This window comes from Dietzia sp. MNB45 (assembly GCF_051994785.1).
Classification (GTDB): domain Bacteria; phylum Actinomycetota; class Actinomycetes; order Mycobacteriales; family Mycobacteriaceae; genus Dietzia; species Dietzia kunjamensis.
Window position 1 is genome coordinate 1665172 of record NZ_CP163397.1, and the last position, 54485, is coordinate 1719656.

Sequence of the window (54485 nt, forward strand, 5' to 3'; positions counted from 1 at the left end):
AGGCGTTCGAGGACGCGGAGCGCCGCTTGTCGTTGACCGGCACCCCGTTCCGGTCCGACGACAGTCCCATCCCGTTCGTCACCTACGAGCCCGACGGGCAGGGACACCAGCGCTCCAAGGCCGACCATTCCTACGGCTACGCCGATGCTCTGGCCGACGGCGTCGTCCGCCCCGTGGTCTTCCTCGCCTATTCGGGCGAGGCCCGGTGGCGCAGCAACGCCGGCGAGGAGTTCTCGGCCCGCCTCGGCGAGCCGCTGAGTGCCGACCAGACGTCCCGTGCCTGGCGCGTCGCCCTCGACCCCCACGGTGACTGGATGCCCGCCGTGCTCCAGGCGGCGCACACCCGGCTCCGGCAGATCCGCGCCGGCGGAGTGCCCGACGCCGGCGGTCTGGTGATCGCCACCGACCAGGAGCGCGCCCGCGAGTACGCGGCGCTCCTGACGGAGATCACCGGTACCCCGCCGACCGTCGTCCTCTCCGACGACCCGACCGCCTCGAGTCGGATCGGTACCTTCTCCGACTCCACCGACGAGTGGATGGTCGCGGTCCGGATGGTCTCCGAGGGCGTCGACGTGCCACGACTGAGCGTCGGCGTGTACGCCACCAGTGCCTCGACACCCCTGTACTTCGCGCAGGCGATCGGGCGGTTCGTCCGGTCCCGTCGGCCCGGGGAGACCGCGTCGGTGTTCCTCCCGTCCGTACCCGTGCTGCTGCAACTGGCTTCGCAGATGGAGGCGCAGCGCGACCACGTCCTGGGCAAGCCCCACCGGGAGGAGGGGCTGGAGGACCAGCTGCTCGCCCAGGCGAACCAGCAGCAGGACGAGAACACCGAGGACGACGAGGACCGCGGTTACATCTCCCTCGGCGCCGACGCAGAGCTCGACCAGATCGTGTACGAGGGCTCGTCCTATGGCACGGCCACATTCGCCGGCAGCGAGGAGGAGGCCGACTACATCGGGCTCCCCGGACTGTTGGGCGCCGACGATGTCAAAGCCCTGCTGCGGCAGCGCGAGAAGGAACAGATCAAGCGCACGTCCGCCCAGTCCGCCTCCGGGGCGGGGTCGGTCGCGGTCGTGGGCGCCGACCCGGCGGTGTCCGGGGCGACCATCCCCGGCAACGCCGCCGGACCCGGCGCGCACGCCGGCGCGGCCGCGGAGCGGGTCGCCTCCGCCGCCGAGCTCAAGGACCTGCGGCGTCAGCTCAACACCCTCGTGTCGGTGTACTCGGGTCGCCTGGGCAAGTCGCACGGGGCGATCCACACGCAGCTCCGCAATGCGTGCGGCGGCCCGCCCGTGCCGATGGCCTCCGCCGAGCAGATCCGCGAGAGGATCACCCTCCTGCGGAGCTGGTGACGTCCGGACCCCGGCTGACAGACGACAGCGGGCCCCCGCCGAGATCTCGGCGGGGGCCCGCTGTCCGCGGTCGACTCAGTCCAGGTAGTCGCGCAGCACCTGGGACCGCGACGGGTGGCGCAGCTTCGACATCGTCTTGGACTCGATCTGCCGGATCCGCTCGCGCGTGACCCCGTAGACCTGCCCGATCTCGTCGAGGGTGCGCGGCAGCCCGTCGGTGAGGCCGAAGCGCAGCCGCACCACGCCCGCCTCACGCTCGGACAGCGTGTCGAGGACGGAACGGAGCTGGTCCTGCAGGAGTGTGAAGCTCACGGCGTCCACGGCCACCACGGCCTCGGAGTCCTCGATGAAGTCACCGAGCTGCGAGTCGCCCTCGTCGCCGATGGTCTGGTCGAGCGAGATCGGCTCCCGGGCGTACTGCTGGATCTCCAGCACCTTCTCCGGCGTGATGTCCATCTCCTTGGCGAGCTCCTCGGGGGTGGGCTCGCGGCCCAGGTCCTGGAGCAGCTCACGCTGGATACGCCCGAGCTTGTTGATGACCTCGACCATGTGCACCGGGATACGGATGGTGCGGGCCTGGTCGGCCATCGCGCGGGTGATGGCCTGCCGGATCCACCAGGTGGCGTAGGTCGAGAACTTGTAGCCCTTGGTGTAGTCGAACTTCTCGACCGCGCGGATCAGACCGAGGTTGCCCTCCTGGATGAGGTCCAGGAACGCCATGCCGCGGCCGGTGTAGCGCTTGGCCAGCGAGACGACGAGTCGCAGGTTGGCCTCGAGCAGGTGGTTCTTGGCGCGGACGCCGTCGCGCTCGATCCATCGGTAATCACGCTTCTGCGCGGTGGTGAGCTTCTCCCCGCGCTCGGCGACCTGCGCCTGGAACCAGGTGGCGTACAGGCCGGCCTCGATGCGCTTGGCCAGCTCGACCTCCTCCTCGGCGTTGAGGAGGGCGACCTTGCCGATCTGCTTGAGGTACGCGCGTACGGAGTCGGCGGAGGCGGTCAGCTCGGCGTCCTTGCGCGCCTGGCGCAGGGCCTCGGACTCGTCCTCGTCCCAGACGAAATCGCCCGACGCCTTGTCCTTGGCGGTGGGCTCTTCCTTGGTCTCCTCGTCCGCTTCGACGTCCTCGACGTCGACCTCGACGTCCTCCAGCTCGGAGGTGTCCGGCTCGGCCTCGGGAGCATCGGTCGGCTCTTCGTCGACCTGGTCGCCGTCGACGCCCTCGGGCTTCGTCGGGGCGGCGGTCTTCTTGGCCGCCGTCTTCTTGGCCGCGGTCTTCTTGGCGGCCGCCTTCTTCGCCGGGGCCTTCTTGGCGGCGGTCTTCTTGGCCGCCGTCTTCTTCGCGGGCGCCTTGCGCGCGGCGGTCTTCTTGGCGGGGGCCTCGCCAGCGACCTCGCTGTCCAACGGATCGCCGCTCGCCGCGGAATCCGAACTGGTGGTCTTCGTGGCTGCCACAAACGCCCCTTCACAACCGGTTACTTGATGGGAATCGGGGATCGATGCCGCCTTCTGCAGACACTCGAGCCGTCCGCCTTGCGGTACCGGGCCCGTCCCCGGCCGGTACGTGTTCCCGGCGTGGGCCATTGTAACGAGATTCTGGTCGGGGGGTCGCATCCGGCGGGGTTGGTCCGCGTCAGTCCTCGTCGTCTGGTAGTGCCCCGCCGAGGTCGAGAACGCCCGAATGGCCGGCCGCGTACAGCGCTGCGCCGATGATCCCGGCGTCGCCGCGCCGGACCGCGGCCCGCACCGGGGTCCGGTTCTCGAGGAGAGGGAACCACTCGTCGGCGACCTCGCTGACCCCGCCGCCCAGGACGAAGGCGCGGGGCCACAGGAGGTCCTCGATCGAGCGCAGGACGTTGGACACGTGGGGGGCCCATTCGGCGAAGCTCAGGCCGTCGCGGGACCGGACCGCGGCGGAGGCCAGGTGCTCGGCCTCGTCGAATCCGCGTCCGGCGATGTCCTCGACGATCACGTGACCGAACTCGGAGTTCGGCAGCAGTCTCCCGTCGAGCAGGAGGGCGGAGCCGATGCCCGTACCGAAGGTCAGGAGGATCACCAGCCCGTCGATTCCCTCGCCGGCGCCGTAGTGCACCTCGGTGAGGCCGGCGGCGTCGGCATCGTTGAGCATGAGCACGGTGCGGCCGGGGAGATGCCGGTCGAACAGCTCCGCCACGTCGCACCCGATCCACGATTTGTCGATGTTGTGGGCGATCCGCGCCACCCCCTCGTGGATGACGCTGGGCAGGGCGACCCCGACCGGGCCCGTCCAATCGAACTCCTCGGTCATCTCGCGGATGCTCTGCGCGATCGCGTCGGGCGTGGCGGGCTGGGGGGTGCCCCGCACGACTCTGTCCCCGATGAGTTCGCCGCGTGCGAGGTCGACGAGCCCCACTTTGATCCCGGTGCCGCCCACATCGACGCCGAGGCCTGTGGGAGTGCCCGGGGTGCCCGGTGGGAGGTCGGTCGCTGCGGGGGTGGGGACGGACATGTCGGGCTCCTGGGTGGCGGGACGTACACGGGCGCGGCGTGGGTCGTCGGGCGCCCGCGTCGTCGGGGCACGATGGGCGTGGGGCGCCCGCCAGGGTATCCGTCGGTCGCGCCGCCGGGCGGGATCATCGCCGGAGGGGCACCGGGTGACGACAGTGGGTGAGGACGATGTGGGATACGAACATGTGGGATACGACCATGTGGGATACGACGACGAGGAGACGCACATGACGGGGCGGGGGACAGACGCGGCGGTCGGCCGACCGGGCCCGGAGTTCATCGACGACTTGCTGGCCCTCGCGCTGCGGTTCGCCTCTTCCGGCGGTGACGTGGCGCGGCGAATGCTGGCCGAGTTCGACACGTCTGGTCTGGACTCGCGCTCCAAGACCTCGGCCACGGATCCGGTGACCGTCATCGACACCTCGGTGGAGCAGCATCTGCGCGGGGAGATCGAGTCCAGCCGTCCGGGTGACCGGGTGCTGGGCGAGGAGGGCGGCGAGGAGTCCGGTTCGGCCGACGCCCCGGGTGGCCGGGGAGGAGTGCGCTGGATCGTCGACCCGGTCGACGGGACCGTCAACCTGCTCTATGGCATCCCGTTCACGGCGGTCTCGGTGGCCGCGGAGGTGGACGGCGTCGTGGTGGCGGGGGCGGTGCACAACATCGTCACCCGTGAGACGTGGGCGGCAGGCCTCGGCCGCGGGGCGACCCTGCGGGAGGCCGACGGCACGTCGAGGGCGCTGCGGACCTCGGCGTGCGTGGACCTGTCCCTGTCACTGGTCGGTACCGGCTTCTCCTACGACGCCGGGATCCGGGCCGAGCAGGGTCGGGTGGTCGCGGGCCTGCTGCCGCGCGTACGGGACATCCGGAGGTGTGGGTCGGCGGCACTGGATCTGTGCATGGTCGCCGGTGGCCGGCTGGATGCCTACTACGAGCGCGGGTTGAAGCCGTGGGACTACGCTGCCGGGGCCCTCGTCGCGGGCGAAGCCGGTGCGATGGTAACCGTGTCGGACGACCTCGCGGTGCCGACGACCGCTGCATCGCCAGGCGTGGCGGAGGACTTCCTCGGTGCGCTCGACCACCTGTCGGCCGGGGTCAACAGCTGACCATGCGGGCCGCGTCGAGTTCGGCGGAGATGGGCTGACGCCCGACCTCGAGTTCGTCGAGTGCCCCCACCGCCTCCGTCGAGTCGGACAACCGCGAGAAGATCGTGCCCAGTGCGAGGTCGACCGTGTCGTCCTCACGGCCGTCCCTCACCAGTTGCATGCACGGCGCCGCGAGCGAGAGTGACCGCGCGGCCGCCTGCCCCGCGTCGCCGTAGCGGATCTGTCCGTGGCACTCGAGGGCCTGCCCGTAGATCGGGTCGTTGCCGATGGCGTTCGAGCCGGCGGGCTGGAATCCGCGTTCGGCGAGTTGAGCGGCCACGGCTCCGGCCTGGCCGCTCTGTCCGTTCGCGTTCAGCACGCGGACGCGGGTCTCGTCCAGTAGTGCCGGCTCGACCCCGTCGAGGGCGTCCGCGGGCTGGTCACGGAGGCCCGCGTCCTCGGCCGCGGGGGGTACCGGACACGCCGCGGCCTGTGTGGCGGCGTCATTTCCCCGCAGTGCGGTGGCCCAGACGAGTGCTCCCAGCACCAGCGCCACCACCACGAACAGGACGTAGGCGGAACGCAGACGGTGTATCCCCCGGGTGGGGGTCGGACTCGGTGTCGCCTGGGTGCTGAGGTGGACGACCATGAGGTCCTTTCCTGCAGGTGGACGGAGTGAGAGCCCCTCCGGGCCCTGACCCATCACTGTAAACGCCCGGCGCCTGTCGGCCCGGTCGCCGCTCTGGCGGATGCCGCGGATGAAAATGGCGGGTAATTCCGTTACTATGCGTGCGCTGGTCAGTCCGTGACCGGCCCGCGCGCCCCCCACTCAGACCCGCAGAAATGAGACTCATGGCAACCGACTACGACGCCCCCCGCCGGACCGAGGCAGACGAGCTCACCGGTGATTCGCTGGAGGAGCTGAAGGCCCGGCGTGCAGAGGGAGCGACCGGCGAGGTCGACGTGGACGAGACGGACACCGCCGAGTCCTACGAACTGCCCGGCGCCGACCTGTCCGGTGAAGAGCTCACGGTGCGGGTCGTGCCGGAGCAGGACAACGAGTTCACCTGTGGCGAGTGCTTCCTGGTCCATCACCGCAGCCGATTCGCGGAGGAGCGGGACGGCATGCCGATCTGTGTGGACTGCGCAGGCTGAACCGTCACCGCGCGGCGGGCGGGACCGATCAGCTGTAGTGGTTGTCCGGTAACGCCGCCGCGAGCCCTTCGGGGTCACGCGTGCTGATGAGCCAGTACGGTGTGGGATCCATCGGGTCGTCGAGGACCACGATGACCATCGTGGGAATGTACCCCCGGTGGACGACGAACGCCTCGGGGTCGAGTTGGCGCCCCATCGCGGCCTGCTTGGCGGTGGCGGGCACCACGGCGCTGCGGGCGATGGCGTCGAACGGCAGGCGGGCCTGCCCCGCGTAGAGGGTGCCCCCTCCCTGTCCATCGGACTCGACCTCGATCTTCACGCGTCCGACCGAGATGAACAGCCAGGCGAGCAGCGCGGGGACGACGACCGCCAGTAGCCATAGCCACCACCTGGCGTCGAGCACGATCGCCTGGGCGACCACCACGAAGGTGACCACGGCGAGTACGGCCCACCACCATGCCGGGACCCGGAGGGTTTCGGAGTGGACCGGACGCGGAGTGCGATCGGGGGGCGGGCGGAGATCTTCTTCGGTCACGACATCAAGACTATCGAGCAACCGGGCCGGGCCCGGCAGGAGGGCGAGAGGCCATGAGCGATCCGGACGACGAGAACGGCACCGGCGGGGTGCTACGGGTACGCCGTCTGGACCGTGGGCTTCCCCTTCCGGTCCGGGCACACGCCACGGATGCGGGAATCGATCTGCACGCCGCGCACGACTGTGAGCTGGCGCCGGGGCACCGGGCCCTGGTGGGCACGGGGGTGGCGGTGGCGGTCCCCGCGGGCTACGTGGGCCTGGTCCATCCGCGGTCCGGCCTCGCGGCACGGGCGGGTCTGTCGATCGTCAACGCCCCGGGGACGGTCGACGCCGGCTACCGGGGGGAGATCAAGGTCAACCTCGTCAACCTGGACCCCACGGAGCCGGTCCGTATCGGACGTGGTGACCGCATCGCCCAGTTCCTGGTCCAGCGCGTCGAACTGTGGGATGTGGTGGAGGTCGACGAGCTCGGCGAGACCGACCGGGGTGAGGGCGGCCACGGGTCGACGGGCGGGCACCACCGCCTGACCTGACCGGCGTCCACCTCGTTGGGTAGCGTCGACCCGAGACGGTCCCGTTCGGGGCCGGGTCGCACGGGGAGAGGATTTCCACCATGTTCGGACGAAAGAAGCCGGTGACCGGGGCCCGCGACGCCACCACGGCCACCGAGCAGGAGTCGCAGCCCCCTTCCACGACGGGGCCTCATGACCGCTCGTCCGTCGGTGACGTGCCCGGGTACTACACCTCGCTCGGCTACGGCCACATCGATCTCGGTTCGCTGGTCATCGGAGTTCCCAAGGGACGTGACCTGAACGTCGCACTGGACCCCAACGGTCAGCCCGAGTTCCATGTGGTCACCCAGGTCTCGCGGGTCATCCCACGCGCGTTCGCCGCGCCCAAGTCCGCGGGTCAGTGGCGGACGATGGTGACGGGAATGCGCGAGCAGCTCGAGCAACAGGGCGCGGACGTCTCAGTCGAGGACGGGCCGTGGGGGCGTGAACTGGTGGCGGTGATGCCGGGAGCCGTTTTCCGCGCGATCGGGGTCGACGGCCACCGTTGGACCGCCGAGGTGCGGATCATGGCCACCCCCGAGCTGGCGGACCAGGCTGCGGAGGAGGGCCGTGAGGTCTTCCAGCACCTGCTCATCCATCGCGGGGACGGCCCCATGCCGGTTCGTGAGCAGCTACCGCTCACCATTCCGGACGAGATCCAACAAGCACTGACGCAGGCGCAGTCCCAGCTGGCCGCGCAGCAGCAGGCACAGGCGTACCAGCAGCAGATGGCGGCAGGCCAGACCGGCCAGCCCGGCAGTGCCGGCCAGACGCGCCAGCCAGGCCCTGCCGGCCAGGCTCAGGCCCAGTCGCCGGCATCGCAGGAGGCTCGGGCATCCCGGAACCCCCAGGCGCAGCCTGCCGCTCCCGCGGCGTCGCCCGCGCCGGACAGTGCCCCCAGGGCGCCGCGGAGAGACGGTAGCGCGATGGACAGGCTCCGTGACGGGGACGACGACCTGTGAGGTTTCCCGACCAGCGAGCGGGGGGGTGACCGTGCCGTTCCCCCGAACGCTCCGGGCATTGACCGCCCGGCTCACCGATCCGGTGGAAATGCTCGACGCGGCTGACCTCGCCGGCCGGGTGCACCGTACCGGATGCTCGCATGTCGCGACTGTGTCGCGTGGGGATCACGTGACCCTGACGGGGCGTGTCCGCACCGTCCTGACATGTGGGGGAGAGGACTTCCTCGGTCTCACCGCCGAGGTCTTCGACGGCACGGGCGCGGTCGAGGTGTGTTGGCTCGGGCGACGCACCGTTCCGGGCATCGACACCGGCCGGTGCCTCCGTGTCACCGGACGGGTCGGCGTCCGGCACGGACACAAGATCATGTTCAACCCGCGTTATGAGCTACTGGACGAGCAGCCCCGCACCGCCGTGGAGGAGTCGCGTGACCGAGTCTGAACGGGCGACCCCGCAGAAGACCGGTGCGACGCGCCGGAAATCGTCCTTCGGGGACCCCGACGCGTCCCTGATCGATCAGATGGGCGGGATCCGGGGGCTGGTGTACTCGTCGATCCCGATTCTCACGTTCGTCCCCCTCAACGGGATCTGGGGGCTGACCGCCGCGATCTGGGGTGCGCTGGGCGTCGCCGTGGCGATGTTGGCGTGGTCGCTGGGGCGTCGCGAGAACCCGCAGCCCGCGATCTCGGGTTTCATCGGTGTCGCCATCTGCGTCTTCATCGCCTGGCGGACCGGCGACGCCAAGGGTTATTTCCTCTACGGGATCATCACCCAGGCCGTGTACGGCGCGGCGTTCGCGATCTCCGCGCTCGTCCGCTGGCCTCTGGTCGGAGTGATCTGGGGATTCCTCGACGGCACGGGGATGGCCTGGCGCCGGATTCCGGCGGCCCGGCGGTGGTATACGGTCGCGACGTCGTTCTGGGCCGGACTGTTCGCCATCCGAGCCGTCCTGCAATACGCGCTATACCTCAATGACGAGGTCACCTGGCTCGGTGCCGCGCGCATCGGCATGGGATGGCCGTTGGCACTCGTGGCCTTCCTGGGAACCGTCTGGGCGGTCCGACGGGCCTCGACGCACGAGAAGGAGATGCTGCACGAGGCTGACGCTGACGCCGGGGCCCCGGCGTCACCCGAGGACGAGACCGGCGGCGCCTGACGCTCCGCTCCGCGGGACGGGACAGCCCCGGCGACCGGATGGTCGTCGGGGCTGTCCGGTTGCTTCGCGAGCGATGGACGACGTCGGCGGGGGGTCAGACCGCCGCGGTCGCGGCGCGGGAGAAGTCGCTCGGCCCGGTGATCGCCCGGTAGGCGTAGACCGAGGCGAGTGTGGTGACCGGAATCGCCACGAACAGGCCGACGAGCAGTGCCAGCGCGCCCACCACGAGGATGAGGACGTTGAGGAGGGCGAGTGCGAAGAGGTTGCCGGCGTCCGACTTGATCGCGTTGAAGCTCGAGACGATCGCGTCGGTGGCGGTCATGTTGCGGTCGACGACGAAGTACTGCGTCCAGTACAGGAAGAACGCCACGACGAACGCGCCGATGATGAAGCCGATGAGCCCGACGAACGTCGCGATCCCGACGAGGATCGCCGCGACGACGAACCAGCCGAAATTGTGCAGTTTGAAGAAGTCGCCGATAGCGGGCCTGTGTCCGTCCACCTCGAGCAGGGCGCCGCGCAGGATGAACGCCTGGAACAGCAGTCCGACGACGAAGGAGATGATCTGGGCCGAGAACACCACCGCGAGAGACTCGGAGTTCGCGAGCTGCCCCGCGATACTGCCGACCACCACGCTCGCCAGGGTGATGAGAACCCAGGGCAGCGGGTTGTTCTTGAACAGCTGCCAGCCGGCACTGACCGCGTCGGTCGCGGACACCTTGCCCGTCATGACCGGGCCGCCGCCCGGACCGCTCTGCCCGTACGCACCGCCGTAGGCGGGATCGCCGAAGGACTGGTGGCCATAATTCTGCTGCCCGTAACCCTGCTGTCCGTATCCCTGGCCGGGGTAGGGCTCGTGACCTTGACCCTGACCGGGGTAGGGCTCCTGACCGTAACCCTGCCCCGGGTAGGGTTCCTGACCCTGCGTCGGGCCGTAATTCTGGTTCCCGTGGCCCTGTTCCCCGTAACCCCGGCCCCAGTTCGGCTCGCCCGGGCCGGAGTTGGACGGATCGTTCGGGAAGCCGTCCCCTGACGGGGTACCTCCGGTAGTCATGACGTCTCCAGATCGCTAGGTGCGCCGCGAAGGATTTCCCCGGCTCTACATACGAACCTAGTGCCGGGGAGTGTTTTGCGGGAGGGGCAACTCGCCGCGCGCCCGCAACCGGAAGAGACGACAGGGCCCCGCTGACGCGCGGTCAGCGGGGCCCGTGTTCACCGGGGGAGGGTGAGGATCAGATGTTTGCGTCGATCTCGACGGCCTGTGCGACGCCGGCGACGGTGCCGGCGATCTTCACCGCCTCCCAGGCCTGCTCCTTGGTGATGCCCTCCTTGCGGATGACGGCATCGTGAGCGGCAGTACAGTTCTCGCAGCCGTTGATCGTGGAGACGGCCATCGACCACAGCTCGAAGTCGGCCTTCTCCACGCCCGGGTTGGCGATGATGTTCATCCGCAGGCCCATGCGGACCTGGGTGTAGTCATCGCCCAGGAACTCCTTGGCGCGGTAGGCCACGTTGTTCATCCCCATGATCGAGGCGGCGCCGAGGGCGGCGTTGAACGCCTCGTCCGACAGGTGCTGGCGGGCCTCGTCCGCGATCTCTGACAGGACGGTCGCCGACTTGGTCGCAGCGGCGGTGGCGAGGAACGTCCCCCAGAGCTGCTGCTGGTTCAGCTCGGTGGATCGCGCGAGCGAACCCAGGTTCAGCTTGAGATCCTTGGCGAACTCGGGGAGTCCGGACTTCAGGTTCTCAATGCTCACTTGATGCCCTCCTGCAGCATGTCCATCTTGTTGATGTTCTTCGTCGGGTCGTTCTTCTGCCAGTTGCAGGCGCAGACCTCGGACGACTGGAGGGCGTCGAGGACGCGGAGAACCTCGTCCACGTTGCGGCCGACAGCGTCCGGGGTAACCGAGACGAACTGGATGACGTTGTCCGGGTCGACGATGAAGGTGGCACGATCTGCGACACCGTCGGCGTTCTCCACGCCGAGAGCGCGGATGAGCTCGTGCTTGATGTCCGACAGCAGCGGGAACGGCACGGTCTTGAGCTCGTCGTTGGTCGCACGCCAGTTGAAGTGCGCGAACTCGTTGTCGATGGAGCCGCCGAGGATCTGCGTGTCGCGGTCCTGGAAGTCCTCGTCGAGCTTGCCGAACGCGGCGATCTCCGTGGGGCAGACGAAGGTGAAGTCCTTCGGGTAGAAGAAGATCACGCGCCACTTGCCCTCGTAGGACTGGTTGGTGACGGTCTCGAAGTAGTCCTCCGGCTGCTGGGCGTTGACCGCCTGCAGGTCGCCGCCCTTGAGTGCGGTGAGTTCGAAGTCGGGGAACTGGTCGCCGATGGTGAGAATAGCCATGTGATCCTCCTGAGGATGTGCCTGTGTCGGACGGACGAACCCGACTATGCCCCACTTCCTATGAGAGGTAAAGTCGATGAGATGTAGATCACTCATAGGATTGTGCAAATAATCATCGACTTCTGGTTATCGCCGGGCATAGACTCATCGACATGGCCGATCATCGGTTCGTTCCGAGTCTCATGCAGCTCCGGGTGTTCCTCGCGGTGGCGGAGCGGCTGCACTTTCGTAGCGCCGCGGAGGACCTCGGCATGAGCCAGCCCTCGCTGTCCCAGGCCCTGGCGACGCTGGAGGACGGGCTCGGTCTCCACCTGGTCGAGCGCAGCACCCGCTCCGTCCTCGTCACCCCCGCGGGTCACCGGCTCCTGCCGTACGCCCGGGCCGCGGTGACGGCGATGGACGCGGTGGCGGACGCGGCGGCGGGAAGCGACGGGCCGTTGTTCGGCTCGCTGCGCATCGGGGTCATCCCGACGGTGGCTCCCTATCTCTTGCCCGGGCTGCTGCCCGCACTGGGGGAGCGGTTCCCGGACCTGCGACCGAGGGTCGTCGAGGATCAGACGGCCAGGCTCCTGGACGGACTCCGGAGCGGCGTGATCGACCTGGCGATCATGGCCGTCCCCACGGACGCTGTGGGGGTGGCCGCCACGCCGCTGTACAGCGAGCCCTTCGCGCTCCTCGTGCCCGCGGATCACGAACTCGCGGGCAGAGAGGGGTTGCCCTTGGAGATCCTCGTCGACCAACCGCTGTTGATGCTCGACGAGGGGCACTGTCTGCGCGAACAGACGGTGGAACTGTGCCGCCGGGTGTCCGCCCCCGTGTTGGGCAGAGGGGAGTCCCGAGCCGCATCGCTGACCACCGCGGTTCGGTGTGTGGCGGGGGGTCTGGGCGTGACGCTCGTCCCCGAGTCCGCGGTCGGTCCCGAGACCCGGGATCCGGGGATCGCGGTCGCGAGGTTCGCTGATCCCGTCCCGGGCCGCACGATCGGATTGGTACTGCGCAGCGCCACCGCGGGAGCGGAAGCCTACGGCGAGTTCGGCAGAGTCGTCGCCGAGGTGGCCGTAGACCAGTTCGACGCGGCCCCGGTGTGACGAGTCCTCAGCTCACGTCCTCAGGTCACTAGATCGCCCACGGGGGACGCCAGGTCCTCCAGTGTGTCGACGGCGGCGAGGAATCTCGACCTGAGGCGCTGTGTGCGCTCCGTCCACTTCTTCTGGAACGCGACGAACTCGGCCCGACCCTCGCTGGTCTCCACCCGGATCGGTCGGAGCCCCCAGGAGGACAGATCGTAGGGGGAGGACCGCATGTCCACCTCCCGCGCGTCGAATGCCGCCGCGAGGGAGTCCAAGAGTAGTTCCCCCGGTGCTCCCGCCTCCACCGTCGCGGTGTGGGCGTAGATGTCCATTCCGGCGTGGAGACAGGCAGGCTGCTCCAGTCGGAGTTGGTCGTCCCGGGTCAGCGAATCCTGGTTTCGGGGGACGGCGGCATCGGTGAAGAAGCGGAAAGCGTCGAAGTGCGTGCACCGCAGGCGGGAACCTCGGACGACCTCGTCGATCCGCTCGTGTGGGAGCCGCAGGGGTACCCGGCCGTGCCGGACGTCCCCCTGTCCGGTCTCGTACAGCATCGCCCATTCGTGCAGACCGAAGCATCCGGTGGCGCCCCGGCGGGACGCGGTGGACGCGATCACGTCACGTGCCCGTGTGATCCTGCCGCCGGCGCGTCGCCACACCGAGGGTGCGTCGACCACGAGCCCCTCCCGGCCGGCCACACTCTCCCGGCGGTAGTGGCGCCAGTCCTGACGTTCGGTCAGGTGGGCGTTCTCCAGTAGGACACCCGGGCCCGGGTGCCACCGTCGGACGGTGGCGACGCTGGTGCGGTAGTAGGTGAAGAGGAAGTCGACGACCGGGTGTTGCTCGCCCCTGCGACGACGCTCCAGGTGGTCGGTGGTGAGACGGTCGACCCTGTCGTGGTGTCGCTGTTCGCGAAGGCGCCAGAGTTCTTCGGGAACGACGACCGGGGCACCGACCCGATGACGGTCCCGTCGACGCGCGGAGGTCACGAGCGCTTCTTCCGTTTGGGGCGGTGAACCCGGGACTGCGTCGGACGTCGGGGTTGCGAGGGGCGGCGGGACCGCTCCGGCGGTGCGGGTGCCCTGCGGGCACGTGGCAGGACGATCTCCGGGCCGAACAGCGCGTCGATGACCCGCTCCGTGTCGGACCGGGAGGTGTCGACGATCTCGACCGTCATACCGGCCGAACGTGCCTGGTCGGCGACCTTGGCGACCTCGAAGGGACGGAGAACCGCGGCGACGACGCCGGCCCGGGCGTCGCCTCGACCGGTTCTCCCGGAGCGGTGGACGAGGTCGTCCATCGAGTGCGGTGGGCCCACGTGCACCACGTGTCCGATGCTGTCGATGTCGAGGCCCCGCCCCGCCAGGTCGGTGCTCACCAGGACCCTCACCGCGCCCGATGCCAGATCGGCGAACGCGGCCGTCCGGCGGGTGGGGGAGGCGGACCCCGCGACCCCGGCAGCGGTGACGCCGGTGTCGGCGATTGCCGAACGCAGGGGCTCCACGGCGTCCCGTCTGGGGACGAAGAACAGGCCACGGGTGCACCGTGCCGCCAGGCGGACCGCCAGACGGTCCGGGTCCGGGGTCGAGAGCACCACCAGTCGACGAGGTGCCCCGGCCGCCTCGGAGTCGCCGCGGGTGGGGGCCGACGACGGGAGCGGTGAGTGCTCCACGCGGTGCACCCGGAGTCCCGGGCGTGTGCGTTCCAGAATCGACTCGATGTCGTCGTCGGCCGTGGCGGTGGTCGCCACGAGGCCCGCGCCGACGCAGTCGGCGAGAAGGGCCTCTGTCTGCTCGGCGAAGGACGGACCCAGCAGTTGATCGGCTTCGTCGAGCACCACCAGGTCCACACCGTCCAGGGACAGGGCCGAGGCGCGCACCAGGTCGGCGAGACGCCCGGGGGTCCCGACGGCCACGTCGACCGGAGCTATGAGCGCGCGCCGGTCCCGTTTGAGGGGTTGTCCCCCGACGAACGAGGCGATCTTCAGCCCGGCGCCCGCGCCCACCGCGGCGAGGACCTCGGCGTTCTGCTCGGCCAGTTCGCGAGTGGGGGCGACGACCAGGGCGCGGGGCCGGCCGGGCAGGCTCGGTGACCCGGCGAGGCGGTGGGCCACCGCGATGGCGAACACCAACGTCTTGCCCGATCCGGTGGGGGCGACGGCCAGGAGGTTCGCGCCCCCGACGGCATCCGCGAGGGCGGCGGCCTGGATCGGGGTGGGCGTCCCCGGAACCAGACCCGACACGGCGTGCCGGATCGGGACCGCGACTCCCAACTCCTCGAGCAGCCGGCCCAGTTCCCCGGGCCGCGGGCCGGTCAGGCCCGCACCTCTGAACGGTCGCCGCTCCAGAGGGTGTGGTAGCTCCCCTCTCGATCGGTGCGCTGGTAGGTGTGCGCGCCGAAGAAGTCACGCTGGCCCTGAATGAGCGCGGCCGGCAGGCGTTCGGTCCGGAGGCCGTCGTAGTAGGCCAGGGCGGCGGAGAACCCGGGTGCGGGGATCCCTGCGGTCACCGCGGTCGTCACGACCCGGCGCCAACTGTCCACGCAGTCGGACAGGGCCTCGGCGAAGTACGGCGCGGCGAGGAGTGAGGGGAGATCGCCGTTCTCGGCGTACGCCTCGCGGATGCGGTCGAGGAACGTGGCACGGATGATGCAACCCCCGCGCCAGATGGTGGCGAGGTCACCGCGCGCCACGTCCCAGCCGTGCTCGGCATTGGCAGCGGTGATCTGATCGAACCCCTGGGCGTAGGCGATGACCTTGGACGCGTAGAGCGCCTTGCGCACGTCCTCCACGAAATCGGGGCCGATCCCGGCGGGAGTGGATACGGAGCCCGCGGGCAGGGCCCGACCGGCTTCGCGCTGCGGAACCGAGCTCGAGAGGGCTCGCGCGAACACCGCCTCGGCGATACCGGTGACGGGGACGCCCAGGTCGAGAGCGGACTTGACGGTCCAGCGACCGGTGCCCTTCTGTCCGGCCCGATCCACGATCACGTCCACCAGGGGAGCGCCGGTCTCGGCGTCCACCTGGGCGAGGACCTCGGCGGTGATCTCGATGAGGTAGGAGTCGAGTTCGCCTGTGTTCCAGTCGCGGAATGTATCGGCCATGGCGGCCGGCTCGATCCCGGCCACGCCCCGGAGGAGATGGTAGGCCTCGCCGATGAGCTGCATGTCCGAGTATTCGATGCCGTTGTGGACCATCTTGACGAAGTGACCCGAGCCGTCCTCGCCGACATGGGTACAGCAGGCGATGCCGTCGACCTTCGCCGAGATGTCCTCGAGCATCGGCCCGACGACCTCATAGCTGGAGGCCGGGCCGCCCGGCATGATGGACGGTCCCTCCAGGGCCCCTTCCTCGCCGCCGGAGATCCCGGCACCGATGAACCGGATTCCGCGCGCGGCCATGGCCTTCTCGCGCCGGATGGTGTCCGTGTACAGGGAGTTGCCACCATCGATGATGATGTCGCCCTCGTCGAAGGCATCGGCGAGCGCGTCGATCACTGCATCGGTCGGTGCGCCGGCCTGGACCATGACCAGTGCCCGACGGGGGGAACGCAGCGCTGCCGCGAACTCCTCGATCGTCTCGGTGCGGACGAAGTCCCCGTCATCGCCGTGCGCGCCGAGCAGTGCGTCGGTCTTCCCCGCGGAGCGGTTGTGGACGGCGACCGTGTACCCGTGCCGGGCGAAGTTGCGGGCGATGTTCGAGCCCATGACGGCGAGACCGGTCACACCGATATCGGCGGTTCCGGCAGTGTCGGAGGTGGGCGTCGCGCCTTCGCGTTCAGTACTCATGGTGTTCAGAGTAGTCGACGCCCCCCCGGCCGGTCGGACCTGCGGTGATGGGTACCGACACTCACCGCGTGGCTGAACACCACCTGTGTTCTTGCTGACAGATCAGACGTGCACTGAGTGCACCGTTTGGCCGAACCGGGCGAAATCCCTTGGTTACGGACGGGTGTCTGTTGTAACACTTAATACCGGCCGGATGACCGGGGCCACTGCGGATCGGGGGGTCGGATCGCGGTGCCGGGACGTACTTCGTAGGGACGGACCGGCCGTGTAGAGGAACCGACTAGGGGGAAGACCAGACATGACCGGCTCAACGCTGCCCACGCAGTTGATGGGGACACGCACCGTGTTCGACGACACGGTCGAGGCGCTCGGCGGCTTTCGCGCGGGCTATCCCAAGTTCTACTCGATCGCTGATCTGGGCACGCAGTCGCGACGTCGGTGGGTGCCGCTCGAGCAGGCGGTCGACAGCGGGCGGGTGGAACTCATGTTCCGCAACCACTTCGCGGAGTCCGGCGATATCCGTTTCTCGACCTATCTCGTGGCGGAGGCATTCACCCACGGCGTCCTCGGCAGGGCCGTGGCCAGTTTCGTCACCATCGGCAGGGTGTGGGACACCGGCGCCGAGAACATGGCCGTGCGAACCGACATCGAGGGCGGCCTGGACTGGGCGGGCGTCCGCGACACCACCCTGAGGGTGCTGCCCGACGACCCCGTCGCGGGTTCGCCCGGCACCGTGATCCTGCCCTGCGAGCAGGCATTGGCGCAGTGGCTCGCCTGCCGGTCGCGCGCGACACTGACGACGGTGTTCGAGGGGCTGTCGGCGGTGAGCAACTGCAGTGTGGAGACGCTGTGGTCGATGGCGGGCGAGTGCGTCCTCGGCGCCGCGACGATCGTCCCCACGTTCGCGGAGACCAGTCAGGAGACCGGCTACCGTCGCGGGCAGATGGTCCTGCAGGCTCTCCACGACTCGGGCCTGGCGGTCCGGCGACGGAGCCGGCTCCCACGCACCCCCGGTGCCGGGCCGATCCCCGTGCGGGACCGCGGTTGGCGATCGGTCCGCTGAGCGTCGTAGGCGCGCTGCGCGTCGAGGGAGCCGCGACGGGCGCCCGTCCCCGCGGGTAACGTTCCGTCCCGGACGCCCGGGCACGCCGGGCCGGGGAAAGAGGTCGGATGTCCGAGGCGGCTCGTAGCGAATTCATCGACATGATCCGTTCCCATTCCGGGACCGGGTTCGGCGGCGGGATCGGGATGGAATACACCGAGGTGACGCCCGACAAGGTGGTCGTCACGGTGACGGTGGGGCCGCATCTCCACCAGCCCTACGGGATCGTGCATGGCGGTGTGTACTGCGCGATCGCGGAGGAGGTCGCGAGTATCGCCGGCGCGGTGTGGCTCGGTGGCGAGGGCAAGGTGGTCGGTGTCAACAACTCCACCGACTTCCTGCGCGCCGTCACGGAGGGCACCCTCACGGCGACGGGCACGCCCGTCCACCGCGGCCGCTCACAGCAACTCTGGCGGGTCGAGATCGAGGACGACCGGGGGCGCACCGCAGCGGTCGGGCAGGTACGGCTCGCGAATCTCCAGTAAGCGGGCAGGGAAGCGTCTGAGACCGGGAGAACTCCCTGGCAGAGAGAAAGACGCGCCCGGCGGGTGGATCACGCCGGGCGCGTCGCCGTCTCGCCCCGGTCAGTCGGTCGTGGCCGAGGCGGACGCCGACTGCTGCGCCTCGACGCGGGACCGCTCGGCCGACTGGAATGCGGCCGCCTCGTCCGCAGCCACCCGCTCGATGGCCTGGCGCGCGTAGACCCACTGCTTGGTGGAGGTCAGCTGCGACCGGTGGTCGCCGCCCATGTGCATGCCCCACGAGAACATGGTGGTGATCCGGTTCTTGAAGCCGATCAGGTAGGCGAGGTGGACCACCAGCCACATGACCCAGGCGATGAAGCCCGAGATCTCGATCGGTCCCATCTTCACGACTGCGCTGTAGCGCGACACCGTGGCCATGGACCCCTTGTCGAAGTACTTGAACGGCTTCCGCTCGGCTGGGGTCCGGCCCTTCTCCACCTCGGCCATGATCTGCTTGGCCGCGTATTTGCCGCCCTGGATGGCGACCTGCGCGACACCGGGCAATCCGTCGAGGCTCATCATGTCGCCCACGACGAAGATCTCCGGGTGACCGGGCAGTGAGAGGTCCTTGTTGACCAGCACGCGCCCGGCACGGTCGATCTCCGCATCCGTCTGGTCGGCGAGTTGCTTGCCGAGCGGGCTGGCCTTGACGCCCGCGGACCAGATCTTGCACGAGGCGTCGATCCGGCGGACCGAATCGTCCGGGTCCTTGACCTCGATGCCCTGGTAGTCGACGTTGGTGACCATGGCGTTGAGCTGGATCTCGACGCCCATCTTCTCCAGCCGAGCGCGGGCCGCGTTGCCGAGGTTGTTTCCGAACGGGGGCAACACGGCCGGGGCGGCGTCGAGGAGGATCACGCGTGCGGACGCCGGATCGATGCGGCGGAAGCTGTCCTTCAGGGTGTGCTGGGCGAGCTCGGCGACCTGACCCGCCATCTCGACCCCGGTCGGGCCGGCCCCGACGATGATGAAGGTCAGCAGCCGGCGGCGCTCCTCCTCGTCGTCGATGACCTCGGCTTGCTCGAAGCAGCCGAGGATGCGGCTGCGCAACTCGAGCGCATCGTCGACGGTCTTCATCCCCGGCGCCCACCGCTCGAAGTGGTCGTTCCCGAAGTAGGACTGGTTGGCCCCCGCGGCGACGACCAGGCTGTCGTACTCGAGATCGAAGTCGATGTGTCCTGCCGAGGCGTGGATCCTCTTCCCGGCCACGTCGATCGTGTCGACATCACCCAGGACCACGGTGGCGTTCTTCTGATCCCTCAGGATGAGTCGCGTCGGCGGGGCGATCTCGCCCACGGAGAGGATGCCGGTGGCCACCTGGTACAGCAGGGGCTGGAACAGGTGGTGGCCGGTCCTGGCCACCAGGGTCACGTCGACGTCCGCTTTGGCGAGCTGCTGCGCGGCGAACAGACCGCCGAAGCCGGAGCCGACGATGACGACGCGGTGCCGGCGGCCGGCCGGTGCGGTGGCTGTGACCTGGTCGGTTGCGGGCTCGGTCATGGCGGCTCCTGATGAGGCTGGTGGGTTGAGGGGCTCGGTGGCCTCGTCGGTCTGGGGCCCGCGCGGGATGACGCCGGGCACGGGTCCCCAGGATAGTGCTCCGCCTGACCCCGTGCACAGGTAGCCGCACCGCACGCGGGTGGGTGGCCCCCCGCCGCGCCTGACCGGGCGGACGCGCAGGCGACGGTACCGTCCACCTGACGAGAGCCCCGGAGGGAGGGACAGGGTGGTCAGAGTCGAACCGCAGACCGTCGACCTCGAACGCTGGCCCGCGCTCGCGCCACCGTCCGGACCGGGGGGACAGCCCTCGGCGCTTGTCGCCCAGGCGCTCCGGCGGTCGGCGCGCGAGCTCGGGGTGCGGATCGACTACCCCGATTCGTCGGCGGCCGGAGAGTACGACGCCCCGGTGCGCGTGGTACTGCGCGAACCCGATCACTTCTGGGCCCGGCTGGCGGACGCCGGCGTGGTGGGGCTCGGCGAGTCGTTCATGGCGGGCGACTGGGCCACTCCGGACCTGTGTGCCGCCATCGCGGTGCTGGCCCCGTGGATCGCCTCGAACGCCGACTGCGCGCACCCTGGTGAACGCGCGTACGGCCGGGAGGGTCGCGGCCCCGCCGGTGGCGGTCGTCGGCGTGGCGGGCCGGTCGCCGTGGAACTGGAGGATTCGGTCCCCGGCGCGCTGACCTCGCTGTACACGGACGAGACGATGTCGACCGCGGGTGCAGTGTTCGCTTCCGGAGCGCGCACCCGTGCCCGGTTGGACGACGGGACCGAGGTCGTGCACCTCGAAGCGCCGGCGGCTGCGCCCCGCCGCACCGACCTCGGCGACGCCCAACGCCGGGCCGCGGACACCCTGTTGACGCTGGCCGGGATCGGGGAGGGGACCCGTGCCCTGGTCGCCACACCGGGGTGGGGCGAACTGCCCATGAGGGCTGCCGAGCGCGGGGCGCACGTCCGAACCATGACATCGTCGACGGAGAGACTGGCGACGCTCGGGTCGAGGTTCACCGCGGCAGGTCTCGACGAGGAGATCTCGCTGTTCCTCGGAGCGCCGTCGGAAGTCGCGGGCGCGGTCGACTCCGTCGTCGCGGTGGACCCCGGCATAACCGCCGGATCCGCCGGGCACGCCGAGGTCCTCGCCGTGGCCGCCCGGCTTCTCGGCCCGGGGGGCCGTCTCGCCCTCCAGACGACGGTCTCACCGGGTCGGCCCACCCCGGCGGTCGTGGAGCTGGCCGCGTGGGAGTCCCGTTACGTGTCCGAGGCGGGGCCCCCGGTGGGGTGGTCGGAACTCGTCGAGATGGTCGACCGGGCGCCCTGTCTGACGCTCCGGGGGCGGGTGGAGATCACCGCTCATCATGCGGAGACCGTGCGCCTGTGGTCGGAGACGTTCGCGCAGCGCGGACGCGATGCCGCCGCGCTGGGGTTCGACGCCGTCTACCGACGGATGTGGTCGTTCCACCTGGCGGCCTTGGAGACCGGGCTCCGCAGTGGATGGGTCGAGTCGGTTCAGCTGCTCGCGACGGCCGGTGAGGCGGTCCGGCGGCGCGCGGACGGGCGCACGACATAGGGTTTGCCCCATGGGCAACATCCTCACCCCGATCGCCGTGTGGTTCGGCCGACAGGACGCCACCCGGGAGAACTCCCACCTTGTCGTGACGGTGGACCGGTGGCTCGACCGGGTCACCCGCGGGCGGGTGCCGCTTCTCCGGGTCGCGGGGCTGCCCACTCTGACCCTGCACGTCCCTGGTCGCAAGAGCGGCGCACCACGCAGCACGCCGCTGTTGTGCGCGTCGTGGGGGAACGGGCTGGTCGTCGTCGGGTCGAACTGGGGTGGGCAGAAGACCCCGGCCTGGGTCCACAATCTCCGGGCCGCCGCCGAGGGCGAGGTCGAGATCTCGGTCTACGGCGCGAGGCTGGTCGTGGACGTCCGTGAATTGACCGGTGACCAGCGGGACTCGGCATGGTCGGCGGCGGCCCGTGTCTGGCCGAACTACGAGATCTACGCTCGGCGCACCAGCCGCGAACTACCCGTCTTTCACCTCACCCCCCGTCTGTAGCCGCGGGGGCGGCCCGGGTGGGGCCGGGGTCTGTGGTCACGTCCGCGCCGGGCGGCCCGGGTCATCCGCGACGGGCGACCATGTTCATCGCAGTGGCGGTGAGGATCGGATCCCCGTCCTGGTTGACCAGCGTGACATCGGTGGTGAGCACGCCGCGGTCCGGCTTGGTCCTGGACGGTCGGACCCCGGTGGTCTCGCAGAGCAGGGTCAGACGGTCGCCCGGCCGCAGCGGGCGCACCCACCTCAGTTCGTCGATGCCGGGGGAGGCAAGGCTCGCCACGCTGGTCAGGTAGTTGTCCGCGAACAGGCGCATCATCAGTGCGGCGGTCTGCCACCCGCTGGCGATGAGTCCGCCGAACGGGCCGGCGGCGGCCGCCTCGGGATCGGTGTGGATGCTCTGCGGGTCGTACCGACGCGCGAACTCCATGATCTCGTCGGCGTCGACCGACTCCTCACCGAACCGGTACCTCGCGCCCTCGGTGTAGTCCTCGAGGTACCTGTCGTCGATCGGGGCGGTGAACTCGTCGTACGTCTCGTCCTGCATCGTCTCTCCCACGTCGGTGTGTACGCTTTTTAGTTAATCACCACTCACCGACTGGAGGACGGAGATGGCGTACTTCGATCGTCTCGGGCCGGGCAGATTCCGCCCGACCGAGCACGTGGGCGGAGCCTGGGACGAGTCAACGCAGCACATCGGGCCCGCACTCGGTCTGCTCGTCCATGCCGTCGAGCTCGACCTCGCCGCTCGTCGCGACGATCCCATGGTGGTGTCCCGCCTGTCCTACGAACTGCTCGGTGTGGTGCCGATGGACATCATGGACATCCGGGTGGAGGTCGTCCGACCGGGGCGCACCATCGAGTTGGTCGAGGCCACCTGTGGGCACGGCGAGCGCACCGGCATCCGACTGCGGGCGTGGCTGCAGCAGCCCCGCGATACCGAGGCGATCGAGGGCGCCGGATTCGACCCGATCCCGCCGCCGGAGCGGATGGAGCCGTGGGACCCCACCACGATCTGGCGCGGGGGGTACCTCGCCTCGGTCGAGGTCCGGCGGATCAGCGACGGCCCCGGCCGGTCGCGGTACTGGGTCCGCACCGGCGTCCCACTCCTGACCGGCGAGGATGTCAGCGTACTGGCGCGGATGGCCGCGCTGTTCGATATCGCCAACGGGATGGCGGTCCGGGCCGATCCGACGTCGGTGCACTATCCGAACATCGACCTCACCGCGCACCTCACCCGCCCGCCGGCAGGCGAGTGGCTGGGGTTCGACACCCGTGTGACCTTCGGGCCCGGCGGACTGGGGCTGACGTCGAGCGTGATCCACGATGAGGCCGGACCGTTGGGGACCGTCGCCCAGTCGCTCACAGTCCGACCGTGAGCTGTCGGAGATAGCACCGCATGCCGGAGCCGGTGTCGGGGTCGCGGTCGGAGAACCCGTGCCGTTCGTAGAACCGACGGGCACCGGCGTCGTCGGTGTCCACGTTGATGAGTATCTCCTCGCTGCCGCGGGACCGCACCTCGTCGACGGCGCAGGCCAGCAGCGCGGTCCCCACCCCGTTCCCGCGGAGGTCATGACGGACGTAGAGTTCCTCGAGCTGTGCCAGCGGACCGTCCCACAGGGGGGTGGGGCGCAGGGTGAGGAACGCGAACCCGATGTCCGCCGTGTTCTCGCCGCCGATATCCGAGCCGACTCGAGCGAGGACCGCCAGGACGTCGTCCCGGCGCAGCAGGTACTCGAATCGGGCGGCGGCGGTGGGGCCGTCCGGGGTCTCCGCGCCGAATTCGGTGTTGAAGTCGAACAGCAGGCGCCCCAGTGACTCCGCGTCCGCGGGCGTGGCCATGCGGATCTCCGCCGGTTCGGCAGGACGCGCCGGGGCCTGCGCAGTGTCCTCTACAGATGGTGCGGCCGTGTCGAGTAACTGGCGCAGGCGGTCGAGATCCTCGGCCACGGCGGCGGCGTCCCGTTCGACGTCGTCCTCGTCGTCGCCGCCGTCGGTTCCGCGCAGGGTGAACACCACCTCGCTCCCGTGCGGGTGGGGGAGGACCCGCAGCGGGTTGAGGGTGACCGTCCCGTCGGGGAGTGTGACCTCGTGGTCCAGGACACCGAACGCGTTGGTGGGCGCGAACCGGACGCGGACCTCGCCCATGGGGGAGTTGACGACGAGAATGTCGCCGTCGGATCGCACCTCACCCGCCGCGAGTCCGGCCGCCCACGACGGCAGGTGGGCGGGGTCGGCGGCGAGGGCGTAGACCTCGTCGGGGGAGCGGCGGATGACCACGCCCAGGTGCCGGGTGCGCATGGGACGAGTATCCGCCGCGTCCGCCGTCCGCGCCAGGGTGCAGCAGAGGCAAAGTGGTCAGACTGTGGCGCGGGTGGTCAGGGAGTGGCGGGTTCGTCGTAGCTGCCCTGGCCGGCGATGCTGGTGACCGTCGTCAGGAGGAAGACGGAATCGGCGAGCGCGGTGACGGCGTGGCGGTGGTGGGTGAGTGTGTGCAGTTCGCCAGCGGCGATGTCGGTGTCCCCCTCGCCCGTGACGCGGACGGCGCCCTGGAGGAGGTAGAGGCTCGCGGCCGGGGGAGAGTTGTGCTCCTCGAGTTCGGTGCCCTCCGTCAGCGCGAGCAGGGACTGCCGGAGCGGCCCCTCGCGAACGAGGATCTCGGCGTGGCGTCCGTGTGCGGACTCCTTCGCGCGGGCGAGGATGCGGTCGGCGGTCTCGGTCACATGGTTCATGGTGGAACTCACTGCCTCTCGGTGTGAACTGCCTCTTGGGTCGCGTGGTCCGCACCCTACGCCAGGACGGCGACCGCCGCGCAGAGCATGATCGTGGCGGCCACGACGGCGGTGGCCAGCGTCCGGGTGGCGGCGCCGGGGAGCCGGGTGTGTCCGGCCATGACCACGCCGACGGCCAGGGCGACGCGCGGGGGCGAGACGATGATGGCGAACGACCCGCCGACGTTCTGGCCGGCGAGAGTGACGAGGCTGTCGGCTCCCAGCCCGGTCGCGGCGCCGGAGGTGGCGGAGGAGAACATGGCCGCCGCGCCGGTGTTGGTGCCGGTGAGGTAGCCGCCCAGCGCCCCGATGGCCGGGATGCCGGCCAGTGACGCAGGTCCGAACCCGGACGCGAGATCGGCGAGGTGGGCGGCCATCCCGGCGGCGGCCATGACGACGCCGATGGACATGAACACGATGGCGTTGCCCGCTACGGGGACCCACGTCGCCAGCGCCGTCCGGACCAGGTTTGTCACGGGCGGGCCCGGTGTGGTGTAGACGCGGAGCGCGACGAGGGCCGCGACGTTCACCCAGAGGGCGGGGGAGGTGAGCCATCCCGTCCCGGCCGGGGCGCCGGCGAGGGCGAGCACGGCGCTGGCGCCGAGGATCCCCGCGAGCAGGACCGCGAACGGGATGAGTGCGCGCCCGAGCTCGGCGGTGACCGCGGGGAGAACGCCGTGCCGGGCGCGCCCGACCCCCAGGAGGAGGGCGATCACGGCGGTCGAGGCGAGGATGCCCGACGGGGGGACGCCGACCGCCGCGTTGGCCGCGACGAGGGCGGCCCACTGGGTCACGACGACGGCGGCGCCGAGAACCACGTGGCGCGCGGAGGGCCGGGTGGAGACGACGACGAGGACGGTCGTCATGCTCACGAGGAGGACCGGCAGGGTCAGGAGAGCCGACCAGTATCCGAGTTCCGCGACGTCCTGACCGCCGAGCTCCGCGGCCACGAGGGTGCCGGGGCCGAGGGAGCCCCACGGGACCAGGACCAACCCGAGCAACCCCGTGACGACGGCCTTCACCGGCGACAGTCCCATCCGGACGAGAAGCGGGGCGGTGATCACCACGCCGAGTCCGAAGCCGGTGACCGACTCCATGAACGGGGTCAACCCGAAGACCAGCAGCAGGATCGCGGGCACCCGGTCGTCGCCGGAGCCGACTCGTTCGAGCCATCCGGCGATGTGATCCCTGCTCCCGGTCGCCGACAGGGCGGTGGCCAACAGGACGCCGCCGAGGAGGATGAGAGCGACCTCGAGGACCGTCGGCCCGAGTTGCGCCAGTGAGGCGAGGACCTCGTCGTCGTCGGGCCGGAAAACGGTGATCGCACCGACGAGCGCGGCCACCAGGCCGGCGCTTCCCGCCAGGAGAGAGGGGGAGCGGAGCGCCAACAGGGCCAGGACCACCACGACCGGCGCGACGGCGGCGCCGGTCTGCACGAGAGCGCTCACTGCACCCAGCCTACCCAGGCGGCCCGGGGCCAGCGGTTGCGAGAGCGCCGGACGGCGAGCAGCCTCGTCACACAACTGCGGGCGCAACCGCGGGCGGGTGAGACGTCGACGCGATCCGCGGCCGACCGCCCGAGACACCGACGGAGAGGAGCACCGTGGACGCCACCGAAGTCGCCGACCGGGTCCACCGCCTGGCGCATGCCCACGTCAACTGTTATCTCGTGGAGGACGATGACGGGGTGACCCTCGTCGACGCCGGCCTGCCGAGCATGTGGGACCTCATGACCGAGACACTCCGTCGGCTGGGCCGTGGTCCCGCCGACGTGCGGGCTCTCGTACTCACCCACGGGCACTTCGACCACGTCGGCTTCGCACGGCGCGCCCGGGTCGAGCTGGAGGTGCCGGTGCTGGTGCACCCCGCGGACGGACACCTGGCCGCGCACCCCTACAGCTACACACCCCAGCGCAACCGCTTCCTGTACCCGTTCACCCATCCCCGGTCGCTTCCCGTGCTCGGAAGGATGGCCATGGCCGGCGCTCTCACGATCGAGGGGGTCGAGGACACTGAGGAGCTACCGGTGGGTCCCGCTCTCGACGTCCCGGGTCGTCCCGTGGCGATGTTCGCCCCCGGGCACACCGGAGGACACTGCATCCTGCACCTACCCGACCGGGACACGGTCCTCAGCGGGGACGCCCTGGTCACCCTGGACCCGTACACCGGCGCCACGGGACCGCAGATCGTCGCCTCGGCGGCCACGGCCGACACCGCCCGCGCGATGGAGTCTCTCGGCCCGGTCGCCGCCACCGGGGCCTCGACCGTCCTGCCCGGCCACGGGGACCCCTGGACCCACGGAGTCGACGCCGCGGTCGGACACGCCCGCGCCGTCGGCGAACACTGATCAGAGCGCATCACCGCACGAGAGCAGGGAGACCCGAGGGGAGGAGTGTCTGGCGGAGGTCAGGGGAGAGCTGAGGGGACGCGCAGCCGCGGCGTCAGCTGATCCGGAGAGGGCTCGTCGCCCCCCTCGACGGTGGCGATGAGTGCGTCAGCGTGGGAAATCAACCCGGTCGCATCGATCCCGTGAGGCGCGGGGCCGCCGCCGTGGCCAATACGTTCGGCGGCACGGGCGAGCAGCGACAATGCCCCCTTGGTGTTGCCGCGCTGGATATGGGTGATGCCGACCGCCAACTGGGCCAGGCCCTGCCAGAGCATGCGCTCGTCATCGGGGCTGGCCTTCCAGGCACCCTCGAGAACTTCGTGGGCATTGAACGCGAGGCCGCGGTCCAGCAGATCCTGTGCCCATTCCAGCGATCGGGCGGGGGGCAGATCGAGATCCTCGGGGATACGCTCGACACCGACGCTGCCGATCGGCAATGGCCGACCGAGTTCATCGCGAGGGCGCGAATTGCGCGCGCGGCCGTCTTCGTCGCGATCACGGTCCATGCCGGGTGGGGTGCGCATGGCGCCATCGTCCCATCTGTTGACGACGGCCGGCCACCTCGGACACGGGCCCCGATCGTGACACGTCGCGCGCGCTCTCCTCCGCGCGCGCTCCGTAGGCTTGTCCCATGACGTTGCATCATGTTCGACGCGGGCAGGGGAGCCCTCTACTTCTCGTGCACGGACTCGGCGCGGGGTGGCGATCGTGGGAACCCATCATCGACGATCTGGCAGCGCGTCGCGAGGTCATCGCGGTCGACCTGCCGGGTTTCGGTGAGTCCCCACCGCTGGAGGGTGAGGTGTCCATAGCGGCGCTGGCTGACGCCGTCGCCCGGTTCATCGAGGAGACGGGTCTGGACGGGGTGTCCACGGCCGGACAGTCGATGGGTGGGCGGATCGTTCTCGAGCTGGCCCGGCGCGGCGTCGGTGGCGACACCGTGGCGCTGGACCCCGGCGGATTCTGGAGTGATCGCGAGCTGGCGATCTTCAGCGCCACCCTGCGGCCGTCGATCGCCCTGGTCAGCGCTGTGCGCGGAGCGCTCCCGGCACTCCTGGGCAATCCGATGAGTCGGACCGCCGTGCTGGCGCAGTTGTCGGCGCGGCCATGGGCGCTGTCGGCACAGACCGTGCTGCCTGACGTGGCCGGGCTGGCGGACGCACCGGCGACGGGCCCGGCGATGGACGCGCTCACGAAGGGCCCCCCGCAGCAGGGTGCCCCCGCGGGCACGGTCCCGGGACGGGTCACCATCGGGTGGGGGCGTCGCGATCTGGTGACACTCCCGGCCCAGGCCCGGCGAGCCGCCCGCGCGTTCCCCGACGCGACACTGCACTGGTTCGATAGGTGCGGCCACTTCCCGCAATGGGACGCGCCCCGCGAAGCGAGTCGGCTCATCCTGGACCGGACCAATTGACCCGGCGCATTCCGCGGTAGTGGTGTGGTGACCACCATGGGCGGTTGCGCCCGCACGAAGCTCTGCCACCATGGGCGGATGATGCGTCACACGCGCGACCGGGGGAGACCGCCATCAACGTGGTGGAGTAGCCCACCGCGAGGCGGGGGTGGAGAAGCCCGGGAGTCGAACAGCCGGGCCAGACGATGAAACACCTCGCGTCCGCCTTTGCATTGAGTTCCACTGCACCGAGTTTCGCTGCGCTGAGTTCGGTGCTGAGAATGCGAAGTACGTTCCGCCGAGGGATGTGGACGACCGAACTGCGGATGCACGTGGATGCGGAGACGGTGTGGTCAGTCATCACCGATGTGCAGACCTGGCCGCGATGGGGGCCCACCGTCTCAGGGGCGCGGATCGACGGTGACTCCGGCCTGACGGGCGGCGCGCGAGGGACGGTCACGACCGCGGTGGGGCTGTCCCTGCCCTTCGAGATCACCGAGTTCGTGGAGCGGCGGCTCTGGGCGTGGAAGGTGGCAGGAGTGAGCGCTACCCGGCACGAGGTGATCGAGGTACCGGGTGGTTGTGTCCTCAGCTTCGGTGCTCCGGTCTGGGCGGCGGGATACCTGCCGGTGCTGGCGATCGCGCTGCCGCGCATCGAACGGATCTCCGTCGAACGAGCTCACTGAGAGGCGTCGGCGTGGATCGCGCAGCAGGACGGTGGCATGTGACCACCGCGCCGATGGGGATGGGACAGCGGTATTCGAACTTTACATAATGTAGATTATCGGCACTTCGGGAGTGGGTGGTCCGGTGAGAAGCTTCCGGAGTTCGTCACCATCCGCCGTGCACACTGCCACGAATGGTCACTGAGGCGAGACCGTGTCGCTCGGTAGAGAAAGGTGCGACATCATGCGCGGATCAGTCGAAAACGCTTTCATGCTCATCCACAACCCACTGGTGGATCTCTACCAGTGGCTCCTCAGTGTCCTACCGGCGGACATGACCTGAGTTCTGCAATGGCCTGAGTTCCCCGGCGGCGATCCGTCGCCGTCGTTCGTTGCGAGGCCCCGGGTCGTGGACATCGTCAGTTTACCGTGCGAATCCGCACCTGGGCCTCGCGGCATCTATCCGCCACTGTTGCCGGTGGTCCCGCCAGTCAGCTCCGATTCGACACTGTGACGTTTCGGGGGCGGGTGTCCCCGACGCAGTACGCCTGCGGGGTCATCCGCCCAGAGCCGCCGGCTGCCTGTCAGTCCACGGCAGTGCCTGCTCCAGCTGGCCGGCCAGACGCAGCAGCATCGACTCGCCCCCGAGTCCGGCGGTGAAGTGCACCCCCATGGGGACGCCCTCCGGCGTCCAGTGCAGCGGAAGCGACAGCGCCGGCCGACCGGTCAGGTTGGCCAGCTGGGTGTACGGCACCCAGCTCAGGTTGGCGTCGATGAGCGACTCCACGAATCCCGAGTACCGCAGCAGCGGAGCTGTGCGCGTCGCGAGCAAAGCGGTCGCCGCGCGACGCGCCAGCGGCGGGGTGTCCAGGGCGCCGATGTGCGGCGGGAGATCTGCGAGCGTCGGCGTCATGAGCACGTCGTAGCCCTCGAAAAAGGTGGTGAGTTCGCCGACGTACTGATCCCGCCGCATCACGGCATCCAGGTAGTCCACGCTGCTCTGCGCCCGGCCGAGTGCCGCCACGATGCGCGTGTCCGTCTCGAAGTCCCGATCGGCGCACCCCGTCCGGCGTTTGGTGTCCTCGACCGACCACGCGAGGTAGGCGAACCAGCTGGTGAGGAAATCGCGGGCCAATGCCAGGTCGTCGACGGGCTGCGACTCGAGGATGTCGACGCGGTGGCCGAGGTCCTCGAGCGCTCTGGCGGCGGTCTCGACAGCGGCGAGAGCCTGAGGGTGGGGTGACGAGTTGATCGAGGACGCGGTACACACGCCGATCCGCAGACGTCCGGGTTCCGCCCCCACCTGGGACCGGAACGACTCCGACGGGGTGGCCGGGACGTACGGCCCGCCCGGCTCCCCTCCCATCAGGACGTCCAGCATCGCAGCCGAGTCGCGAACCGACCGCGAGATGACGCCATTGGTGGCCGCGCCGTGCATCGCCTCGCCGCGCGCGGGCCCCATCGGGACCAGTCCGCGGCCGGGTTTGAGGCCGACGAGCCCGCAGCACGCGGCCGGGATGCGGATCGAACCGCCGCCGTCGCTCGCCCCGGCGACCGGGACGATGCCGGCCGCGACCGCGGCGGCGGACCCGCCCGAGGAGCCCCCGGGGCTGCGGCTGGTGTCCCATGGGTTCCTGGCGGGGCCGAACAGTTCGGGCTCCGTGATTCCCTTGGCCCCGAACTCCGGGGTGTTGGTCTTGCCGAAGACCACCAGGCCCGCGTCCAACCACCGCCGGACCACGGTCGCGTGCTCGGTCGCCGGTACGTCGGCCAGTGGACGCGACCCGCCACTGGTGGGTGTTCCGCGGTAGTCCTGACCGAGATCTTTGAGGAGGAACGGCACCCCGGCGAACGGGCCCGACAGTTCATCGGTCGCCCGGGCGCGAGCCGGCCCGTCCAGCCGGCGCACGATCGCGTTGAGTCGCGGGTTGACACCGTCGGCGCGCTGGATCGACGCGTCGAGCAGGTCGCCCGGGGTGACCTCGCCCTGCCGGACGAGGGCGGCGAGACCGAGGGCATCGTGACTTCGGAACTCGTCAAAGCGCATGGGGCCGGAGTCTACGCAGCGCGATCAGCGATTGTTCCGGTTCCGCCAGGCGCGCCATGCGCCCGTGGACCACAGGGCCCACGCGACGAGGACGGGCTGGAAGAACAACCGCACGAGGCGTGCGCGGTCGCTGTCGAGTCCGAACGCGTCCGAGCCCGTCACGTACTGAGAGATGTTGCCGGGGAAGATCGCGACGAAGAACGCCGCCGTCACGCCGCCCACCGCCGGCCGGTATCGCGCCGGTGCGAGGATGAGCGCCGCGCCGAGTCCGAGTTCCACCACGCCGGAGGCGACGACCACGAAGTCCGGGTCGAGTGGGACCCACGTCGGGACCTGTGCCTGGAACTCCTCGCGCATGGTGGTCAGGTGCCCGGTCCCCGCCCCGAGAAGGGCGGCGCCGAGGGCCCATCGTCCGAGATGTCGGACCACCTCCCCCGCACTGCGGCGGCGCACCGGTGTGCGGTATCGCGAGTTCTTCAGGGGCCGGTCCAGTTTGTCCATGGGGGTAGTGTTGCGCACAACTTAATTGAGCGCAACCTAAAAATGGGCGATACTCGGGTGATGGATCCCGATCTCCGACTGGAAGAGCAAGTCTGCTTCGCCCTCTACGCCGCCTCCCGCGCCTCGACGTCGGCCTACCGCCACGCCCTGGCGTCGGTCGGCCTCACCTATCCGCAGTACCTCGCCCTGCTCGTGTTGTGGGAGGAGGACGGGCTGACGGTCCGCCAGTTGGGCGACCGACTACTCCTCGACTCGGGCACCCTCTCCCCTCTGCTCGCACGGCTGGAGCATGCCGGACTGGTCGAGCGGTCCCGCTCCGTCGGCGACGGGAGGAGTGTCCACGTGCACCTCACCGAGGCCGGCGGGCGGCTGCGCGCCGAAGCCGAGACGATCCAGTGTTCCCTGCTGGACAGGGTGGACATGCCGCAGGAGGACCTCGTCCAGCTGCGGACCCTGGCCCAGCGTCTCGTGACCTCGCTCGAAGGAGTCGATCGCGGCGATCAGTAGCGTCAGCCGATGGTGATCGGCTGACGCAGGATCGTCTTGAGTCTGGCGGGATCGGACCTGCGGGGGTCCGAGAGGTAGATCTCGTGGTGGTGGCCCGACGGGGTCGCCCCGTGTGAGGGGATGATCTCCTCGTGCATCCGCGCGATGATCGGGCCCTCGTCGTCGTAGGGGCCCACGTGCAGCGTCTGCACCGCCGACCCCTCGGCGTACCCGTCGAACCGCACCCGCTCGTGCGCGTCCGGCATCGTCGTCGTCGTCACTTTCTCCATGGCGGCGGACAGGATGTCCGGGGTGACCCAGTCCGGCTGCCAGATCATCATCGTCCAACTCCAGGCGTCCTTGTCGCGGGCCGTGAACACCCGCGGGTCGTCGGCGTACCAGAGGCCCTCGAGCGGGCCCACCGTGTAGACCCGTCCCAGCGCGGCCCGGGCGGCGGCGCGCACGGCGTAGGACGTGGCGTACAGCGCCTCGACGGCGGCCCCGTACTCGGGCGCGGTATTGGGATCTCCCCGCCCGTCGACCATGAGGAAGTTCATCGCTGGGACCTCGACCAGGTCGAATCGGCCGGCCTTGCCGTCGTAGAGGTCCCTGCGCTCGCGTTTGATGTCGTAGTTGGGTGGGTCGCCGACCATGGCAGCAGGCTACGCCGATCCGGCCTGGAGTTCGGCGATCCGGCGTTTGTACACCGCGGTCAACTCGTCGATGTACCGGCGATTCCACCGTGGGGTGATGTGCTTACTGCAGTTGGCGTCAGCGGCCACGACGTCCACCACGATCGCGCGCTCCACGCGGCCGGAGTACCGCTTCTCCCCCATGGCCCGGAGCCGGTCGATCAGGTCGGGGTCGCTGCCCGGCTCGACCGTGCGCGCGTGACCGAAGACCTTCAACCGCCGTCGGGTCGGATAGTCGACGAAGAGCAGGCAGACGCGTCCGTCGTGATCCACGTTGCCCGTGGAGACGTACTGGTGGTTGCCCGGGAACTCGGCCCAGGCGAGGGTCGTGTCGTCGACCACGTGCACGAATCCCGCCGGGCCGCCGCGGTGCTGCGTGTACGGCCAGCCCGACTCGGTGACGGTCGAGAGGGAGAAGTGGTCGGCGCTCCGGATCAGTGCGACATCGGTGCCCTCGAGGGCGAAGTCACCGGTGGCGACGGGGAGGGTGACCCCCACGGCGTTCTGCCGGGCCCTCACCGCCGGTCCGTACGCGATTCCCGGGTAGTGGTTGGCTGCCATGGTCGTCAATATAGGTTGCGGTGCGGCACGCCAGGCTGCAGGGCATGAGCTGGGCGGAGATCGGCATGGTGCTCGGTGTCAGCACACAGGCGCTGCACAGGAGATTCGGACGGACCGCCTGACCGGGCATGATGCCGACCATCCCGGTGGCATGCGGCTCGGTGACGAGGGCACACGCAGGGCAGCGCAGCTCCGCTGAGTACTCAGCGTCCGGGCGTGGCGACGGTGTCCGGCCTGGGCACGTTCTGCAGCCGGAGCTGGCCCCGCGCGAGCACGGCTCCACCCTCGGCCTGACTGATCACTACATCCCACAGCTGCTGGCTGCGGCCCTGGAACAGGGCGTGCGCGGTGACCTCGACCCGCCCGCCGGTGGACGGTCGGAGGAAGTCGGTGCCGTTGTGGACGCCGACCGCGATCTGCCCCCGGTCAGCGACCGCGAATCCGGCTCCCGCACCGCCGGCGGACTCCACGATGCTCGCGTAGACGCCGCCGTGGACCGTCCCCCACGCCGTGACGTGCCCCTCCCCCAGGTCCGCGTGGCCGCGCAGCGAGGTGGTGGTCACCTCGTCGACGACGAGCCCGGACGCCCGGACGAAGACGCTGGCGTCGGAGGAGTTGGCATCAGGGAACCCGCCGGAATCGGTCATCCGCTCTTTCTACCCGCTGCTGGTTCCGGCTAGGTCGCCGCAGCCACGTACCTCGCCAGGTGCTCGCCGGTGAGAGTGGAGGCACCGGCGACGAGTTCGGCCGGGGTGCCCTCGAACACGATCCGGCCGCCGTCGTGACCGGCGCCGGGACCGAGGTCGATGATCCAGTCCGCGTGGGCCATCACGGCCTGATGGTGCTCGATCACGATCACCGACTTCCCGGCATCGACCAGCCGGTCGAGCATCGCCAGCAGGGTCGCGACGTCGGCCAGGTGCAGGCCCGTGGTCGGCTCGTCCAGCACGTAGACCTCGGCCTTGTCGGCCATCTGGGCGGCCAGCTTGAGCCGCTGACGCTCGCCACCGGACAGCGTGGTCAGGGGCTGACCGAGCCGGATGTAGCCCAGGCCGACATCGCGGAGCCGGGCGAGGATCTTGTGCGCGGCGGGGATCCGCGCCTCTCCCCCGGCGAAGAACTCCTCGGCCGTGGCGACGGACATCGCCAGCACCTCGCCGATGTTCCGGCCACCGAACCGGTACTCGAGCACCTCGGCCTGAAAGCGCCTGCCCTCGCAGTCGTCGCACGTCGTCGCGACGCCGGCCATCATGGCCAGGTCGCTGTAGATCACGCCCGCGCCCTTGCAGGTGGGACACGCGCCCTCGGAGTTCGGGCTGAACAGCGCCGGCTTGACGCCGTTGGCCTTGGCGAACGCCTTCCTGATGGGTTCGAGGAGTCCCGTGTAGGTCGCCGGATTACTGCGCCGCGACCCGCGGATGGCGGCCTGGTCGATCGCCACCACCCCGTCGCGAGGCGACACCGAGCCGTGGATGAGCGAACTCTTGCCCGATCCGGCCACGCCGGTCACCACGCACAGCACCCCGAGGGGGATGTCCACATCCACGCCTCGCACGTTGTGGGCTGTCGCGCCACGCACCTCGATCCGCCCGGTGGCCGCCCGCACGCTGTCCTTCAGTGCGGCGCGGTCGTCGAGATGCCGGCCGGTGACGGTGTCGCTCCCGCGGAGCCCGCTGACCGATCCCTCGAAGCAGATCCGACCGCCTTCGGAGCCGGCGCCGGGTCCGAGGTCGACGACGTGGTCGGCGATCGCGATGGTCTCCGGCTTGTGCTCCACCACCAGGACCGTGTTGCCCTTGTCGCGCAGCCGCAGGAGCAGCCCGTTCATGCGTTGGATGTCGTGGGGGTGCAGGCCGATCGACGGCTCGTCGAACACGTAGGTGACGTCGGTCAGGGCGGAACCGAGGTGGCGGATCATCTTGACCCGCTGTGCCTCGCCGCCTGACAAAGTGCCCGCGGGGCGGTCGAGCGACAGGTACCCCAGGCCGATCTCCACGAATGAGTCGAGCGTGTGCTGCAGCGCATCCAGTAGCGGCGTGACCGACGGTTCGTCGAGACCGCGCAGCCACTCGGCCAGATCGGTGATCTGCATCGCCGAGACGTCGGCGATGTTTCTCTCCCCGATCCGGGAGGACCGGGCCCCCTCGTTGAGCCGGGTGCCGTCGCACTCGGGGCAGGGGGTGAAGACCACGGCCCGCTCGACGAACGCGCGGATGTGGGGCTGCATCGCCTCGACGTCCTTGGACAGCATCGACTTCTGGATCTTGGGGATCAGGCCCTCGAAGGTGACGTTGATGCCGTCGGCCTTGACCTTGACCGGCTCCTTACGCAGCAGGTCGTGCATCTCCCGATCGGTGAACTCCCCCACCGGTTTGTCCATGTCGAAGAACCCGGAGCCGGAGTAGATGCGGCCGTACCAGCCGTCCATCGAGTATCCGGGGACGGTGATCGCGCCCTCGGACAGGGACTTGGAGCGGTCCACCAGCGCGTCGACGTCGAAATCGGAGACTGATCCGCGACCCTCGCAGCGGACGCACATCCCGCCGGTGATGGAGAACTCGGCCTTCTGCCGGGTTCCGTCGGCCTTCTTCAGTGTGCCGACCCCGGAGGCGGACGCGACGTTGAAGGAGTACGCCTTGGGGCCGCCGATCCTCGGCTGCGCGAGACGGCTGAACAGGATCCGCAGCATCGCCCCGGTGTCCGTGGCGGTGCCGACCGTGGAGCGGGGGTCGGAGCCCATCCGCTCCTGGTCCACGACGATCGCCGTGGTCAACCCCTCCAGCACGTCCACGTCCGGCCGCGCCAGGGTGGGCATGAAGCCCTGGAGGAACGCGCTGTAGGTCTCGTTGATCATCCGCTGCGACTCCGCCGCGATGGTCGAGAACACCAGCGAGCTCTTGCCGGATCCCGAGACGCCGGTGAACACCGTCAGCCGCCGCTTGGGCAGATCCACGTCGATCGACCGGAGGTTGTTCTCCCGCGCGCCGAGGACGCGGATGGTGTCGTGCGTGTCTGCCGTGTGGGCGCTCATCCCGGGTCTCCTCACCCTGTCCGCTCAGCGGCAACGTTAGACCGCGGACCCGTGGCGGGAAAGGGCGTCAGCCGCGATCCTGCTGCTCCATCGCGGTGGCGTGCAGTCGGGCGAACCGCTGGAACTCGTCGTCGTCCCATCCCTCGCGTCCGGTCGCGGCCGCCCATCCGTCGAGGATCTGATGGTCGTACAGGTGGCCGTAGCCCTGCGATCCGCCGATCGCGTTGCCGAGATCGGCGGTCACCTGGAAGAGGGTCAACACGGGCATGTAGAACATGCCCGGATGCCGGCCCTTGCCGGGCGGTTCGGCCAGCCACGCGGGGCGGTCGAACAGCAGATCCGGGGTCCACCACACCACCGGGTCGGTCGCGTGCTGGACGTACAGGACGTGCGGCGGGATCCACGGGGTGTCGTCGTCGCGGAACTCCGCGGGATCCTCCGAGAACCTCACCAGCAGGCCGTCCGCGTACACCGGCTCGGTGACCGGGGTACCGGGGTCGCGCCGCTGTACGAGCGCGTTCCAGATGTGGTTGGAATTGGGCGGGCCGACCCAGAGCACCCCGTCCACCGTCGCCCGGATATCGCGGATCCCCGAGAACGCCGCCTCGCCGGCCTGGGTGCCCAAACTCTCGCCGTAGACGTACAGCTTCGGCTGCGGCCGACCCGGTGGGAGGGAGTCGCGCCAGGTCACCACCGCCTCGATCAGCGACCGGCCCGCCACCTCCGCCTTCTCGCGGTCGGCGAGGAACGAGATCCAGCTGGGCAGGTACGAGTACTGGGTGCCCACGATCGCCACGTCGCCACCGGAGAGCAGTTCGATGGCCTGAGCCGCGTGGGGGTTGATCCACCCGGTGCCGGTGGTCGGGGCGATCACCACCGACTCACGTTCCCAGGCCCGGGTCCGCTCCAGCTCCTCCACCACCAGGGCGGAACGCTCGTCGTCGGTCGGTGCGGACTCCAGACCGGCGTACGCCCGGATCGGCTCGGGCGCGTCCTCGCCCAACAGATCCCCCAGGTGCTGCCCGTCGAGGCCGCCGCTCACGAACCGTCGGCCCTGCAGGCCCAGGTCCCCGAAGTCCACGACGGAGTCCGGGGACCCGGATCGCTCGGGCGCCGTCGGCGGTCGCGCGCCGGGGAGGTCCTCGTTGTTCTGCCCGCTGAAGATACGGTTGGCGCCGCCGAAGAACAGGCGCGGCACCACACCTTGCACCACGCCGAGTGCGAGGACGGCCACCATCACGACGCCCGTGAGCCGGGCGGGGTACTCCCCCACGCCGAACCTGCGGCCCACCGCGCGGGCCGACCACCGGTACCCCGCCCGGATGCCGCGGGCTGCGATGAGGAGCCCCAGGAAGATCGCCAGGGCGACCCACGGGATCTTCATGTAGTCCGCCCAGGGCGGGCGGGGTGAGCGCACCAGATCGGAGACCTGGTCCTGCCAGCGGATCGCCGTGGCCGTGGCCGTGATGAGGTAGACCACCAGGATGTACGGGGCGGCCAGACGGGCGAAGGTCAGGAGACGGTCACCGACCGCGAGGAGGTCGGGGTGGAGGGTGACGCGGGGCGCCACGACCCGCCGCCAGAGGGTCCTCAGTGCGACGCCGACCCCGTAACCCACCAGCATCGACACGCCGGTGACCACCCCCTGGTAGTACCAGGCCCGCGGCAGCAGGGACGGCATGAGCGAGACCCACGCCGCCAGCGCGGCCACGATGAGGCCGGTGACCGAGGGGCGCCACCGTTCCCACCACCTCCGGAGCGCGGCGACGGGCGTGGTCCCCGCTGTCGCTCGGCCGGTCCCGCCGTCCGTGCTCACCGCAGGCGCTCTGCCCGTCTCGCCGCCGCCACCAGGTCCTCGGACATACGGGCCAGCTCCGCGGGGTCCTCGCCCTCGGCGATGGCGGTCCGCAGATCCTCGCAGGCGCAGCGCAGCTGGAACATGCGGTCCATCAGGTCGGTCGATTCGGCCTCGGTGAGCACGACCGTGCCCTCGGGCAGGTCCTGCATCCGGAGCGACCGGCGCTGCTCGTAGGCCCGCTGCCGGCAGGACCTCCGGCAGTAGCGGCGCCGGCGCCCGGTCCCGCCCTCGTCCACGGGACGGCCGCACCACGCACACGAGGCCTCGCCCCTCCGGGGCGCGGCCGGCTCGGGTCGGGCGTCGGGTTCCACGGGTGTGAGGTTACCCAGCGGCGCCCCCGGGGTGGCCCGTGGCGTCGGGACATGGGAACATTTGGGGGTTCCCCTGGCGTTGACACAAGCAGGAACCACGCAGCGTCGTGTCGATCCGCATGAATTGACGCAGACGAACACGGCAGAAGGAGTTCGCATGGCAGATCGAGTCCTCAGGGGCAGCCGCCTCGGTGCGGTGAGCTACGAGACCGACCGGGACACCGACCTCGCGCCCCGCCGCATGGCGCGGTACCAGACCCCCAACGGCGAGGTCTACGAGGTCCCGTTCGCCGATGACGCCGAGATCCCCGGCGCCTGGATGTGCAAGAACGGCCAGGAGGGCCAGCTCATCGACGGCCCCGCGGTCGAGGTCAAGAAGGGCAAGCCGCCGCGTACCCACTGGGACATGCTGCTCGAGCGTCGCTCCCTGGAGGAGCTCGAGGAGCTGCTCAAGGAGCGGATGGACCTGCTCAAGAAGCGGCGCCGCGCCGGTGCGCGGTAGGTAGTACCGAGCGGTCACCGGATATCACCCGGTGGCACAGGAACGCCCCGGCCCCGAAGGGTCGGGGCGTTCACTTGTGCCCGGGGTCGGTGTGCGGCCGGAACCGGCGCGCACCGGGTCAGCGGCCGACGAGACCCTTTAGCTGGGTGCGACGCTTCTCCCAGCCCCAGCGGGCCACGTTCACCGCGGCCTCGCGGAAGATCGACTCGCTCATCTTTGATTGGCCGACGGTGCGTTCGGTGAAGGTGATGGGCACCTCCGTGACCCGGCGCCCGTTGTTCAGCAGGCGCCACGTCATGTCGATCTGGAAGCAGTAGCCCTTCGACTCGATGGCGTCGAGGTCCAGCTCGGCCAGGGCGTCGGCCCGGTAGGCGCGGTAGCCGGCGGTGATGTCCTTGATGCCCACGCCCAGCATGACCCGGGAGTAGATGTTGCCGCCGCGGGAGATGACGTGGCGTTGCCACGGCCAGTTGACCACCGCGCCGCCGGGGACGTAGCGGGAGCCGATCGCCAGGTCGGCGCCGCCGTCGACGGCGGCGAGCATCGCGGGAAGCCGCTCGGGGGGATGACTGCCGTCGGCGTCCATCTCCACCAGCACCGTGTACTCGCGCTCGAGACCCCAGCGGAACCCGGCGATGTACGCGGCCCCGAGCCCCTGCTTGCCCTCGCGGTGCATCACGGTGATGCGCCCGCGCGGGTCCTCGGTGGCGAGCCGGTCGGCGACCTCGCCGGTGCCGTCGGGGCTGTTGTCGTCGGCGATGAGGACCGAGACCTCGGGGGCCGCGGCCAGCAACCGCTCCACCACGCCGGGCAGGTTGTCCCGCTCGTCGTAGGTCGGGATGATCACCAGGGTGCGCGCGGACGGCGCGTGTTCGCCCGGCGTCGTCGGATCGGTCACTTACTTCTCCTCGGTTCGGGTCGCGGGTCGTTGCCGGGTGCGGACCAGCGCCCATGCCAGTGCGACGAGCCCAATGAGGCAGCTCACCGCCTGCGGGATGCCACCCAGTCGGGTTGCCATCGTACCGGCCCCGCCCACCTCGACCTGCGCCGCCAGCACCGCGGGCTCGAAGATGCCGCTCTCGGCGCGGACGTCGCCGTCGGGGCCGATGACGGCGCTGACCCCGCTGGTCGCGGCGATCAGCACGGGCACGTCGTGCTCCACGGCCCGCACCCGGGACATCGCGAGTTGTTGGTACGTCATGGGTGAGCGGCCGAAGGTGGCGTTGTTGGTGGGGACGGTGAGGATCTGCGCGCCGCGGGAGACGGGCTCGCGGGCGGCGGCGTCGAAGGCGACCTCGAAGCAGATGGCCACGCCCAGGTCCACCCCGCCCGCGGTGACGACGTGGTCGCCGTCGCCGGGGATGAAGTGCCCGGCGGTCCGGGCGATCGGGAACAGCGCCTCGAGCGGCTCGCGCAGCGGGAGCCACTCCCCGAACGGCTGGATGTACTTCTTGTCGTGGCGGTCGACCACCGGGCCCTCGGCGGGGCCAGAGGAACGGCCGTCCCACACGAGATAAGAGTTGTGCGCTTCGCGGCCGTCGCCGGTGGGCAGGACGGTGCCCACGAGGATCGGTGCCTCCAGACGGCGGGACAGGGCGGTGATCTGGGCGGCGGCGAGCTGGTCGGCCAGCGGCGAGATGTCGGAGGCGTTCTCCGGCCACAGCACGAAATCCGGCGGGGCCTCGGTGCCGGCCTCGACATCGTCGGCGTACTCGGCGGTGACGCGCAGGTGGTTCTCGAGCACCGCGCGGCGTTGGGCGTTGAAGTCCAGGCCGAGGCGCGGGACGTTGCCCTGGATCACGGCGACCTCGACGGTGTCGGTGGGCTCGCCGCCGGTCGGGGCGAGGGCCGCGACGGCGACCAGGCCCGCGGTCACCAGGGGCACCGTGAGCAGGCCGGCGGCGGCGCGGACGGGTCGGTCACGGCGCGCGAGGAGCAGGACGGCGACGCCGATCGCCGCCCCCACCGACGCCACCGCGAACCCGACCAGTGGGGTGCCGCCCAGTGACGCCAGCGGCAGCAGCGGCCCGTCGGCCTGGCCGAACGCCAGCCGTCCCCACGGGAAGCCGCCCCAGGGCCAGGACGAGCGGACCCACTCCCACAGGGACCACCAGCCGGCCACCCCGAGCACGGCGCCGACCGCACGCGGGCCGCGCCGGTTGCCGGGGTCCAGGCCGGCCCGGAGGATGACCGCGGCGCCGGCGCCGAACGCGGCGAGGTACAGCGCCTCGACCAGCGACAGGCCCCACGAGGCGTAGGCGCCCACGTACAGGCCCACCCACGGCACCAGGAGGAGGAAGAAGACCAGGCCGGAGGTGAACCCGAGGAGCGCGCCGGTGCGCGGCCGGACCGTGGAGGCGCCGGACGGGGACAGGACGACGACGAGGACGGCGATCGCGGGAAGCGCCGTCCACCACAGACCCACCGGGGGGAACGAGGCCGCCAGCAGCGCCCCGGCGGCAGCCGCGAAGGCCAGCCTGGTGAGCAGGGGCATCAGGTCGCGGGGCCGGCGGGCAGGCCGTCCACGACGAGCGCGCGCAGAACGGGGTCGGGTCCGGTGAGATCCGGCATCGGAGGAACTCCGGAGCGCGGGTCCGTGGACCACCGCTGGACGGCGTCGTCCGCGGCGATCACGGCCAGCTCCCCGGTCCGCCACCTCGCGAAGGTGGCCGCCGTGCCCGGGGTGAGGGTGCCCGCCGTGCCGTCGCGCGCGCCGGCCGCCCGGTGTGCGCCCCGGGTGGTCGCGGTGAACGCCGCCCGCGGGGACAGGCCACGGCCGCCCTCGACGGAGGTCAGGGCCCGCAGGGCGTCCCACGGCCGGACCTCGTCACCGGCCCGGGTGGACGCGGCCAGCGCCACGCCGGAGGCGGCGATGCGCACGAGGTCGATCCCCGTCAGGTCATCGACGAGCGGGTGCAACAGGCTCACCGTGCCCACGGCGGCCAGGGCGGCGAGCGTGTCGCCGTCCGCGTTCCCGGCCCCGGCCCCGCCGACGAGGACCGGGATGCACCGGGCGACCGCCGGCCCGCCGAGTTCGGTGGCGAGGCGGGTGAGTTCGGTCGCGAGGCGCGCCGGGTCGACGGTGTCGTCGAGCACCACCCGCTCCCCCGCACGCACCCGCTCCTCGACCTCCTCGAGCCCGTGTGCGCGCGGCAGACCGGCGGGCACCACGCCGCCGGCGGCCGCGACCGCCGGGTCGAGGCCCTCGGGGAGGCACTCGACGAACGCCGGGGCCACCCAGTCCCCCTCCAGGTCGACCTGCTCGGCACCCGGGAACAGGGCGGGGCCCGGGGCATCCGAGCCGGCCCACACGATGAGCCCGTTCTCGTGTGCCAGGGCGGTTGCGTCTCGTGAGGCGGGCGTGAGCACCCGGCCCCCGGTAGCCAGGAAAGCGGTCATGCGGGCGATTATCCCCGAGCACCGACCGGCGGCCCGGCCGCCCACCCCCCGCGCCTACGCTGGGTGCTCATGAACGACTCCCACCACGCGGCCGGGTCGTCCCGACCCGGGGACACCCTGCGCTTTCCCGGCGGCCGGCTGCGCCCCGAGCACTGGACCGCCCTGGCGGAGCTCGCGGCCGGACATCGCGGCGGCATCCAGCTCACGGCCAGGGGCGCAGCCCGGATCGTGGGCGCGGACCGGGATCCGATCGAGCTCGCGGTGCGGGACCTCGAGGCCGCGGGCCTGCCCGAGGCAGTCGCCCACCCCAGGGGACGCGACATCATCGCCTCGCCCCTGGCCGGCCGGCTCGGCGGGCATCACGACGTCGGCGACCTGCCGACGGGGCTCGGGGCCGCGCTGCTCGCCCGCGACGCGGCTGACGCCCTGCACGGGCAGGTGCTGTTCGGGATCGACGACGGGTCGGGCGACGTCCTGGCGCACTCCCCCGACCTGGCGGTGGCGGTGGACGGGTCCGACGGCGGCGCGCGGGTCCACGTCGCCGGTCACCCCGTCCCGCTCCGGGTCGCGGTGGCCGACGCCGCCACCGTACTGGTCGACGCGGCCGTGAAGCTCACCGGTTCGGCGGGACCGACGCGAGTGCCCGGGTCCGGCGACCTGCACCAGCTCGTCGTCGACGCCCTGGGATCCCACCCCCGGACCATCCCCGCTCCCGTCGCACCGACGAACCCTCCTGCTACGGATGTAGACGTGCCGAGGGTGGGCTGGATCGACACCGCCGATGGGCTGGTGAGCCTGCTCGCCGTGGTGCCCGACGGCGTCGTTCCCGCCCGACTCGCCGAATTCCTCGGCGCGGTGGAGCGTCCGACCACCGTCTCGGCCGACCGGGTCATCGGCCTGCACGAACTCACCGAACCTATGGCGGAGCAGGTGGTGCGGGTGCTGGCACCGATGGGGATGATCTTCGACGCCGAATCGCCCTGGGTGACGGCTTTCCCGTGAGGTCGGTTCTGTGGTGAGGTCGGCTCAGCAGTTGGGCAGGCTCAGCGCGCGCCGAACCGCTCGACCAGCCAGCGGGCGGCGTCCTCGACGGAGTGCACGGTCTCAGGGACCCGAGGGGCCTGCGGGGTCTCGGGCCGGTCCACCATCACCACCGGTATGCGCAGGTCGCGGGCGGCGGCGAGCTTGGCCTCGGAGGTGGCTCCGCCGCTGTTGCGGGTGACCAGCACGTCGATCCGGTGGCGGGACATTAGCGTCCGCTCGGACTCCACCCCGAAGGGGCCCCGGTCCAATACCAGCAGGTAGCGGTGCGGCAGCGCCCCGGGGGGCGGCTCGGAGCACCGGATGAGATACGACCCCCGGGTGTCCCCGGCGAACGCGGACGCGCCCTGCTTGCCGACCGTGAGCATCGGCCGGCGGAAACGCTCCCGCACCACGTGGGCCGCGGTCTGCATGTCCGGGACGCGGATCCACTCGTCGCCCGCCTGCTCGGTCCACGGCGGGCGGTGCAGGCGGAGCAGCGGCGTGGCCGTCTCGCGCGCGGCGTGGACCGCGGACACCGAGATCTGGTCGGCGAACGGGTCGGTCGCGTCGATGACGGCGCTGACGCCGTTCTCGCGCATCCAGTGCGTTAATCCCTCCGCACCTCCGAAGCCACCGATCCGCACCTCCCCACGGGGGAGTCTCGGCCGCGTGACCTTGCCCGCCAGCGAGGTGACGACGTCCAGCCCGGCGGTGACCATGAGGTCGGCGAGTCGACGGGCCTCGCCCGTGCCCCCCAGCACCAGGATCAGGCCGGGCGAGCCTCCCGGCATCGCGGTCGCGGGCGGGGCGACGGGCTGAGACCGCGGGGCCTCCGGGGCGGGCGCGGGCCGCGCGTCCCGGAGGGCCTCGACAGGGGCGCCGGAACGAATGCCGGGCACGAGTTCCCAGCTGATCCCCTCGGCGTCGAGGGCGCCGGTGTGGGCCGGCAGCTCGGGGTGGTCCGTGGGATCGCCCGCATAGAGCCGGACGACCCGGTCGCCGCGGTCGACGGCCTCACGCATCCTCGCGGCGGCGTCCGTCGGCGACAGCGCGGAGGCGTCGATGACCAGGGCCGTCGACGGGCACAGTCCCAGCGCCCCAGGGCCGATCGGACCCGGCTCGGCCAGGACGGTGCCGCTCATGGCGATGAGTCGGGAGGCGCGGACGGTGAGCAGATCGACGGGGCCGGGACCGGTGCCGACAAGGTGTACGGCGGCCGGGTCGGCGCCCGACCGGGGTGGAGCGCTCACCGCGGCATCCGCCTCCAGATCGGCTGCGGGACGAGCCGTGCGACGGCGAACATCACGCGCAGCTGCCACGGGATCCACACCACACCCGCCGTGCGCGACTCCACCCGGTCGACCACCGCGTCCGCCACCTGGTCCGGCGTGGACGAGAACGGTGCGGGGTCCATGCCCTCGGTCATCCGGCCGATCACGAAGCCCGGACGCGGGATCACCAGCGTGACGCCCGTGCCGTGCAGGGCGTCGGCCATGCCGGAGGCAAACCCGTCGAGTCCCGCCTTGGCCGAGCCGTACACGTAGTTGGCGCGCCTGACCCGCTGCCCGGCGACCGAGGAGAACGCCACGAGAACCCCGCGGCGACGGGGCTTCATCCGCTCGGCGAGGACCGTGAGAAGCGCGGCCTGCGCCACGAAGTCGGTGTGCAGGATGCGGGCCGCGGCCCGGGAATCGCGCTCGGCCACCTCCTGGTCGCCCAGGATGCCGAACGCCAGGACGGCGATGTCGATCTCCCCGACCCGGGTCTCGATGTCCGCCACGATCGCGGCGTGCGAGTCGAGGTCGTCGGCGTCGAAGTCCACGAGCTCCACCGCGACGGCGCCCGCGGTCCGGAGTGGGGCCTCGAGCGCGGAGACGTCGCCACCGGGGCGGCTCGCGAGCACGACGGTGCGGCCGGGTGCGAGGCGGTGGGCGACGGCCAGACCGATCTCGCTGCGGCCACCGAAGACCACCACGACCTCACCGCCGGATTCGGACCGGGACGACGGGGTTGCGGATGTGGGCATGGGCCCAGTGTCCCACGTACCGCGTCGCGCTCTGCGTCGGCTTACTGCGGTCCGCTCACTGCGGCCGGCTCACTGCAGTCGGTTCACTGTGGCAGGCTCGGCGTCATGGCCCACTCGATGGCAGAACTCTCTGACGAGGCACACCGGTTCCTGTCCGAATACCACCTCGGCAGCCTGACCACACTCCGGCGCGACGGTTCGCCCCACGTGGTCGCCGTGGGCTTCACGATCGACGTGGAGGGCGGGCTGGCGCGCGTCATCACCCGGCGGGGATCGCAGAAGGCGGCCAACGCCCGGCGTGGCGGCCGCGCGGCGGTCTCGCACGTCGACCGCGGACGGTGGCTCACCTTCGAGGGCACCATCCGCCTCCTCGAGGATCCCGACTCGGTCCGCGAGGGCGAGCGCCGCTACGCGCTGCGGTACCGCGAGCCGAGTCCGAACCCCGAGCGGGTGGTGTTGGCGATAGAGGTGGATCGCGTCCTGGGCTCCAAGCAGATGTTCACCGGCGACTGACACCGCGGCCGGGCGCTCGGCGGGTGCGCGCTGGGTGCGCGCCGGGCCGCGGCCTGCCGGACGGAATCAGAGGAATCTCCCGGGTTCGCCTACTCGGTCATAGCCGCCCGCCGCCATGGCGTCTCGCGTGAGCCGAGGCGCAGGCCGGACGACATGCCCGGGGGCGGCTGTGGCGGACGCGTGCAGGGGCGGGGGCGAGGCGCCAGGGGCGGGAGCGGATGCGGGCAGGCTGGCGTCCGCCGACTCTAGAGGACGCGCAGGCCGCGCTCGCCGTCGTTGAGGTCGCGGCGGCCTTCGGCGGTGACGGCCACGATGTCCTCGAGCCGCGCGCCCCACGACCCGGTCGTGTAGACGCCGGGCTCGACCGAGAAGGTCATCCCTTCCTCCAGCACGGTATCGGCTCCGGGTGCGACGAACGGCGGCTCGTGCAGTCCCAGGCCGATCCCGTGCCCGGTGCGGTGGATGAACAACTCCCCGAGCCCGGCCGCGGCGAGGTGCTCGCGTGCGGCGGCATCGACCTCGCCGATCGCGATCCCCGGTCGGACGGACTCGCGTGCCAGGCGCTGCGCCTCCTCCAGCACCGCGTACGTCTTGGCGACCTCGGCGGAGGGCTGGCCCATCGAGTAGGTCCGGGTGCAGTCGGAGTGATAGCCGCTGGGCAGCGGCCCGCCGATGTCCACCACCACGATGTCCCCGGTCTCGACCACCCGGTCGGACACCCCGTGGTGCGGGTCGGCGCCATTCGGGCCCGAGCCGACGATCACGAACTCGGCGCGCGTGAGCCCCTCGGCCTCGATGGCGGCGGTGATGAGCTCGCCCACCTCCGCCTCGGTCCGGCCCACCTGCAGGAACTCCCCCATCCGGGCATGCACTGCATCGATGCGACGGGCGGCCTCGGCGAGCTCGCCCACCTCGTGCGCGGTCTTCACGGCCCGCACGTGGTCGATCACCTCCGAGGCGAGGACCACCTCGCCGTCGATTCCGTCCTGGAGCGGCACCAGGTGCAACGCCGGCAGGGCGGTGGACACCGCCACCCGCCCGGCGACCGACCCGGTGACGAGCGCGATGGCGTCGGTCCCGTCCGCCCACGGGTGGATCCTCGCGCCCACGCGGTCGGCGGCTCGCCGGGTGACGTCGGTGAGTTCGAGCGACGGCAGCACCAGCAGTGGCTCTGCCCCGTCCACGGGCACGACCAGCGCGGTGAGCCGCTCGTGCGAGTCCATGCGCTCACCGGTGAGGTAGGACATGTCCTCGCCGGAATACACCACCACGTGGTCGATCCCGAGGTCCCGCGCGCGATCGCGGACGGCTGCCAGACGGTGCGAGTGGATCTGCGTAGTGGGGCTGTTCATGTCCTCCACAGTAGGCCGGGGCCGCAGTGGGCCGGAGCCGACTAGCCTGACGGCAGCTACTCGCTCCCGACCCGACGACATCAAGGAGGCGCGGTGTCCCAGGGCCCGCTCATGGTTCTCGACAGCGCCGGCTTGTGGTTCCGCGCGTTCCACTCCGTGCCCGAGAAGATCACCGGCCCGGACGGCTCCCCCGCCAACGCCGTGCGCGGCTTCTGCGACATGGTGGCCGTGCTCGTGGACGAGTACTCCCCGACCGGCCTGGTGGCCGGCCTCGACCGCGCGTGGCGTCCGGACTGGCGGGTGGAGTTGTTGCCCTCGTACAAGGCGCACCGCGTGGGTGACGACGGCGAGGAGGACGCCCCCGCGTCACTGGGCCCGCAGGTCGAGTCGATCCGCGGAATCCTCGGGGCGGCGGGCATCGCCCAGGCGTGGGCGGAGGACGCGGAGGCCGACGACGTGCTGGCCGCGCTGGCCGCCCGGGATCGCGAGGTGCTGGTCGTGACGGGCGACCGCGACCTGTTCCAGCTGGCATCGGCGAGCACCACCGTGGTGTACGTGGGAGCGGGGATGAAGAAACGTCTGGCGTACACCCCGGAGGTCGTGGCGGAGCGCTTCGATCTGCCCGCTGGTGACGACGCCCACGTGTACGCGGACTACGCGGTGCTGGTCGGCGACGCGTCGGACGGGTTGCCCGGCGTGGCGGGGGTCGGTGCGAAGACCGCCGCGGCCCTGCTGCGCGAATACGGCGACCTCGACGGCATCGTCGCCGCCGCCGGCGATCCGGGGTCGGCGCTCACCGCCCGCCAGCGCAAGGCGATCACCGAGGGGGCCGACTACCTCTCCGCCGCGCGCGGGGTCGTCCGCCTGGGCGGCCGCGCGTTCGACGTACGGTTCGAGGGCGACGTCGACGGACGCCGTGGCGCCGTGGATTCCGACCGCCTCGAGGCGCTGGGCGAATCGACCGGGCAGGCCCGCGCGATCGGCCGGCTCGTCGAGGCGACCGAGGGGCTCGACGCGGTCTGAGCCGGGCAGGCGCCCGTCGCCCCGTTCCCGTCGCCGCTCGCCCGCGTCGGCTCAGGCCATGTGGTCGAGCACCACACCGCGGCGCAGTGACCCCACGGCGGACCGGGCGGTGCGGGCGAGCTCCGGTTCGGCGACCTGACCGACCTGGGCGAGGACGTCCACCACGAGGCGGGCGGAGCGGACGAAGTCGCCGGCGGTGAGTTCGACGCCCTCCTGCCACGAGGCGGCGAGGATCGAGGCCAGCGCCCCGCCGGAGACCCAGTGGTGCATCACGGGCGCGAGGCCGGCGTCCAGGTCCGGGGTGGTGGGCAGGCGGTGCGCGCGTTCGATCTCGGCGACGTCACCGGCCACCCGCTCCGTCTCGGCGAGGGCGGCGCGCAGGGTGTCGTCGGAGGGTTCGCGGACCGCGGAGTCCGTCCGCGGGTGGGCCACGACCGTGGTGACGACCGCCGCGAGGCCGGCGGCATCGAGCCCGCGCCACACTCCCCGCCGCAGACATTCGGCGACGAACAGGTCCTGCTCGGTGTGTACCCCGGCCAGGAGCCGCCCGGCGTCGGTGGCACGGAGTACGCCGTCCACCTTCTCGAGATAACCGAGGTGCCGGAGCAGGTCGACGATGCGGCGGAAGCGGCGGGCCAGCGAATCGGCGTCGGCGTCGACCTCGGCGGTGAGCGCGGCCACGTCGGCGTCGGCGCGGGCCCAGCGCTCGTGGAGGCGGGCGAGCTTGTCCATCCGGGGGTCCTCGTGCAGCGGGTGCTGCCGGAGTGCCCGGCGCGCCGCGGCGATCCGCGGGTCCTTGCGGACCGGCTTACCGCCGGCGTTCTTCATCCGACCCTTCGCCTTGCCCCGCAGGTGCTCCATCCGCTGGACCAGTGCCCGCTTGGCGCGCCCGTCGAGCTTGCGGCGGCCCTTGGGCAGGTCGACCCGACCCACCGGGATCGGGGGCGAGGCGAAGTCGTTCTGGCGTAACCAGCCGGTCCACCCGGTGTCGGTGAGACAGAGCAGCGCGGGGTCGGACTGGATGTCGGTCCGGACCTGCAGCACGGTCGCCACCATGCCGAATCGTTTGCGGCCCACGGTGATCACGGAGCCGGCGGTCTGCTTGAGCATGGCCGCGCGCACGGACGCCAGCCGGTCGTCCCGGTTCGACTTCTCGGCCTTGCGTTCGAGACGGCTGAGCTCGGCGCGCAACCCCATGTACTCGTCGAGGTCCGCGTCTCCCCCGGCCTCCTCGAGCGACGCCCGCATGCGGTCGCGCTCATCGGACCGGCGCTCGATGGCGCGGGACCGGGACACCAGGGTGCGGTCGGTCTGGAACTGGGCGAACGACCGGCCGATCAGGATGGTGGCCTCCTCGACGCCGAGCTGCTCGACGAGGTTGACCGCCATCGAATAGTCGGGAGCGAAGGCACTGTGCAATGGGAACCGCGGGGTGTCGACGAGCGCGGACAGGGCGTCCAGGTCGAGGTCCGGCTGGTCGAGCACGACTGCCGTGCCCTTGGTGTCGATGCCCCGTCTGCCGGCCCGGCCCGTGATCTGTGAGTACTCCGCGGAGGTGAGCATCGCGTGGGTGTCGCCGTTGAACTTGGTCGTCTTCTCCAGCACCACCGCGCGAGCCGGCATGTGGATGCCCAGCGCCAGGGTCTCGGTCGCGAACACGACCTTGATCAGCCCTGCGGAGAACAGCTCCTCCACGATGGTGCGGAAGAGCGGGAGCATCCCGGCGTGATGGGCGGCGAGCCCGTTGACCAGCCCGGCGCGGAACGAGGTGAAATCGAGGGCGTCGAGGTCGTGTTGTGGGACCTCGGCGCAGGCGGCGTCCACGTGTGAGGCAATACGCCGGGCCTCCTCCCCGGTGGTGAGCCGGAGGCGGGCGCGACGCATCTGAGCGACCGCGCCGTCGCACCCCGCCCGGGAGAACACGAAGTAGATGGCCGGCAGGAGTCGCTCGTCGTCGAGCTTCTCGATGACGTCCTGGCGTCTGGCCCACTGCGCTCGGGGCCGGGCCGCGACCCGCTCCTCGTGGTAGCCGCTCCGGGACCGTCTGCGCTGGTCGGCAGCGGCCTGGATGGGGATCAGGTCCCCATCGGTGTAGAGCATGTGGGCCAGCGGCACGGGACGGTGCTCGGACAGCACCACCGCGGTGTCGCCACGGATCTCGGTGATCCAGTCGCCCAGCTCGTCGGTGTTGCTCAGGGTGGCGGACAGCCCGACCAGGCGGACGGCCGGATCGAGGGTGAGGATGATCTCCTCCCACACGACGCCCCTCGAGCGGTCCCCGAGGTAGTGGATCTCGTCCATCACCACGCAGTCCAGGTCGTGGAGCGCCGACGAGCCGCTGTAGATCATGTTCCGCAGGACCTCGGTGGTCATCACCACGATGGGCGCGTCCGCGTCGATCGAGTGGTCGCCGGTGAGCAGCCCCACGTTCTCGGGGCCGAAGCGCGTGCGGAACTGCCGGAACTTCTGGTTGCTCAGCGCCTTGATCGGGGTGGTGTAGAAGCAGCGCCCTCCCCCGGCGAGCGCCCGGTGAGCCGCGTATTCGCCGACGAGGGTCTTGCCGGACCCGGTGGGCGCCGAGACGAGCAGGTTGCGTCCCGCGTCGAGGGCGGAGAACGCCTCCAGTTGGAAGGGGTCAGGCGAGAACCCCTCCCCGGTGAGGAAGTCCTCGAGCAGGTGATCGGTCCGGGGACGGTCAGGTGATGTCGTCATAGAGTGAACCGCTACCGGCCGGGGCCTGGAGCGGTCGGGTGTCGCCGGGCGTTCGGGTGCCGGTGTCCGGGGCCGGGGTGGTCAGAGGGGCGGGCCGCTCGAGTGGGCCGGATCCGCCGAGGTCGTCGGCGGGGCCGAGGGGCGAGGCGGATTCGTCGTCGACCTCGAGCCAGTCGGCGCGGGACTTGTTCTTGCGCTTGTCATGCAGGCGGGCGAACTGGATCGCGCCCTCGACGAGGATGGTCACCGCCAGTGCGAGGGCGAGCATCGAGAACGGGTCCTGGCCGGGCGAGGCCACGGCCGCGAAGACGAAGATGCCCATGATGATCCCGCGGCGCGACTTGGCGAGAACCTCGTAGCTCACGACCCCGGCGACGTTGAGCATCGCGATCAGGAGCGGGATCTCGAAGCTCACGCCGAAGATGAGGATGAGCTGGATGAGGAACGTGAAGTACTGCGTGCCGGACAACGCGGTGGTCTGGACGTTGTCGCCGATCGAGAGCAGGAACTCCAACGCGTGGACGATCACGACGTAGGCGAGCACCGCGCCGCCGATGAACAGCACCGCGGCCAGGATGGTGAAGACGACCCCGTAGCGCTTCTCGTTCTTGTGCAGGCCGGGCGTGATGAACGCCCACAGCTGGTACAGCCAGACCGGGCTGGCCAACACGATGCCGGCGGTGGCGGACACCTTGAGCCGGAGCATGAACTGCTCGAACGGTCCGGTGGCGAGCAGGCGACACTCGTCGCCGTCGTCACCGAGCTGTAGGCGCGCCCCCGGGGGGATGTCGCAGTAGGGGCCGGTGAGGATCCCGCCCAACGACGGGATGCCGAAGAAGCCGCTGCCGTACCACCAGAATCCGAAGCCCAACGTCACGATGATCGCCGCCATCGCGATGAGCACGCGGTTGCGGAGCTCGTAGATGTGCTCGATCAACGGCATGGTGCCGTCCGGGTTGCGGGGCCTGCGGCGGCGTCTGGTCAGCAGGCGACCGGCGCCACCCTTGCGGGTGGCGCCGGTGTCCGCGGTGTCGGTCTGCGTCATGGAGGGGTCGGCCTACTGCCCCTGCTGACCCTGACCGCCGTGGTACGGGGCGGTGGGGTCGGTGTACTGCTGCTGCCCCTGTGGCTGGTACGGCTGCTGGGGTGCCTGCGGCTGGTACTGCTGCGGCTGCGGCTGGGGCTGGGCGGACTGCTGTGCCTGCGGCTGCGCGTACTGGGCGGCGTTCGGCTGCGCCTGGGTGAGAGCCTGCGGCGCGGGGTCCTCGACCGGCTTGTCGTCGTTCTGCATCTCCTTGATCTCGGACTTGAAGATGCGCATCGACCGTCCGAGGCCGCGGGCGGCGTCCGGGAGCTTCTTCGAACCGAACAGCAGGAGCACCACCGCGAGGACGATGAGCCAGTGCCAGATGCTCAACGCACCCATGTCAACCTCCGTTTGTCTGACAACGTGCCCATGCTAGCGCACCCACACCGGGCGGCGTCACCCGAGCGCTCCCCGAAACCGGCTGCTACCTGGTTATTTACCGAGAATTCACGATTCCGTCACGGAGGTCTCCCCCGGCTCCGCCGAGTAGGCCTCCAGCCCCTCGCCGGCGCGGCGCGCCACCTCGGCGGACAGTTCGGGATCGGCGGCCCGCACGACGTCCGCGTGACCGAGCAGGAAGCGCAGGAGCCACGCCCGGTCGTGGTAGGCGATCTCCACGTCCAGGTCGCCGTCCGGGCGGCGGACCACGCTGTGGAATCGGAACTCGTCGAGGAACCAGGCCGCGGCGGCGGGGACACGGGCGGACTCCAGGCGGACGTCGCCCTCGCCGTCGTCCTGGGGTCGGGGTCCCAGCGCGCGGCGCGGCCCCACCTCCTCGACCCCGCCCATCCGGTCGGTGCGGAACGTCCGCCACTGACCCGACTCACGGTCCACCCCGTGGACGTAGGAATGGCCGTCGGCGACGGACAGGCGTGCGGGGTCCACGACCCGGGTGGTGGAGGTGTCGGAGCTGGCCGAGTGGTAGACGAAGCGCAGCGCCCGACCGTCGTGGACGGCCGTGCGCACGACGTCCGCGTCCGAGTCGGCCGTCTCGCGTCGGGCGTCGATCCCCCCGGCGTGCACGTCGGCGCCGGTGGCGGTCCGGAGCGTCGACAGCAGGTCGCGCAGCGCGCCCTGGTCGATCACCTCCGGCTGGTCGAGGAACACCGCCAGCCCGGTCTCGAGCGTGACCGCCTCCGCGGCGGTCAGGCGGACCGGGCGGTCGATCCCGGCGGTGAAAGTCACCTCCACGAGATCGGCGTCGTCGAGGTCCTCGGAGGAGAAGGCGAGGTCGATCAGGTCACCGGGGCCGTACCCGGGCAGACCGCAGGACCACAGTTGCCACAGGGCGGCCCGGAGTTGCTTCTCGGTCAACCCGAGGTCGCGGGCCGCGTCGGCCACGGGGACGGCGCCCCGGGTGTGGAAGTACGGGACCACGCTGAGCAACGTGGCCAGCGGGACGGCGCGGGCGCTCATCGGGCGGCCTCCTCGGCGGCGGTGAGGATTGTCACGACCCGGACGCGGAGCTCGGCCGGGCGCAGGGCCACGGCGTCGGCACCCTGGGCGGCCACGAGCGCGGACAGTTCACCGAGCGGCGCGGCGACCTCGAGGTCGACCCCGTCCCTGCCGAATCGCCGGGCGGGGCTCTGGGACCGGGCCATGGCGCGCAGCTCGGCGGCTCTGCCGTCGGCGGCCCAGACCGTGGCCTCCACCAGGGGGTTGAGCCGGGAGACGGCGCCGTCCAGCAACGCGAGGACCTGCTCGGTCGGCGGGACGGGGACGGTCCGTGCGGCGCGCCCGAGCCGGACGTCGGAGATGCGGACGAGCCGGAACGTCCGGGGTTCGCCACGGTCGAGATCGTGACCGACGAGGTACCAGTGGCCGTGGCGGGATCCGGTCCACCAGGGCTCGACCCGCCGGGAGGTGGGTTCGGCGGCGCCCGCGGGGGTGTGCGAGAACGTGACCGAGGATCCCTCGGCGATCGCCTCGGCGACCAGGGCGGCGGTCGCCAGCTCGGCCGGGTCGGTCACGGACACGGTCGCGCCGGCGTCGTGCGCGGGCTCGATCCCCGCGGCGGTGAGTTTGGCCAGCGCCCCGTCGGCACGCGCGGCCCGCTCCCCCTCGCGCCACACCTCGGCCGCGACGGCGAGCACGCCGGCCTGCTGGGGCGTGAGGGTGATGTCGGGCAGCTCGTACCCGTGGGCGGGGATGCGGTACCCGGCCGGCGATCCGGGGGCCAGCGAGGCGCCCTGTTCGAGCGGGACCCCGGCGTCGCGTAGCTCCCGCTTGTCCCGCTCGAACATCCGCAGGTAGGCGGCGTCGTTCTCGGCGTCGTCGTAGCCCTGGACCATCCTGCGGATCTCCCCCGCCGACAGGAACGCGTTGGTCGACCTCAGACAGATCACGAGGTTGACCAGACGTTGGGACTTCGAGGTGGGCACGCCTGGAGACGCTATCGTCCGAGCGCGGCGACGAGTTCGTCGACACGCGGGTCCTCGTGGGCGAACGGGTCCGTCAGCGCGACGGTGGGCAGGGTGCCGTCGGAGAC

The 54485-nt window shown here is 70.9% G+C and carries 57 protein-coding genes (2 of these 57 only partly in view); 21 read left to right on the forward strand and 36 right to left on the reverse strand.

Annotation, left to right across the window (positions count from 1 at the left end; all coding sequences use genetic code 11):
* A protein-coding gene (locus tag AB5G72_RS08020) for a DEAD/DEAH box helicase (protein WP_067715840.1) crosses the window boundary here: on the forward strand, positions 1 to 1352 show its 3' portion. Its footprint begins 487 nt before the window's first position; the window shows 1352 of its 1839 coding nt (coding positions 488-1839); its start codon lies off the left edge, out of view; it ends in the stop codon at positions 1350 to 1352.
* Positions 1353 to 1427: 75 nt separating this feature from the next.
* On the opposite strand, the gene AB5G72_RS08025 is transcribed toward AB5G72_RS08020, so the two are convergent.
* Positions 1428 to 2804 (reverse strand): RNA polymerase sigma factor, encoded by a 1377-nt coding sequence (locus AB5G72_RS08025; RefSeq protein ID WP_132063284.1) that lies wholly within the window; start codon positions 2802 to 2804, stop codon positions 1428 to 1430.
* A 178-nt stretch (positions 2805 to 2982) separates the two neighbouring features.
* Positions 2983 to 3837 (reverse strand): polyphosphate--glucose phosphotransferase, encoded by an 855-nt coding sequence (ppgK, locus tag AB5G72_RS08030; protein ID WP_120283139.1) that lies wholly within the window; start codon positions 3835 to 3837, stop codon positions 2983 to 2985.
* Positions 3838 to 4063: 226 nt separating this feature from the next.
* Here ppgK and AB5G72_RS08035 point away from each other — a divergent pair, with 226 nt between their 5' ends.
* A complete protein-coding gene (locus AB5G72_RS08035; protein ID WP_440221479.1) occupies positions 4064 to 4939 on the forward strand; it encodes an inositol monophosphatase family protein in 876 nt (291 codons plus the stop codon).
* Here the strand turns inward: AB5G72_RS08035 and cei are convergent.
* A complete protein-coding gene (gene cei / locus AB5G72_RS08040; protein WP_067715848.1) occupies positions 4929 to 5567 on the reverse strand; it encodes an envelope integrity protein Cei in 639 nt (212 codons plus the stop codon). The genes AB5G72_RS08035 and cei overlap by 11 nt on opposite strands.
* A gap of 203 nt (positions 5568 to 5770) precedes the next feature.
* Here cei and AB5G72_RS08045 point away from each other — a divergent pair, with 203 nt between their 5' ends.
* Positions 5771 to 6073 carry a DUF4193 domain-containing protein gene (locus tag AB5G72_RS08045; protein ID WP_067715850.1) on the forward strand — a complete coding sequence of 101 codons (303 nt, stop codon included), beginning with the start codon at positions 5771 to 5773 and terminating at the stop codon, positions 6071 to 6073.
* A 28-nt stretch (positions 6074 to 6101) separates the two neighbouring features.
* On the opposite strand, the gene AB5G72_RS08050 is transcribed toward AB5G72_RS08045, so the two are convergent.
* Positions 6102 to 6608: a DUF3093 domain-containing protein gene (locus AB5G72_RS08050; protein ID WP_120283141.1), complete on the reverse strand. Its 507-nt coding sequence runs from the start codon at positions 6606 to 6608 to the stop codon at positions 6102 to 6104.
* Between the two features lie 53 nt (positions 6609 to 6661).
* Between AB5G72_RS08050 and dut the strand changes: the two genes are divergently transcribed.
* The 4 genes from dut (at position 6662) to AB5G72_RS08070 (ending at position 9275) form a co-directional block, all read left to right on the forward strand.
* Positions 6662 to 7141 carry a dUTP diphosphatase gene (gene dut / locus AB5G72_RS08055; RefSeq protein WP_120283143.1) on the forward strand — a complete coding sequence of 160 codons (480 nt, stop codon included), beginning with the start codon at positions 6662 to 6664 and terminating at the stop codon, positions 7139 to 7141.
* Between the two features lie 80 nt (positions 7142 to 7221).
* The gene (locus AB5G72_RS08060; protein WP_120283145.1) at positions 7222 to 8121 is read left to right on the forward strand and encodes a DUF3710 domain-containing protein; all 900 of its coding nucleotides are present in this window, start codon (positions 7222 to 7224) and stop codon (positions 8119 to 8121) included.
* Between the two features lie 169 nt (positions 8122 to 8290).
* Positions 8291 to 8560: a hypothetical protein gene (locus AB5G72_RS08065; protein WP_227022268.1), complete on the forward strand. Its 270-nt coding sequence runs from the start codon at positions 8291 to 8293 to the stop codon at positions 8558 to 8560.
* Positions 8561 to 8639: 79 nt separating this feature from the next.
* Positions 8640 to 9275: a DUF3159 domain-containing protein gene (locus tag AB5G72_RS08070; protein WP_241729156.1), complete on the forward strand. Its 636-nt coding sequence runs from the start codon at positions 8640 to 8642 to the stop codon at positions 9273 to 9275.
* Positions 9276 to 9369: 94 nt separating this feature from the next.
* On the opposite strand, the gene AB5G72_RS08075 is transcribed toward AB5G72_RS08070, so the two are convergent.
* The 3 genes from AB5G72_RS08075 to AB5G72_RS08085 form a co-directional block, all read right to left on the reverse strand.
* Positions 9370 to 10329 carry a hypothetical protein gene (locus AB5G72_RS08075; RefSeq protein ID WP_120283149.1) on the reverse strand — a complete coding sequence of 320 codons (960 nt, stop codon included), beginning with the start codon at positions 10327 to 10329 and terminating at the stop codon, positions 9370 to 9372.
* Positions 10330 to 10507: 178 nt separating this feature from the next.
* Positions 10508 to 11032, reverse strand: a complete 525-nt coding sequence (locus AB5G72_RS08080) for a carboxymuconolactone decarboxylase family protein (RefSeq protein ID WP_067717410.1) — start codon at positions 11030 to 11032, stop codon at positions 10508 to 10510.
* On the reverse strand, positions 11029 to 11625 hold the full coding sequence (locus tag AB5G72_RS08085; protein WP_067717408.1) for a peroxiredoxin: 597 nt from the start codon (positions 11623 to 11625) through the stop codon (positions 11029 to 11031). The genes AB5G72_RS08080 and AB5G72_RS08085 overlap by 4 nt, the downstream gene beginning before the upstream one ends.
* A gap of 152 nt (positions 11626 to 11777) precedes the next feature.
* On the opposite strand from AB5G72_RS08085, the gene AB5G72_RS08090 reads away from it, so the two are divergent.
* Positions 11778 to 12713, forward strand: a complete 936-nt coding sequence (locus tag AB5G72_RS08090) for a hydrogen peroxide-inducible genes activator (RefSeq protein WP_067717406.1) — start codon at positions 11778 to 11780, stop codon at positions 12711 to 12713.
* A gap of 20 nt (positions 12714 to 12733) precedes the next feature.
* Here AB5G72_RS08090 and AB5G72_RS08095 read toward each other — a convergent pair whose 3' ends face one another.
* Genes AB5G72_RS08095 through gndA form a run of 3 tightly spaced genes read right to left on the reverse strand, consistent with a single transcriptional unit; the run spans position 12734 to position 16478 of the window.
* Complete coding sequence (locus AB5G72_RS08095) at positions 12734 to 13681, reverse strand: hypothetical protein (protein ID WP_185950556.1); 948 nt, start codon at positions 13679 to 13681, stop codon at positions 12734 to 12736.
* Positions 13678 to 14964, reverse strand: coding sequence for a DEAD/DEAH box helicase (locus tag AB5G72_RS08100; protein ID WP_440221380.1), 1287 nt, complete (start codon positions 14962 to 14964; stop codon positions 13678 to 13680). The genes AB5G72_RS08095 and AB5G72_RS08100 overlap by 4 nt, the downstream gene beginning before the upstream one ends.
* Before the next feature lie 41 nt (positions 14965 to 15005).
* Complete coding sequence (gene gndA / locus AB5G72_RS08105) at positions 15006 to 16478, reverse strand: NADP-dependent phosphogluconate dehydrogenase (RefSeq protein ID WP_120283155.1); 1473 nt, start codon at positions 16476 to 16478, stop codon at positions 15006 to 15008.
* A 298-nt stretch (positions 16479 to 16776) separates the two neighbouring features.
* Between gndA and AB5G72_RS08110 the strand changes: the two genes are divergently transcribed.
* On the forward strand, positions 16777 to 17541 hold the full coding sequence (locus AB5G72_RS08110; protein ID WP_119191655.1) for a hypothetical protein: 765 nt from the start codon (positions 16777 to 16779) through the stop codon (positions 17539 to 17541).
* A 107-nt stretch (positions 17542 to 17648) separates the two neighbouring features.
* A complete protein-coding gene (locus AB5G72_RS08115; protein ID WP_096905514.1) occupies positions 17649 to 18065 on the forward strand; it encodes a PaaI family thioesterase in 417 nt (138 codons plus the stop codon).
* 99 nt (positions 18066 to 18164) lie between these two features.
* Here AB5G72_RS08115 and AB5G72_RS08120 read toward each other — a convergent pair whose 3' ends face one another.
* On the reverse strand, positions 18165 to 19604 hold the full coding sequence (locus AB5G72_RS08120; protein WP_096905513.1) for an NAD(P)/FAD-dependent oxidoreductase: 1440 nt from the start codon (positions 19602 to 19604) through the stop codon (positions 18165 to 18167).
* Between the two features lie 226 nt (positions 19605 to 19830).
* Here AB5G72_RS08120 and AB5G72_RS08125 point away from each other — a divergent pair, with 226 nt between their 5' ends.
* Positions 19831 to 21171 (forward strand): class I SAM-dependent methyltransferase, encoded by a 1341-nt coding sequence (locus AB5G72_RS08125; protein ID WP_067717386.1) that lies wholly within the window; start codon positions 19831 to 19833, stop codon positions 21169 to 21171.
* 10 nt (positions 21172 to 21181) lie between these two features.
* Positions 21182 to 21661 (forward strand): nitroreductase family deazaflavin-dependent oxidoreductase, encoded by a 480-nt coding sequence (locus AB5G72_RS08130; RefSeq protein WP_069388887.1) that lies wholly within the window; start codon positions 21182 to 21184, stop codon positions 21659 to 21661.
* Positions 21662 to 21722: 61 nt separating this feature from the next.
* Here the strand turns inward: AB5G72_RS08130 and AB5G72_RS08135 are convergent, their stop codons facing one another.
* Positions 21723 to 22205 (reverse strand): MaoC family dehydratase, encoded by a 483-nt coding sequence (locus AB5G72_RS08135; RefSeq protein ID WP_120283157.1) that lies wholly within the window; start codon positions 22203 to 22205, stop codon positions 21723 to 21725.
* A 64-nt stretch (positions 22206 to 22269) separates the two neighbouring features.
* On the opposite strand from AB5G72_RS08135, the gene AB5G72_RS08140 reads away from it, so the two are divergent.
* A complete protein-coding gene (locus tag AB5G72_RS08140) occupies positions 22270 to 23037 on the forward strand; it encodes a thioesterase family protein (RefSeq protein ID WP_440221381.1) in 768 nt (255 codons plus the stop codon).
* On the opposite strand, the gene AB5G72_RS08145 is transcribed toward AB5G72_RS08140, so the two are convergent.
* The 3 genes from AB5G72_RS08145 to AB5G72_RS08155 form a co-directional block, all read right to left on the reverse strand.
* Entirely contained in the window at positions 23021 to 23500 is a 480-nt protein-coding gene (locus tag AB5G72_RS08145) for a GNAT family N-acetyltransferase (RefSeq protein WP_253003737.1), read from the reverse strand. The two genes, AB5G72_RS08140 and AB5G72_RS08145, sit on opposite strands and share 17 nt — an antisense overlap.
* A gap of 536 nt (positions 23501 to 24036) precedes the next feature.
* Positions 24037 to 24390 (reverse strand): cupin, encoded by a 354-nt coding sequence (locus AB5G72_RS08150; protein WP_067717414.1) that lies wholly within the window; start codon positions 24388 to 24390, stop codon positions 24037 to 24039.
* A 56-nt stretch (positions 24391 to 24446) separates the two neighbouring features.
* Positions 24447 to 25877 (reverse strand): L-lactate permease, encoded by a 1431-nt coding sequence (locus AB5G72_RS08155; RefSeq protein WP_120283161.1) that lies wholly within the window; start codon positions 25875 to 25877, stop codon positions 24447 to 24449.
* Positions 25878 to 26032: 155 nt separating this feature from the next.
* Here AB5G72_RS08155 and AB5G72_RS08160 point away from each other — a divergent pair, with 155 nt between their 5' ends.
* Positions 26033 to 26776 (forward strand): MBL fold metallo-hydrolase, encoded by a 744-nt coding sequence (locus AB5G72_RS08160; protein ID WP_440221382.1) that lies wholly within the window; start codon positions 26033 to 26035, stop codon positions 26774 to 26776.
* A 59-nt stretch (positions 26777 to 26835) separates the two neighbouring features.
* Here AB5G72_RS08160 and AB5G72_RS08165 read toward each other — a convergent pair whose 3' ends face one another.
* Entirely contained in the window at positions 26836 to 27339 is a 504-nt protein-coding gene (locus AB5G72_RS08165) for a DUF309 domain-containing protein (protein WP_096905509.1), read from the reverse strand.
* A 107-nt stretch (positions 27340 to 27446) separates the two neighbouring features.
* On the opposite strand from AB5G72_RS08165, the gene AB5G72_RS08170 reads away from it, so the two are divergent.
* Positions 27447 to 28229, forward strand: coding sequence for an alpha/beta fold hydrolase (locus tag AB5G72_RS08170; protein WP_096905508.1), 783 nt, complete (start codon positions 27447 to 27449; stop codon positions 28227 to 28229).
* Positions 28230 to 28513: 284 nt separating this feature from the next.
* On the forward strand, positions 28514 to 28894 hold the full coding sequence (locus tag AB5G72_RS08175; RefSeq protein ID WP_120283167.1) for an SRPBCC family protein: 381 nt from the start codon (positions 28514 to 28516) through the stop codon (positions 28892 to 28894).
* A gap of 535 nt (positions 28895 to 29429) precedes the next feature.
* Here AB5G72_RS08175 and AB5G72_RS08180 read toward each other — a convergent pair.
* Positions 29430 to 30920 carry an amidase gene (locus AB5G72_RS08180; RefSeq protein WP_440221383.1) on the reverse strand — a complete coding sequence of 497 codons (1491 nt, stop codon included), beginning with the start codon at positions 30918 to 30920 and terminating at the stop codon, positions 29430 to 29432.
* Between the two features lie 24 nt (positions 30921 to 30944).
* Positions 30945 to 31421: a DoxX family protein gene (locus AB5G72_RS08185; RefSeq protein WP_440221384.1), complete on the reverse strand. Its 477-nt coding sequence runs from the start codon at positions 31419 to 31421 to the stop codon at positions 30945 to 30947.
* Between the two features lie 60 nt (positions 31422 to 31481).
* Here AB5G72_RS08185 and AB5G72_RS08190 point away from each other — a divergent pair, with 60 nt between their 5' ends.
* The gene (locus AB5G72_RS08190) at positions 31482 to 31928 is read left to right on the forward strand and encodes a MarR family winged helix-turn-helix transcriptional regulator (protein WP_132063300.1); all 447 of its coding nucleotides are present in this window, start codon (positions 31482 to 31484) and stop codon (positions 31926 to 31928) included.
* A 2-nt stretch (positions 31929 to 31930) separates the two neighbouring features.
* On the opposite strand, the gene AB5G72_RS08195 is transcribed toward AB5G72_RS08190, so the two are convergent.
* From AB5G72_RS08195 to AB5G72_RS08220, 6 genes are all read right to left on the reverse strand, one after another.
* The gene (locus AB5G72_RS08195) at positions 31931 to 32560 is read right to left on the reverse strand and encodes a GyrI-like domain-containing protein (protein WP_440221385.1); all 630 of its coding nucleotides are present in this window, start codon (positions 32558 to 32560) and stop codon (positions 31931 to 31933) included.
* Between the two features lie 9 nt (positions 32561 to 32569).
* Positions 32570 to 33160 carry a pyridoxamine 5'-phosphate oxidase family protein gene (locus AB5G72_RS08200; protein ID WP_440221386.1) on the reverse strand — a complete coding sequence of 197 codons (591 nt, stop codon included), beginning with the start codon at positions 33158 to 33160 and terminating at the stop codon, positions 32570 to 32572.
* Between the two features lie 203 nt (positions 33161 to 33363).
* The gene (locus AB5G72_RS08205; protein WP_440221387.1) at positions 33364 to 33807 is read right to left on the reverse strand and encodes a PaaI family thioesterase; all 444 of its coding nucleotides are present in this window, start codon (positions 33805 to 33807) and stop codon (positions 33364 to 33366) included.
* A 29-nt stretch (positions 33808 to 33836) separates the two neighbouring features.
* Positions 33837 to 36191 (reverse strand): excinuclease ABC subunit UvrA, encoded by a 2355-nt coding sequence (locus tag AB5G72_RS08210; RefSeq protein WP_366219869.1) that lies wholly within the window; start codon positions 36189 to 36191, stop codon positions 33837 to 33839.
* Positions 36192 to 36258: 67 nt separating this feature from the next.
* The gene (locus AB5G72_RS08215) at positions 36259 to 38007 is read right to left on the reverse strand and encodes an alpha/beta hydrolase (RefSeq protein WP_440221388.1); all 1749 of its coding nucleotides are present in this window, start codon (positions 38005 to 38007) and stop codon (positions 36259 to 36261) included.
* Positions 38004 to 38360, reverse strand: a complete 357-nt coding sequence (locus AB5G72_RS08220) for a hypothetical protein (protein WP_154830698.1) — start codon at positions 38358 to 38360, stop codon at positions 38004 to 38006. The genes AB5G72_RS08215 and AB5G72_RS08220 overlap by 4 nt, the downstream gene beginning before the upstream one ends.
* Positions 38361 to 38517: 157 nt before the next feature.
* Between AB5G72_RS08220 and AB5G72_RS08225 the strand changes: the two genes are divergently transcribed.
* Positions 38518 to 38862: an RNA polymerase-binding protein RbpA gene (locus AB5G72_RS08225; RefSeq protein WP_067714504.1), complete on the forward strand. Its 345-nt coding sequence runs from the start codon at positions 38518 to 38520 to the stop codon at positions 38860 to 38862.
* A gap of 118 nt (positions 38863 to 38980) precedes the next feature.
* On the opposite strand, the gene AB5G72_RS08230 is transcribed toward AB5G72_RS08225, so the two are convergent.
* Genes AB5G72_RS08230 through AB5G72_RS08240 form a run of 3 tightly spaced genes read right to left on the reverse strand, consistent with a single transcriptional unit; the run spans position 38981 to position 42261 of the window.
* Positions 38981 to 39760 (reverse strand): polyprenol monophosphomannose synthase, encoded by a 780-nt coding sequence (locus AB5G72_RS08230; protein ID WP_440221389.1) that lies wholly within the window; start codon positions 39758 to 39760, stop codon positions 38981 to 38983.
* Positions 39761 to 41356 carry an apolipoprotein N-acyltransferase gene (gene lnt, locus AB5G72_RS08235; RefSeq protein ID WP_120283185.1) on the reverse strand — a complete coding sequence of 532 codons (1596 nt, stop codon included), beginning with the start codon at positions 41354 to 41356 and terminating at the stop codon, positions 39761 to 39763.
* The gene (locus tag AB5G72_RS08240; protein WP_185950543.1) at positions 41356 to 42261 is read right to left on the reverse strand and encodes an amidohydrolase; all 906 of its coding nucleotides are present in this window, start codon (positions 42259 to 42261) and stop codon (positions 41356 to 41358) included. The genes lnt and AB5G72_RS08240 overlap by 1 nt, the downstream gene beginning before the upstream one ends.
* Before the next feature lie 69 nt (positions 42262 to 42330).
* On the opposite strand from AB5G72_RS08240, the gene AB5G72_RS08245 reads away from it, so the two are divergent.
* Complete coding sequence (locus AB5G72_RS08245; protein WP_440221390.1) at positions 42331 to 43263, forward strand: precorrin-3B synthase; 933 nt, start codon at positions 42331 to 42333, stop codon at positions 43261 to 43263.
* Positions 43264 to 43304: 41 nt separating this feature from the next.
* Here AB5G72_RS08245 and AB5G72_RS08250 read toward each other — a convergent pair whose 3' ends face one another.
* A complete protein-coding gene (locus AB5G72_RS08250) occupies positions 43305 to 44534 on the reverse strand; it encodes a cobalt-precorrin-6A reductase (RefSeq protein ID WP_259822662.1) in 1230 nt (409 codons plus the stop codon).
* Positions 44531 to 45310, reverse strand: coding sequence for an SDR family NAD(P)-dependent oxidoreductase (locus AB5G72_RS08255; RefSeq protein ID WP_067714487.1), 780 nt, complete (start codon positions 45308 to 45310; stop codon positions 44531 to 44533). The genes AB5G72_RS08250 and AB5G72_RS08255 overlap by 4 nt, the downstream gene beginning before the upstream one ends.
* 105 nt (positions 45311 to 45415) lie before the next feature.
* Here AB5G72_RS08255 and AB5G72_RS08260 point away from each other — a divergent pair, with 105 nt between their 5' ends.
* On the forward strand, positions 45416 to 45823 hold the full coding sequence (locus AB5G72_RS08260; RefSeq protein ID WP_069389236.1) for a pyridoxamine 5'-phosphate oxidase family protein: 408 nt from the start codon (positions 45416 to 45418) through the stop codon (positions 45821 to 45823).
* A 245-nt stretch (positions 45824 to 46068) separates the two neighbouring features.
* On the opposite strand, the gene AB5G72_RS08265 is transcribed toward AB5G72_RS08260, so the two are convergent.
* Complete coding sequence (locus AB5G72_RS08265) at positions 46069 to 47175, reverse strand: M24 family metallopeptidase (protein ID WP_440221391.1); 1107 nt, start codon at positions 47173 to 47175, stop codon at positions 46069 to 46071.
* A gap of 93 nt (positions 47176 to 47268) precedes the next feature.
* Here AB5G72_RS08265 and AB5G72_RS08270 point away from each other — a divergent pair, with 93 nt between their 5' ends.
* Positions 47269 to 48198: a 5'-3' exonuclease gene (locus AB5G72_RS08270; protein WP_440221392.1), complete on the forward strand. Its 930-nt coding sequence runs from the start codon at positions 47269 to 47271 to the stop codon at positions 48196 to 48198.
* A 51-nt stretch (positions 48199 to 48249) separates the two neighbouring features.
* Here the strand turns inward: AB5G72_RS08270 and AB5G72_RS08275 are convergent, their stop codons facing one another.
* From AB5G72_RS08275 to pafA, 6 genes are all read right to left on the reverse strand, one after another.
* Positions 48250 to 50910 carry a DEAD/DEAH box helicase gene (locus tag AB5G72_RS08275; RefSeq protein ID WP_440221393.1) on the reverse strand — a complete coding sequence of 887 codons (2661 nt, stop codon included), beginning with the start codon at positions 50908 to 50910 and terminating at the stop codon, positions 48250 to 48252.
* Positions 50894 to 51955, reverse strand: coding sequence for a twin-arginine translocase subunit TatC (gene tatC / locus AB5G72_RS08280; protein WP_440221394.1), 1062 nt, complete (start codon positions 51953 to 51955; stop codon positions 50894 to 50896). The genes AB5G72_RS08275 and tatC overlap by 17 nt, the downstream gene beginning before the upstream one ends.
* 12 nt (positions 51956 to 51967) lie before the next feature.
* The gene (tatA, locus tag AB5G72_RS08285) at positions 51968 to 52336 is read right to left on the reverse strand and encodes a Sec-independent protein translocase subunit TatA (RefSeq protein ID WP_440221395.1); all 369 of its coding nucleotides are present in this window, start codon (positions 52334 to 52336) and stop codon (positions 51968 to 51970) included.
* 108 nt (positions 52337 to 52444) lie between these two features.
* Positions 52445 to 53413, reverse strand: coding sequence for a helix-turn-helix transcriptional regulator (locus tag AB5G72_RS08290; protein WP_440221396.1), 969 nt, complete (start codon positions 53411 to 53413; stop codon positions 52445 to 52447).
* On the reverse strand, positions 53410 to 54378 hold the full coding sequence (locus AB5G72_RS08295; protein ID WP_185950537.1) for a helix-turn-helix transcriptional regulator: 969 nt from the start codon (positions 54376 to 54378) through the stop codon (positions 53410 to 53412). The genes AB5G72_RS08290 and AB5G72_RS08295 overlap by 4 nt, the downstream gene beginning before the upstream one ends.
* A gap of 11 nt (positions 54379 to 54389) precedes the next feature.
* Positions 54390 to 54485: the final stretch of a Pup--protein ligase gene (gene pafA, locus AB5G72_RS08300; protein WP_185950536.1), read on the reverse strand. 1311 nt of this gene lie beyond the right edge of the window; 96 of the gene's 1407 nt are visible here — the last part of the coding sequence; its start codon lies off the right edge, out of view; its stop codon occupies positions 54390 to 54392.

What these genes read in the sequence shown, in the direction of transcription:
- AB5G72_RS08290 (WP_440221396.1), bottom strand. Translation starts at nt 53,413, where the DNA reads ATGAGCGCCCGCGCCGTCCCGCTGGCCACGTTGCTCAGCGTGGTCCCG.
- cei (WP_067715848.1), bottom strand. Translation starts at nt 5,567, where the DNA reads ATGGTCGTCCACCTCAGCACCCAGGCGACACCGAGTCCGACCCCCACC.
- AB5G72_RS08260 (WP_069389236.1), top strand. Translation starts at nt 45,416, where the DNA reads ATGGCCCACTCGATGGCAGAACTCTCTGACGAGGCACACCGGTTCCTG.
- AB5G72_RS08140 (WP_440221381.1), top strand. Translation starts at nt 22,270, where the DNA reads ATGGCGTACTTCGATCGTCTCGGGCCGGGCAGATTCCGCCCGACCGAG.
- AB5G72_RS08075 (WP_120283149.1), bottom strand. Translation starts at nt 10,329, where the DNA reads ATGACTACCGGAGGTACCCCGTCAGGGGACGGCTTCCCGAACGATCCG.
- AB5G72_RS08255 (WP_067714487.1), bottom strand. Translation starts at nt 45,310, where the DNA reads ATGCCCACATCCGCAACCCCGTCGTCCCGGTCCGAATCCGGCGGTGAG.
- AB5G72_RS08265 (WP_440221391.1), bottom strand. Translation starts at nt 47,175, where the DNA reads ATGAACAGCCCCACTACGCAGATCCACTCGCACCGTCTGGCAGCCGTC.
- dut (WP_120283143.1), top strand. Translation starts at nt 6,662, where the DNA reads ATGAGCGATCCGGACGACGAGAACGGCACCGGCGGGGTGCTACGGGTA.
- AB5G72_RS08225 (WP_067714504.1), top strand. Translation starts at nt 38,518, where the DNA reads ATGGCAGATCGAGTCCTCAGGGGCAGCCGCCTCGGTGCGGTGAGCTAC.
- AB5G72_RS08205 (WP_440221387.1), bottom strand. Translation starts at nt 33,807, where the DNA reads ATGACCGATTCCGGCGGGTTCCCTGATGCCAACTCCTCCGACGCCAGC.
- AB5G72_RS08165 (WP_096905509.1), bottom strand. Translation starts at nt 27,339, where the DNA reads ATGCGCACCCCACCCGGCATGGACCGTGATCGCGACGAAGACGGCCGC.
- AB5G72_RS08045 (WP_067715850.1), top strand. Translation starts at nt 5,771, where the DNA reads ATGGCAACCGACTACGACGCCCCCCGCCGGACCGAGGCAGACGAGCTC.
- AB5G72_RS08175 (WP_120283167.1), top strand. Translation starts at nt 28,514, where the DNA reads ATGTGGACGACCGAACTGCGGATGCACGTGGATGCGGAGACGGTGTGG.
- AB5G72_RS08150 (WP_067717414.1), bottom strand. Translation starts at nt 24,390, where the DNA reads ATGAACCATGTGACCGAGACCGCCGACCGCATCCTCGCCCGCGCGAAG.
- tatC (WP_440221394.1), bottom strand. Translation starts at nt 51,955, where the DNA reads ATGACGCAGACCGACACCGCGGACACCGGCGCCACCCGCAAGGGTGGC.
- AB5G72_RS08070 (WP_241729156.1), top strand. Translation starts at nt 8,640, where the DNA reads ATGGGCGGGATCCGGGGGCTGGTGTACTCGTCGATCCCGATTCTCACG.
- lnt (WP_120283185.1), bottom strand. Translation starts at nt 41,356, where the DNA reads ATGCCCCTGCTCACCAGGCTGGCCTTCGCGGCTGCCGCCGGGGCGCTG.
- AB5G72_RS08190 (WP_132063300.1), top strand. Translation starts at nt 31,482, where the DNA reads ATGGATCCCGATCTCCGACTGGAAGAGCAAGTCTGCTTCGCCCTCTAC.
- AB5G72_RS08090 (WP_067717406.1), top strand. Translation starts at nt 11,778, where the DNA reads ATGGCCGATCATCGGTTCGTTCCGAGTCTCATGCAGCTCCGGGTGTTC.
- ppgK (WP_120283139.1), bottom strand. Translation starts at nt 3,837, where the DNA reads ATGTCCGTCCCCACCCCCGCAGCGACCGACCTCCCACCGGGCACCCCG.
- AB5G72_RS08200 (WP_440221386.1), bottom strand. Translation starts at nt 33,160, where the DNA reads ATGGCAGCCAACCACTACCCGGGAATCGCGTACGGACCGGCGGTGAGG.
- AB5G72_RS08195 (WP_440221385.1), bottom strand. Translation starts at nt 32,560, where the DNA reads ATGGTCGGCGACCCACCCAACTACGACATCAAACGCGAGCGCAGGGAC.
- AB5G72_RS08145 (WP_253003737.1), bottom strand. Translation starts at nt 23,500, where the DNA reads ATGGCCACGCCCGCGGACGCGGAGTCACTGGGGCGCCTGCTGTTCGAC.
- AB5G72_RS08210 (WP_366219869.1), bottom strand. Translation starts at nt 36,191, where the DNA reads ATGAGCGCCCACACGGCAGACACGCACGACACCATCCGCGTCCTCGGC.
- tatA (WP_440221395.1), bottom strand. Translation starts at nt 52,336, where the DNA reads ATGGGTGCGTTGAGCATCTGGCACTGGCTCATCGTCCTCGCGGTGGTG.
- gndA (WP_120283155.1), bottom strand. Translation starts at nt 16,478, where the DNA reads ATGAGTACTGAACGCGAAGGCGCGACGCCCACCTCCGACACTGCCGGA.
- AB5G72_RS08135 (WP_120283157.1), bottom strand. Translation starts at nt 22,205, where the DNA reads ATGCAGGACGAGACGTACGACGAGTTCACCGCCCCGATCGACGACAGG.
- AB5G72_RS08130 (WP_069388887.1), top strand. Translation starts at nt 21,182, where the DNA reads ATGGGCAACATCCTCACCCCGATCGCCGTGTGGTTCGGCCGACAGGAC.
- AB5G72_RS08085 (WP_067717408.1), bottom strand. Translation starts at nt 11,625, where the DNA reads ATGGCTATTCTCACCATCGGCGACCAGTTCCCCGACTTCGAACTCACC.
- AB5G72_RS08240 (WP_185950543.1), bottom strand. Translation starts at nt 42,261, where the DNA reads ATGACCGCTTTCCTGGCTACCGGGGGCCGGGTGCTCACGCCCGCCTCA.
- AB5G72_RS08275 (WP_440221393.1), bottom strand. Translation starts at nt 50,910, where the DNA reads ATGACGACATCACCTGACCGTCCCCGGACCGATCACCTGCTCGAGGAC.
- AB5G72_RS08110 (WP_119191655.1), top strand. Translation starts at nt 16,777, where the DNA reads ATGACCGGCTCAACGCTGCCCACGCAGTTGATGGGGACACGCACCGTG.
- AB5G72_RS08245 (WP_440221390.1), top strand. Translation starts at nt 42,331, where the DNA reads ATGAACGACTCCCACCACGCGGCCGGGTCGTCCCGACCCGGGGACACC.
- AB5G72_RS08180 (WP_440221383.1), bottom strand. Translation starts at nt 30,920, where the DNA reads ATGCGCTTTGACGAGTTCCGAAGTCACGATGCCCTCGGTCTCGCCGCC.
- AB5G72_RS08120 (WP_096905513.1), bottom strand. Translation starts at nt 19,604, where the DNA reads ATGACCGAGCCCGCAACCGACCAGGTCACAGCCACCGCACCGGCCGGC.
- AB5G72_RS08035 (WP_440221479.1), top strand. Translation starts at nt 4,064, where the DNA reads ATGACGGGGCGGGGGACAGACGCGGCGGTCGGCCGACCGGGCCCGGAG.
- AB5G72_RS08060 (WP_120283145.1), top strand. Translation starts at nt 7,222, where the DNA reads ATGTTCGGACGAAAGAAGCCGGTGACCGGGGCCCGCGACGCCACCACG.
- AB5G72_RS08115 (WP_096905514.1), top strand. Translation starts at nt 17,649, where the DNA reads ATGTCCGAGGCGGCTCGTAGCGAATTCATCGACATGATCCGTTCCCAT.
- AB5G72_RS08185 (WP_440221384.1), bottom strand. Translation starts at nt 31,421, where the DNA reads ATGGACAAACTGGACCGGCCCCTGAAGAACTCGCGATACCGCACACCG.
- AB5G72_RS08170 (WP_096905508.1), top strand. Translation starts at nt 27,447, where the DNA reads ATGACGTTGCATCATGTTCGACGCGGGCAGGGGAGCCCTCTACTTCTC.